48 protein-coding genes (1 of these 48 only partly in view) are annotated in these 57,671 nt (G+C 72.4%); 27 read left to right on the top strand and 21 right to left on the bottom strand.

What is annotated here, in order from left to right; genetic code table 11:
- Positions 1-75: 75 nt before the first annotated feature.
- The 3 genes from ngcE (at position 76) to PV419_RS39030 (ending at position 3,637) form a co-directional block, all read left to right on the top strand.
- Complete coding sequence (gene ngcE, locus PV419_RS39040; protein WP_319697153.1) at positions 76-1,512, top strand: N-acetylglucosamine/diacetylchitobiose ABC transporter substrate-binding protein; 1,437 nt, start codon at positions 76-78, stop codon at positions 1,510-1,512.
- Positions 1,513-1,677: 165 nt separating this feature from the next.
- Positions 1,678-2,601, top strand: coding sequence for a sugar ABC transporter permease (locus tag PV419_RS39035; RefSeq protein ID WP_319697187.1), 924 nt, complete (start codon positions 1,678-1,680; stop codon positions 2,599-2,601).
- Between the two features lie 175 nt (positions 2,602-2,776).
- Positions 2,777-3,637: a carbohydrate ABC transporter permease gene (locus PV419_RS39030; RefSeq protein WP_319697185.1), complete on the top strand. Its 861-nt coding sequence runs from the start codon at positions 2,777-2,779 to the stop codon at positions 3,635-3,637.
- A gap of 121 nt (positions 3,638-3,758) precedes the next feature.
- Here the strand turns inward: PV419_RS39030 and PV419_RS39025 are convergent, their stop codons facing one another.
- The gene (locus PV419_RS39025) at positions 3,759-3,953 is read right to left on the bottom strand and encodes a hypothetical protein (protein ID WP_319697152.1); all 195 of its coding nucleotides are present in this window, start codon (positions 3,951-3,953) and stop codon (positions 3,759-3,761) included.
- A gap of 385 nt (positions 3,954-4,338) precedes the next feature.
- Between PV419_RS39025 and PV419_RS39020 the strand changes: the two genes are divergently transcribed.
- From PV419_RS39020 to PV419_RS39000, 5 genes are read left to right on the top strand one after another with little or no spacing between them, the layout of a single operon-like run.
- On the top strand, positions 4,339-5,829 hold the full coding sequence (locus tag PV419_RS39020) for a fatty acid--CoA ligase family protein (protein ID WP_319697151.1): 1,491 nt from the start codon (positions 4,339-4,341) through the stop codon (positions 5,827-5,829).
- Positions 5,829-6,077 (top strand): acyl carrier protein, encoded by a 249-nt coding sequence (locus tag PV419_RS39015; protein ID WP_319697150.1) that lies wholly within the window; start codon positions 5,829-5,831, stop codon positions 6,075-6,077. Before PV419_RS39020 ends, PV419_RS39015 begins: the two co-directional genes overlap by 1 nt.
- Positions 6,074-7,519: a condensation domain-containing protein gene (locus PV419_RS39010; RefSeq protein WP_319697148.1), complete on the top strand. Its 1,446-nt coding sequence runs from the start codon at positions 6,074-6,076 to the stop codon at positions 7,517-7,519. Before PV419_RS39015 ends, PV419_RS39010 begins: the two co-directional genes overlap by 4 nt.
- Positions 7,509-8,564, top strand: coding sequence for a glycosyltransferase (locus PV419_RS39005; RefSeq protein ID WP_319697146.1), 1,056 nt, complete (start codon positions 7,509-7,511; stop codon positions 8,562-8,564). Before PV419_RS39010 ends, PV419_RS39005 begins: the two co-directional genes overlap by 11 nt.
- On the top strand, positions 8,561-9,475 hold the full coding sequence (locus PV419_RS39000) for a hypothetical protein (protein ID WP_319697145.1): 915 nt from the start codon (positions 8,561-8,563) through the stop codon (positions 9,473-9,475). Before PV419_RS39005 ends, PV419_RS39000 begins: the two co-directional genes overlap by 4 nt.
- On the opposite strand, the gene PV419_RS38995 is transcribed toward PV419_RS39000, so the two are convergent.
- From PV419_RS38995 to PV419_RS38985, 3 genes are read right to left on the bottom strand one after another with little or no spacing between them, the layout of a single operon-like run.
- Positions 9,450-10,964 carry a class I adenylate-forming enzyme family protein gene (locus PV419_RS38995; RefSeq protein ID WP_319697143.1) on the bottom strand — a complete coding sequence of 505 codons (1,515 nt, stop codon included), beginning with the start codon at positions 10,962-10,964 and terminating at the stop codon, positions 9,450-9,452. The genes PV419_RS39000 and PV419_RS38995 overlap by 26 nt on opposite strands.
- Positions 10,951-12,540 (bottom strand): AMP-binding protein, encoded by a 1,590-nt coding sequence (locus PV419_RS38990; protein WP_319697141.1) that lies wholly within the window; start codon positions 12,538-12,540, stop codon positions 10,951-10,953. The genes PV419_RS38995 and PV419_RS38990 overlap by 14 nt, the downstream gene beginning before the upstream one ends.
- On the bottom strand, positions 12,533-12,781 hold the full coding sequence (locus tag PV419_RS38985) for an acyl carrier protein (RefSeq protein ID WP_319697139.1): 249 nt from the start codon (positions 12,779-12,781) through the stop codon (positions 12,533-12,535). The genes PV419_RS38990 and PV419_RS38985 overlap by 8 nt, the downstream gene beginning before the upstream one ends.
- Before the next feature lie 185 nt (positions 12,782-12,966).
- On the opposite strand from PV419_RS38985, the gene PV419_RS38980 reads away from it, so the two are divergent.
- From PV419_RS38980 to PV419_RS38925, 12 genes are all read left to right on the top strand, one after another.
- Positions 12,967-13,653 carry an acyl-CoA dehydrogenase family protein gene (locus PV419_RS38980; protein WP_319697138.1) on the top strand — a complete coding sequence of 229 codons (687 nt, stop codon included), beginning with the start codon at positions 12,967-12,969 and terminating at the stop codon, positions 13,651-13,653.
- On the top strand, positions 13,650-14,876 hold the full coding sequence (locus PV419_RS38975; protein WP_319697137.1) for an acyl-CoA dehydrogenase family protein: 1,227 nt from the start codon (positions 13,650-13,652) through the stop codon (positions 14,874-14,876). Before PV419_RS38980 ends, PV419_RS38975 begins: the two co-directional genes overlap by 4 nt.
- A 5-nt stretch (positions 14,877-14,881) precedes the next feature.
- Positions 14,882-15,958 (top strand): ketoacyl-ACP synthase III family protein, encoded by a 1,077-nt coding sequence (locus tag PV419_RS38970; protein ID WP_319697136.1) that lies wholly within the window; start codon positions 14,882-14,884, stop codon positions 15,956-15,958.
- On the top strand, positions 15,945-17,216 hold the full coding sequence (locus PV419_RS38965) for a type III PLP-dependent enzyme (protein ID WP_319697135.1): 1,272 nt from the start codon (positions 15,945-15,947) through the stop codon (positions 17,214-17,216). Before PV419_RS38970 ends, PV419_RS38965 begins: the two co-directional genes overlap by 14 nt.
- Before the next feature lie 17 nt (positions 17,217-17,233).
- Positions 17,234-17,491 (top strand): acyl carrier protein, encoded by a 258-nt coding sequence (locus tag PV419_RS38960; RefSeq protein ID WP_319697133.1) that lies wholly within the window; start codon positions 17,234-17,236, stop codon positions 17,489-17,491.
- A 3-nt stretch (positions 17,492-17,494) separates the two neighbouring features.
- On the top strand, positions 17,495-18,220 hold the full coding sequence (locus PV419_RS38955) for a hypothetical protein (RefSeq protein WP_319697131.1): 726 nt from the start codon (positions 17,495-17,497) through the stop codon (positions 18,218-18,220).
- Positions 18,221-18,651: 431 nt separating this feature from the next.
- A complete protein-coding gene (locus PV419_RS38950; RefSeq protein WP_319697129.1) occupies positions 18,652-19,851 on the top strand; it encodes an ROK family transcriptional regulator in 1,200 nt (399 codons plus the stop codon).
- Positions 19,852-20,114: 263 nt separating this feature from the next.
- On the top strand, positions 20,115-21,215 hold the full coding sequence (locus tag PV419_RS38945; RefSeq protein ID WP_319697128.1) for a substrate-binding domain-containing protein: 1,101 nt from the start codon (positions 20,115-20,117) through the stop codon (positions 21,213-21,215).
- 134 nt (positions 21,216-21,349) lie between these two features.
- A complete protein-coding gene (locus PV419_RS38940) occupies positions 21,350-22,138 on the top strand; it encodes an ATP-binding cassette domain-containing protein (RefSeq protein ID WP_319697183.1) in 789 nt (262 codons plus the stop codon).
- Positions 22,135-23,427, top strand: coding sequence for an ABC transporter permease subunit (locus tag PV419_RS38935; RefSeq protein WP_319697126.1), 1,293 nt, complete (start codon positions 22,135-22,137; stop codon positions 23,425-23,427). Before PV419_RS38940 ends, PV419_RS38935 begins: the two co-directional genes overlap by 4 nt.
- Before the next feature lie 253 nt (positions 23,428-23,680).
- Positions 23,681-25,663, top strand: a complete 1,983-nt coding sequence (dxs, locus tag PV419_RS38930; protein ID WP_319697124.1) for a 1-deoxy-D-xylulose-5-phosphate synthase — start codon at positions 23,681-23,683, stop codon at positions 25,661-25,663.
- A 200-nt stretch (positions 25,664-25,863) separates the two neighbouring features.
- Positions 25,864-27,450, top strand: a complete 1,587-nt coding sequence (locus PV419_RS38925; protein ID WP_319697182.1) for an amino acid permease — start codon at positions 25,864-25,866, stop codon at positions 27,448-27,450.
- On the opposite strand, the gene PV419_RS38920 is transcribed toward PV419_RS38925, so the two are convergent.
- The 5 genes from PV419_RS38920 to PV419_RS38900 form a co-directional block, all read right to left on the bottom strand.
- Positions 27,440-28,486, bottom strand: coding sequence for an iron-siderophore ABC transporter substrate-binding protein (locus PV419_RS38920; RefSeq protein WP_319697122.1), 1,047 nt, complete (start codon positions 28,484-28,486; stop codon positions 27,440-27,442). The genes PV419_RS38925 and PV419_RS38920 overlap by 11 nt on opposite strands.
- Positions 28,487-28,523: 37 nt before the next feature.
- Complete coding sequence (locus tag PV419_RS38915) at positions 28,524-29,390, bottom strand: ABC transporter ATP-binding protein (protein WP_319697121.1); 867 nt, start codon at positions 29,388-29,390, stop codon at positions 28,524-28,526.
- A complete protein-coding gene (locus PV419_RS38910) occupies positions 29,387-30,481 on the bottom strand; it encodes a FecCD family ABC transporter permease (protein ID WP_319697180.1) in 1,095 nt (364 codons plus the stop codon). The genes PV419_RS38915 and PV419_RS38910 overlap by 4 nt, the downstream gene beginning before the upstream one ends.
- 121 nt (positions 30,482-30,602) lie before the next feature.
- Positions 30,603-31,604 carry an iron ABC transporter permease gene (locus tag PV419_RS38905; RefSeq protein WP_319697119.1) on the bottom strand — a complete coding sequence of 334 codons (1,002 nt, stop codon included), beginning with the start codon at positions 31,602-31,604 and terminating at the stop codon, positions 30,603-30,605.
- Positions 31,605-31,669: 65 nt separating this feature from the next.
- Positions 31,670-32,071: an NTP pyrophosphohydrolase gene (locus PV419_RS38900; RefSeq protein ID WP_319697117.1), complete on the bottom strand. Its 402-nt coding sequence runs from the start codon at positions 32,069-32,071 to the stop codon at positions 31,670-31,672.
- A 106-nt stretch (positions 32,072-32,177) separates the two neighbouring features.
- Here PV419_RS38900 and PV419_RS38895 point away from each other — a divergent pair, with 106 nt between their 5' ends.
- Positions 32,178-33,221: a hypothetical protein gene (locus PV419_RS38895; protein WP_319697115.1), complete on the top strand. Its 1,044-nt coding sequence runs from the start codon at positions 32,178-32,180 to the stop codon at positions 33,219-33,221.
- A 31-nt stretch (positions 33,222-33,252) separates the two neighbouring features.
- On the opposite strand, the gene PV419_RS38890 is transcribed toward PV419_RS38895, so the two are convergent.
- The 6 genes from PV419_RS38890 to PV419_RS38860 all read right to left on the bottom strand — a co-directional run bounded on the left by PV419_RS38890 (position 33,253) and on the right by PV419_RS38860 (position 42,038).
- Complete coding sequence (locus PV419_RS38890) at positions 33,253-34,380, bottom strand: hypothetical protein (RefSeq protein ID WP_319697113.1); 1,128 nt, start codon at positions 34,378-34,380, stop codon at positions 33,253-33,255.
- A 1,014-nt stretch (positions 34,381-35,394) separates the two neighbouring features.
- On the bottom strand, positions 35,395-37,533 hold the full coding sequence (locus PV419_RS38880) for a 3-hydroxyacyl-CoA dehydrogenase NAD-binding domain-containing protein (protein ID WP_319697112.1): 2,139 nt from the start codon (positions 37,531-37,533) through the stop codon (positions 35,395-35,397).
- A gap of 5 nt (positions 37,534-37,538) precedes the next feature.
- Positions 37,539-38,756, bottom strand: coding sequence for an acetyl-CoA C-acyltransferase (locus PV419_RS38875; RefSeq protein WP_319697110.1), 1,218 nt, complete (start codon positions 38,754-38,756; stop codon positions 37,539-37,541).
- A gap of 165 nt (positions 38,757-38,921) precedes the next feature.
- Positions 38,922-40,196 carry a ribonuclease D gene (locus PV419_RS38870; protein WP_319697108.1) on the bottom strand — a complete coding sequence of 425 codons (1,275 nt, stop codon included), beginning with the start codon at positions 40,194-40,196 and terminating at the stop codon, positions 38,922-38,924.
- Between the two features lie 237 nt (positions 40,197-40,433).
- The gene (locus PV419_RS38865; protein ID WP_319697106.1) at positions 40,434-41,093 is read right to left on the bottom strand and encodes a response regulator transcription factor; all 660 of its coding nucleotides are present in this window, start codon (positions 41,091-41,093) and stop codon (positions 40,434-40,436) included.
- A gap of 168 nt (positions 41,094-41,261) precedes the next feature.
- Positions 41,262-42,038: a DUF3000 domain-containing protein gene (locus PV419_RS38860; RefSeq protein ID WP_319697104.1), complete on the bottom strand. Its 777-nt coding sequence runs from the start codon at positions 42,036-42,038 to the stop codon at positions 41,262-41,264.
- Between the two features lie 91 nt (positions 42,039-42,129).
- Between PV419_RS38860 and hemE the strand changes: the two genes are divergently transcribed.
- Together hemE and PV419_RS38850 are read left to right on the top strand one after the other, a co-directional pair.
- Positions 42,130-43,215 carry a uroporphyrinogen decarboxylase gene (gene hemE, locus PV419_RS38855; protein ID WP_319697102.1) on the top strand — a complete coding sequence of 362 codons (1,086 nt, stop codon included), beginning with the start codon at positions 42,130-42,132 and terminating at the stop codon, positions 43,213-43,215.
- A gap of 55 nt (positions 43,216-43,270) precedes the next feature.
- Entirely contained in the window at positions 43,271-44,818 is a 1,548-nt protein-coding gene (locus PV419_RS38850; RefSeq protein WP_319697100.1) for a hypothetical protein, read from the top strand.
- Positions 44,819-44,831: 13 nt separating this feature from the next.
- On the opposite strand, the gene PV419_RS38845 is transcribed toward PV419_RS38850, so the two are convergent.
- Together PV419_RS38845 and PV419_RS38840 are read right to left on the bottom strand one after the other, a co-directional pair.
- Positions 44,832-46,283, bottom strand: a complete 1,452-nt coding sequence (locus PV419_RS38845) for an MFS transporter (protein ID WP_319697098.1) — start codon at positions 46,281-46,283, stop codon at positions 44,832-44,834.
- Between the two features lie 85 nt (positions 46,284-46,368).
- Positions 46,369-47,541, bottom strand: a complete 1,173-nt coding sequence (locus PV419_RS38840; RefSeq protein ID WP_319697096.1) for a 4-hydroxybenzoate 3-monooxygenase — start codon at positions 47,539-47,541, stop codon at positions 46,369-46,371.
- A gap of 62 nt (positions 47,542-47,603) precedes the next feature.
- Here PV419_RS38840 and PV419_RS38835 point away from each other — a divergent pair, with 62 nt between their 5' ends.
- From PV419_RS38835 to hemQ, 3 genes are all read left to right on the top strand, one after another.
- Positions 47,604-49,343, top strand: coding sequence for an IclR family transcriptional regulator domain-containing protein (locus tag PV419_RS38835; RefSeq protein WP_319697094.1), 1,740 nt, complete (start codon positions 47,604-47,606; stop codon positions 49,341-49,343).
- An 85-nt stretch (positions 49,344-49,428) separates the two neighbouring features.
- Positions 49,429-50,931: a protoporphyrinogen oxidase gene (gene hemG, locus PV419_RS38830; RefSeq protein WP_319697092.1), complete on the top strand. Its 1,503-nt coding sequence runs from the start codon at positions 49,429-49,431 to the stop codon at positions 50,929-50,931.
- A gap of 11 nt (positions 50,932-50,942) precedes the next feature.
- Complete coding sequence (hemQ, locus tag PV419_RS38825; RefSeq protein ID WP_319697091.1) at positions 50,943-51,680, top strand: hydrogen peroxide-dependent heme synthase; 738 nt, start codon at positions 50,943-50,945, stop codon at positions 51,678-51,680.
- 19 nt (positions 51,681-51,699) lie between these two features.
- Here hemQ and PV419_RS38820 read toward each other — a convergent pair whose 3' ends face one another.
- The 4 genes from PV419_RS38820 to PV419_RS38805 form a co-directional block, all read right to left on the bottom strand.
- The gene (locus PV419_RS38820) at positions 51,700-53,331 is read right to left on the bottom strand and encodes an alpha/beta hydrolase (protein WP_319697178.1); all 1,632 of its coding nucleotides are present in this window, start codon (positions 53,329-53,331) and stop codon (positions 51,700-51,702) included.
- Between the two features lie 195 nt (positions 53,332-53,526).
- Positions 53,527-54,324: a TIGR04222 domain-containing membrane protein gene (locus PV419_RS38815; RefSeq protein ID WP_319697089.1), complete on the bottom strand. Its 798-nt coding sequence runs from the start codon at positions 54,322-54,324 to the stop codon at positions 53,527-53,529.
- A gap of 209 nt (positions 54,325-54,533) precedes the next feature.
- Positions 54,534-55,619 carry a TIGR04222 domain-containing membrane protein gene (locus PV419_RS38810; RefSeq protein ID WP_319697087.1) on the bottom strand — a complete coding sequence of 362 codons (1,086 nt, stop codon included), beginning with the start codon at positions 55,617-55,619 and terminating at the stop codon, positions 54,534-54,536.
- 5 nt (positions 55,620-55,624) lie between these two features.
- Positions 55,625-56,956 (bottom strand): DUF692 domain-containing protein, encoded by a 1,332-nt coding sequence (locus PV419_RS38805; RefSeq protein WP_319697085.1) that lies wholly within the window; start codon positions 56,954-56,956, stop codon positions 55,625-55,627.
- Positions 56,957-57,239: 283 nt separating this feature from the next.
- Here PV419_RS38805 and PV419_RS38800 point away from each other — a divergent pair, with 283 nt between their 5' ends.
- Positions 57,240-57,671 carry the 5' portion of a transglycosylase domain-containing protein gene (locus PV419_RS38800; RefSeq protein WP_415925473.1) on the top strand. It continues 1,719 nt past the right edge of the window, so only the first 432 of its 2,151 coding nucleotides appear in the window; the start codon lies at positions 57,240-57,242; its stop codon lies off the right edge, out of view.

Raw genomic sequence — 57,671 nt, 5'->3', positions numbered from 1 at the left:
GGCCCCTCGCCGGAGGCGAGTATGTACGGGAAACCGCTACACCGCCTGAGTCCTGACGAAGGCGAGGACTTGAGCATGGGATCCACCCCAGATTTCGGCCGTCGCGACCTGATCAAGCGGTCCGCGGCGCTCGGACTGGTTGCCGTGCCGTCCATCAGCACCCTGACCGCCTGCGCGAGCGGCGGTGACGACGACGGGAACAAGGTCGACAAGGGCAAGAAGAGCGACAAGAACCCGCTTGCCGTCAATGAGAGCGCGGCGCTCGACGTCGTCATTTTCGACGGTGGTTTCGGTCAGAAGTACGCGAAGGACGCCGAGGCCGAGTACGAGAAGGCGTACCCGAAGACCGAAGGCAAGATCAAGCACTCCGCCACCCAGAAGATCCAGACGGTGCTGCAGCCGCGGTTCAACGGTGGCACCCCGCCGGACCTGATCGACAACTCCGGCGCCGAACAGATGGACTTCGGCACCCTGGTCGCCAAGAACCAGCTGACCGACCTGACGCCGCTGCTGGACGCCCCCTCCGTGGACGACCCGAGCAAGAAGGTGCGCGACACGCTGCGCCCCGGTGTCGTGGAGATGGGCCAGTTCGACGGCAAGCCGGTGTGGATCCTGTACTACGCCTACACGGTCTACGGCGTGTGGTACTCCAAGTCCAACCTGGAGAAGCTTGACGCGGAGTACCCGGAGACCTGGGACGACATGCTCAAGCTCTGCGAGAAGGCGAAGAAGAAGGGCATCGCCGGCTGGACCTACCCGGGCAAGTTCCCGTACTACATGCCGTTCAGCCTCTACCCGTTCATCGCGAAGATCGGCGGCCCGGAGACCCTGATCGCGATCGACAACCTGGAGCCGAACGCCTGGAAGCACCCGGCCGTCAAGGCCGCCTTCGAGGCGTACTACGAGCTCTACAAGAAGGGCTACATCCTCAAGGGCAGCCCCGGCCTGACCCACATCGAGTCGCAGACCGCGTGGAACCAGGGCAAGGCGCTGTTCATCCCGAACGGCTCCTGGGTGGAGAACGAGGCGAAGAAGACCACGCCGGACAACTTCCAGATGTCCGTCGGCGCGCCCTCCAGCCTGGACAGCAGCGACAAGATGCCGTTCGGCACCATCTGGGCCTCGGGCGGTGAGCCCTTCATCGTGCCCAAGGCGGCGAAGAACCCCGAGGGCGGCATGGAGCTGCTGCGCATCATGCTCGGCGAGAAGTCCACCAAGAACTTCGTCAAGCAGGTCTCCTCGCTCACCTCGCTCAACGGCGGCACCGACGGCCTGAGTCTGCCGCCGGGCCTGGCGTCCGCCCAGGAGGCGCTGAAGAAGGCCGGGACGAACGTCGTCAACCCGCGCCTGCAGGACTGGTACGTGGCGCTGCAGAAGCAGCAGATCGGCGTCGGCGCGCTGGGCGAGATGATGGCGGGCCGGATGACCCCGGCCGAGACGATCAAGAAGATCCAGAAGTTCGCCGATGACACGGCCAAGGACGACGCCGTGAAGAAGTACAAGCACGCCTGATGAGGTTCGAGCGTCACCAGCGGCCCTGTGCGCAGGGAAAGACCGAGGTCGGTAGAGATGCAGCACGGTAAGCACCAGTCAGCTACGGCGGTGGTCGCGAAGGTCCCGGGCGGTAAACACCCGGGTGTCAAGCAACCGCGCGTCAAGCTGTCCACGCGGCAGAAGATGGAGCGCGCGTATCGGCAGTACGGGTTCCCCCTGGGATTCCTGGCCCTGCCGGTGGTCATTTACGCGATCTTCGTGATCTCGCCGTTCGTCCAGTCCATTTATTACTCCTTCACGGACTGGACCGGACTGAGCTCCGACTTCAAGATGGTCGGGTTCAAGAATTACGACTGGCTTCTGCATGACGACCTGTTCTGGACAGCGGTCGGGCACAATGTGCTCCTGCTGCTTGTCGTGCCGCTGGTGACGCTCGGCCTGGGCCTGTTCTTCGCCTTCATGCTCAATGTCGGCGGCCGCGGCAAGAAGAACGCGGCCGTCTCCGGGGTGCGCGGGTCGAGCATCTACAAGGTGGTGTACTTCTTCCCGCAGGTGCTCTCGATCGCGATCGTCGCCCTGCTGTTCCAGTTCACGTACAACCCGCGGAACGGCGCGCTCAACGCGTTCCTCGGGGGCATCGGGCTGGATTCGCTGCAGCAGGAGTGGCTGGCCGATCCGAAGCTCGCGCTGTGGTGCCTCATGGTGGTCATGGTCTGGTGCAACGTCGGCTTCTACGTCGTCCTGTTCTCCGCCGGAATGAGCGCCATTCCCAAGGACTTCTACGAGGCGGCGCTGCTGGACGGCGCCAACCGCATCACGACCTTCTTCCGGATCACCCTGCCGCTGCTGTGGGACACGGTCCAGACCGGCTGGATCTACATGGGCATCCTCGCCCTCGACGCGTTCGCCGTCGTGCAGATCATGACCGTGGGGCCGGGGGGACCCGCGGACTCCACCCAGGTTCTGGGCTACATGGTCTACACGAAGACGTTCCGCGACGGACAGGCCGGGCGTGCGACGGCGATCGGTGTCGCGATGCTGATCGTGACCCTGATCTTCGCGGTTATCGTGGGCAGGCTCGGCCGGCGCGAACGGCTGGAGTACTGATGGCTGGAGTACTGAGGACCACGCTCTCTCTCGCACACCGGAACCGCCGTATCTCCGCCGACCTGGGGGTAGCACAGTGACCGCGCAAGCACAGCCCTCGGAGCTCCCGGGCGCCACGAAGGAAGACGAGGCGCCCGGCGCGACGCCCAAGCCGGCGGGCAAGGGACCGGGTAAGGTGCCGGGCTTCACCCCCGAGGGCCGCATCAGCAGCGAGGGGAAGGTCCTCAACGTCTTCTCGCACGGCATGCTGGTGCTCTGGGGCCTGTTGGTCACCCTGCCGCTGCTGTGGGCGGTGATGAGCTCGCTCAAGACCGACAAGGAGATCTTCACCTCTCCCTGGGGTCTGCCGTCCAGCCTGCACTTCGACAACTGGTCGCGGGCCTGGGGCAAGTCGAACATCGGCGACTTCTTCCTCAACACCGTTCTGGTGGTGGGGTGCTCGCTGATCGGGACGATGCTGCTGGGGGCGATGGCGGCCTATGTCCTGGCCCGCTTCGAATTCCCGGGCAAGCGGCTCATCTACTTCATGTTCGTGGGTGGAATGAGCTTCCCGGTCATCCTGGCGCTGGTGCCGCTGTTCTTCGTCATGCGGAACATGGACCTGCTCAACACGTTCCACGGGCTGGTTCTGGTCTATATCGCCTATTCGCTGCCGTTCACCGTTTTCTTCCTCACCTCCTTCTTCAAGACGCTGCCCTCGTCGGTGGCCGAAGCGGCGCTGATCGACGGGGCCTCGCAGACGCGGACCTTCTTCCAGGTGATGCTGCCGATGGCGAAGCCGGGCCTGATCAGCGTCGGCATCTTCAACTTCCTGGGGCAGTGGAACCAGTACATGCTGCCGACCGTGCTCATCACGGATGAGAAGAAGCGGGTGCTGACGCAGGGCCTGGTGCAGCTGGCGGCCAGCCAGCAGTACAAGGGGGACTGGTCCGCGCTGTTCGCGGGGCTGGTGCTGGCGATGCTGCCGGTGCTCGGCGTGTACATCGTCTTCCAGCGCCAGGTGCAGTCGGGCCTGACGGCGGGGGCGCTCAAATAGCGCGAGGCTCAGGTGACCCGGGGGGTTCGTGACCCCAACGGCCGGGCCCCGCCCTCCCCCATGACGGGGGAGAGCGGGGCCGTGGTCTGCCGCGGTGCGCTCTACAGGAGGTCCCGGGGGGTCACAGGAAGTACATCAGCTCCACCCGCCCGTCCGGGCTGTACGAGAAGGCGGCCTCTCCCGCTCCCTGCGGGGGCTGGAGATTGATGAAGTTGACGGCTTCGTCGATGGTCGGGAAGGAGAGGGCGTGCCAGGTCTTCACATCCGACCTGATCGCGTTCTTGAGTGCCTGGGCGTCAGCCGTGGTGACGGTCATGGAAATGGGTCCTTTCGACGCAAGGTCTGAGGAATTCGCCGCGGACTCCGCGAGCCCGGGGAGCCCCTATCGCCGCGGGTAACGTATGCGCGACGGACGGTAGGGGGCGGAAGGCGCGCGGCGCGTGTACGTCTGATGGGCGGCTTGTCTGCGTACTGATTTACCGATGATGTTGCTGCCGATCCCTCTCGCCCGCGCGGTACGCGCCTGTATGGTGCCGGTAGTTTCCCGGTGCTGATCCGGGCGACAAGTCGCCGTTTCCGGGCGGCAATTCCTGGGTGGCGGCATTGTGCGTCCGGCGACGGAATTCCGGGGCCGGGCCCGCGGCGCCACAGAAGCGGATGGCGGCCGGGCGCGACAAGGCGTAGAACGGGGAGGAGCCGCGGTGTCCACGGGGCTGTGTGAGGAGATCGCGAGCCGGATCGCCGATCCGGGCCGCGTCGCCGTCAGGGAGCAGGCCGGTCACACCTGGAGCTGGGACGGGCTGCTGCGGGCGGCCGAGGACCTGGCCGGGCACCTGGGGCAGCGGGGGCCGCTGCGGCTGGCGGCCGTGCGTACGGGCAGACCCGTACTGACCCTCGTGGCGACCCTCGCCTGCGATCTGCTCCAAGTGCCGCTGATGCACCTGGACTCCGGCCAGACGGAGGCGGAATACGCCCGTGTCACCGCCGCCTTCGGGCCGCATCTGCTGCTGGCCGACCCCCGGCCCGGGGCCGACCTCGGGCCCGAGACCCGCCCCGCGCCCGCATGGGAACGTCACGGACTCTCGCTGGCCGTCTCCACCAGCGGAGGCGGGGACGGCGCCGCCTTCGGCTCCCCGCGCTCGGGGATCTTCCTCACCTCCGGTTCGACGGGCGAGCCCTCGGGCGCCGTGCGGTCGGCGCGCGCCCAGATCGCGGACTCGCTGCGGTGCGCCGCGGCCATGGGCTACGGCCCCACGACCCCCGTGGTGTGCGCGGCGCCGGTCGTCCATCTGTACGGCCACACCCTGGGCCTGCTCGCCCCGCTGCTCAGCGGCGCGCCGGTGACGCTGTGCGGATCGCGCGTGGTGCCCTCCCAACTGGCGGCCGCGGTCCGGGACAGCGGGGCGCGGGTCCTGATCGCCCTGCCCTTCCACTACCGGCTCATGGCGGCCGACACCACCTCCCGCTTCGACGGCCTGGAGCGCGCGCTGTCCGCCGGCGCCCCGATCCCCGGCGGCACCGCGGCGGCGGTGATGAAGGCCCACGACTTCGCGCTGCTCAACATGTACGGGTGCTCGGAGGCCGGGGCGATCACCGTGAAGCCGGTCGACCCGGAGCGCGACCGCCCGGGGGACGTCGGGCGGCCGCTGCCGGGGATCGTGGCGACCCTGCGGGAGGTGGCATACGCGGACGGCGCGGACGGCGCGGGCGAACTCCAGCTGGCCACGGAGACGCTGGCCGACGGCTACGCACATGTCGACGGGGTGCGCCCGCTGTCCCTGAACGGCGATCTGCTGCGCACCGGGGACCTGGCGACGCTGGGCCCCGACGGCTCCATCAGGCTCATCGGCCGGCTCGCCCGGATGATCAATGTCGCGGGGAAGAAGGTCAATCCGGTGGAGGTGGAGCGGGTGCTCGCCGAGCACCCCGCCGTCACCGAGGCGCAGGTCTTCGCGGAGGAGGACGGGGGCCGAGGTCAGGTGCCGGTGGCCCGGGTGGCCGCTTCCGGTCCGGTGACGGCCGACGAGCTCATCGGCTGGTGCCAGGAGCGGCTGGCGGAGCACAAGATCCCCCGGCGTATCCAGGTGACCGACGGACTGCCCCGCTCGGCGACCGGCAAGGTCCTCTACCCGCGCCCCGCCGCACCAGCGCCCGAGACTGAGCCTGAGCCCGAGAAGGAAGGAAGCGCGTGATGGACCGCGAGAGCCTGGTCGAGGAGATCGCCCGGCACATCACCGTGGTGGTGCCCGCGCTGGCCGAGGCCCCGCCCGGTCCCGGCACCAACCTGCTGGAGATCCCCGACTTCGACTCGATGGCCATGCTGGAGCTGCTGGTCTGGTTCCAGGGGAACTACGGGATCGACGTCCCCGACGGGGAGGTCTCGCCGGAGAACCTCTCGACCGTCGGCCGGATGGCGGACTTCGTGCTGAGGCAGCGTTGACCGGCGCGGAGACCTTTGGCGAGGAGGTCGTCGAGTTCGGCGGGCTGCGCGCCGTACGCGCCCCGCTCACCTGGGGCCAGCAGGTCATCTACCGCGCGCTGCAGAGCCGTGCGAACCGGGCCCACTACGACTACAACCAGCGCATGTCGCTGCCGGTGCCCAAGGGCCGCTCGCTGCGCGAGGTGATCGACGCCGTACGGGCGCTGGTCACCGCCCACGAGAGCCTGCGCACCGTGTACCGGGACGGGACCGCCGACTCGGCCTCGTACCAGGAGGTGCGGGGGGAGGGGCGGCTGACGGTCCGGGTCGTCCACGGCGACGACCCGGTCGCGGCGCTGGACGCCCTGGCCGAGGCGGACTTCGACCTGTCCCGGGAGTGGGGCATCCGCGTGGCGGTGCTGACCGGGCCGGGCGGCGTGCCGCGCCATCTCGCCCTGTATGTGTCGCATCTCGCGGTGGACGGCTGGGCGATGGGCCTGGTCGTGCGCCGGCTGAAGGCCCTCCTGGCGGACGACGCCGCCGTCGCCGTACCCGCCGAGGCCGTACCCGCCCCGCCCGTACCGCAGCCCGCCGACCTCGCCGAGACCGAGCGGTCCGAGGCCGGGCGGACCGCGGACCGCCGCGCCGACGCGTACCAGCGCTCGCTGCTGCGGCGCGCGCCCCGGACCATGTTTCCCGCCCGCCCGCCGGCGTCGCCCGCGCCCGCGGACACCGAGGGGCCGTCGGAGTGGGCCCACGGCGAGTTCCGGTCGGGGCGGCTGGAGGCGGCGGCGCGGGAGGTGGCCGCGCGCTGCCGGGCCGGCGAGGAGACCGTGTACCTCGCGGCCGTCGGCACGCTGCTCGCGCGCCGGGCGGGCCTCTCCCACTGCGTACTCAAGACGATCTTCGCGAACCGGATCGGCGCCGAGCGGCAGGCGATGGTGGCCCCGCTCGCCTCGGATGTGCTGCTCTGCTTCGAGGTCTCCGGGCCCTCGTTCGACGACTGCGTCCGCGCCGCCCACCTCGCCAAGCTGCGAGGTTACGCCCGCGCCCAGTACGACCCCGGCCGCCTGGAGCGGCTGGTGGCGGAGGTCGGCCGAGAGCGCGGTGAGCAGCTGGACCTGTCGGTGCTGCACAACGACCTTGGCGCCCTCGCGGCCCCCGAGGCGGACGGCGGTGGCCGCCCGGCGCGCGGCCCTGGCGGAGTGGAGACCTCCTTCCGCTGGGCCGAGCCCTTCCGGCTCCCCTCGGTCAAGCTCTACTGCAGCGTGCGCACCGCGGACCGCGGCGAGCGGGTGATCGGTCTGGCCGCCGACACCCGGTATCTGCCCGGGCCGGACCTCCGCGGGCTGCTCTACGGCGTGGAGGAGCTGGTGGTGAACGCGGCGAGCGGGCCGCGGGAGCGGCGGGGAGAGCCGCGGGACCGGGACGTCGACGAGCGGCTGTCGGCCCATGTCTCGTGACACCGTCGGGGTGGTGATCGCCGCGATGAACTCCGCGGCGTTCATCGACCAGGCGCTCGGCTCCCTGGCCATGCAGACCACGCCCGCCGACCAGGTGGTGGTGGTCGACGACCACTCGGACGACGACACCGTACGGCTCATCGAGCGCTGGCGCGCCATCCTGCCGCTGACCCTGCTGCGCAACCACGGCCCGCGCCGCCTGGGGGTGTGGGGCGCGCGGCGGGCGGCGATCGAGGTGCTGGAGACGGACCTGGTGCTGCAGTTGGACGGCGACGACCTCGTCCTGCCGCACCACGTCGCCGCGATGAGCGAGGCGTACGCGGCCTCGCCCGGCCTGATCAGCCCGCGCCCGCTCACCTGGACCGGCCAGGGCCCCTTCCGGCCCGCCACGTACACCAAGGGCGGGCTACCGCTCCCGGGCGACCAGCTGATCCAGCTGCTGGCGCAGAACTACGTCGTGGTGGGGTCGCTGTTCGCGCGTGAGCTGTACGAGCGGGTCGGCGGCTATCGCAAGGTGGCGTACGGCGAGGAGTGGGACCTGTGGCTGCGGTTGGTGGCGGCGGGCGCACGGGTGAGCAAGCCGGCCGAGCCGTCGTATGTCTACCGGGTGCGGGCCTCCAGCTATGCGGGGGGCTTCGCCCGGAACGAGGCGGAGACCGAGGTGCTGAAGCGATTCCTCGAGGACGCTGAGCGCCCCGTCCACCGGCGGGCCGTGAAGGTGGCCCTGCTGCAGCGGACGGGCCTCGCCGCGCTCGGGTCGCTCACCCCGGTGAGCGGCCCGCTGCCCGAGCCCGTACGGGCCTTCGCCGCCGACCAGGAGCGCCCCCTGACGCGGGCGTACCACGACCCGGACCTGGGCTGGGTCCTCTCCTTCGACTCCGGCTCCGGTAACTCCGGCGCCGAGGTGGCCGTGGTCGACGACGCGGCGCGGGTGATCGTGCACGTGGCCGAGAAGGACGGGAACTACGAAGCCGTGGAGATAGCCGACCCGCTGATGCGCCGTGACGCGTCCTCGCTGCGGGACATCCTGCGGGGGGAGATATGAGCCGCGAGCGGGCGATCCAGGACGTGTTGGAGCGGGCCGCCCGAGTCCCGCACCGCTTCCGGCGGTTCGAGGTGAAGGCCGAGACCGCGGCCCGGGTGCACCGGATCGACGAGGCGCTGCTGGATCAGGCGCTTGACCTCGGCCTCGCGCACGAGGGGAGCGGCGCGGACCGCCGCTTCGACGACTTCGATCTGAAGAACCTCGGCCTGGCCTTGCGCATCCCGTCCCCCGCCTGGCTCCAGGTGCGGCTGTCGGCCCAGCCCTACAACGCGGCGGCGGTCAACACGGCCACCTACCGGACGCGGTTCCAGGGAAGGCGGGTGTCCGGGGTCCTGGAGGCCTCGCCGCAGCTCGCCGCCGGCGTGGTGGACGGCACGCTGCGCCGGATGGGGCCCGATGTGTTCGAGGCGGACCTCCATGCGTCCGCCGGTGAGAACGCGCCGGACGCGGACGAGGGCGCGGCCGACTGCACGCGGGAACTGGGGCCGGTCCTGCCGGAGGCGGCACGGCTGGAGTACTACCTCGTGCCCGACGACCTGCGTGACGACGTCGGCTTCGTACGGGAGACCCGGCTGGCCGACTGCCGCGCCGGCACCACGTATCTGGCGCACGTGGCGGCGGAGGCCGGGGCCGGGGTGCGGCCGGCCGGCGGGCTGCTGCTGGCCGGCGCGTTCCCGCTGCCGCACGCCTGGCTCGAGGTGCGCCGCGGCGATCGCTGGCTGCCCGCCGATCCGTACTACCTCGTCACCATGGCCGGATACGGGCTGCTCGACGGCGAGCGGTGGCCGCCGCACCGGTCGGTCGTGGGGACGGTGTGGAAAATCTGCGGCTCCTACGCGGACCTGTGCTTCCTGTCGAGCGACGGCCGGGCGGTGAAGACCTCCGTCAGGATTCTGCGGCGATCGCCCTGAGCGCCTTGCGGTCCGTCTTGCCGTTGCCCGTGAGCGGCAGCTCCCGGACCACCAGACAGCGGGCGGGGACCTTGTACGGCTCGATCTCCCGCTTGAGCGCGGCCAGCACCTCGCCGGGGCCCAGCGCGCCCGCCACGCACAGCACCGACTCCTCGCCGTCCCCCGCCGGCGGCAGGACGGCCGCGCCACGGACCCCGGGCACCCGGCGGGCGGCGGCCTCCACCTCCTCGGCGCTCACCCGGAACCCGCGCTGCTTGTACAGATCGTCGCGGCGCCCGGAGAAATACAGATAGCCGTCCTCGTCCAGATGGCCGAAGTCCCCGGTGCGCAGCTCGGGGAAGAGCCCCTCGGCGCGCGGGAACCGCCGCGCGGTCTCGTCGGGCCGTCGCCAGTAACCCGCCATCACATGCGGGCCGCGCACCACGATCTCCCCCACGGTGCCCGGCGCCACCCGCCGCCCCCGCTCGTCCACCACGAGGACCTCCGTACCGGGCAGTGCCCGGCCGCACGCGCCCGGCCTGCGCAGGTCCTCGTCGGGCGGCATGATGGCAACGCGCTTGCACTCCGTCAGGCCGAACATCAGCTGGACCCGCAGCCCGGGCAGCGCGGCGCGCAGCTCGGCCAGCACCTGTGGGGGCATCGCGGAGCCGGTGTTGGTGAGCAGCCGCAGCCCTACGCCGTCGGCGCCGTAGCGCGGCAGCATACGGGCCAGGCTCTGTGCCAGCGACGGGACGACGGGCAGCACGGTGGCCCCGGAGCGCCGGAGGTTCTTCAGCAGGATCGGACCGACGTCCGAGGCGCTTCCGAGCCACAGGTGGGCGCCGGCCAGGGCGCTGAGGAAGAGCTGGTAGAGGCCGTAGTCGAAGGAGAGCGGCAGCGCGCAGTAGACGACGTCCTCGGCGCGGTACGCCAGTTCGCCGTGGACGGCCCGGGCCGCGAACAGCTGTTGGGCGTGGGTGGACACCACGGCCTTGGGCGGTCCGGTGGAGCCGGAGGTGTAGATGAGGCAGACGGGGTCGACGGACAGCGGGCCGGCTGTCTCGTGTGCTGCCTGTCCGTCGGCGGGGACGGGCTCGGGCTCCGGGTCCTCGCCGGCCTCGGCGTCCTTGTCGTCCTCGTCGGGGGGCAGCGGGCCGTCGTCCGCGGTGACCAGGAGGGTTGCCTCGCTGTCCGCGCGGACATGGGCGAGGGCCGGCCCGCGCACCTGCTCGTGCAGCACGCAGAACGCGGCCCCCACGCGCGAACAGCCGTACACCAGGGCCGCCGTGGCGAGGCCGGACGGCAGGGCCAGCAGGACCCGGTCGCCGCGCCCGACGCCCCGCTCGCGCAGCCACCCGGCGGCCCGCAGCGAGGCCGCGCGCAGGCGGGCGTAGTCCCAGGTCCGCCCGGCGTGGGTGAGGGCCGGGCGGGTGGCGTGGCGGCGGGCCGCTGCGTCCAGCAGGTCGTGCAGCACGGACGGCGGCCCGACCTGCGGGTCACCGGCCGGCATGTGGCTCCGCCTGCTGAGCCAGCGCCTTGCGGTCGATCTTGCCGTTGGCGTTCAGCGGGAACCGCGTCACCCGCCGCAGGACGCGAGGAATCGCCGCCCGGGGGAGCAGCTTGCCGAGTTCCTCGACGACCGGCCCCCGTTCGGTGGCGGTCCCGGTGTAAAAGGCGTGCAGGGCGTGGCTGTTGCCCGCGGCCACCGCCACCACCACCGCCTCGTCCACCCCCGAGCAGCGCCGCAGCGCCCACTCCACCTCCGGGATCTCGACCCGTATGCCCCGGATCTGCACCTGGTGGTCGAGCCGGCCCGAGTACAGCAGGGTGCCGTCGGGGGCCGTGGTGACCAGGTCGCCGGTGCGGTACCAGCGCTCGCCGTCGAGGTCGAGGAAGCGCCCGGCGTCGTCCGCCGGATCGAGATAGCCCGCGAACACCTGCGGCCCGGTGACGCACAGTTCGCCCCGCTCCGGATGCCGGTTCCCCTCCGCGTCGAGCAGCATGCCGCGCATCCCGGGGTGGAGCCGGCCCATGGGCACGCCGCCGTGTGCCTCGGGGGGCAGGACGTCCGTGGCGTGCCACTTGTGGACGGTGAAGTTCACGGTGACTTCCGTGAGCCCGTACAGGTTCACCACGGTGGACCCGGGGGCGGCCCGCTGCCAGTCGGCCGCGTCGTGTTCCATGAGCGCCTCGCCGGCGAAGAAGCTCCAGCGCAGGCAGGGCAGGGCCCCGTCGGTGAGCCGCCGGGTCCTGCGGACGACGGAGATCGCGCTGGGGGCGGAGAACCAGACCGTAATGCCGAGTTCGTTCACCAGTGCGGGGAGATCTGTATAGCCGAAGCCGGGGATGTGGGCGAAGCTGGCCCCCACGTCCCAGGCACAGAACAGATCGAAGATCGCGGCGTCGAAGGTGAGGTCGAAGGTCTGTGAGAAGACGTCCCGCGGCCCGAAGTCGTAGAGCTCTCGCACACACCGCAGAAAGTGCTCTGCATTCCCGTGCGAGATGGGCACGCCTTTCGGGCGGCCGGTGGATCCGGAGGTGAACATGATGAAGGCGCGGTCGTCCGGTTCGACGCACCACGGCTCGAAGGGCGCGCTCGCGCCCGGATTTTCTGCCGGGCCATTTCCGGCCGGGGCGATTTCGCCGCTCTCTCCCGTATTCACGCGTCCGGCATGTACGACCGGGGGGTGATCGGTCAACTGCTCGAGGATCCGCTCACCCTGGTCGTCCACGAGGACCAGGGTCGTGCCGGCGGCCCGCAGCATGGCGTCGGTACGCGCCGCGGGGAATTCCACATTCAGCGGGATCGCCGCGGCGCCCGCATACATCGCGGCCAGGATGCCGAGGTACGCCACCTCGCCGCGCGCCGCGAGGACGCCGACCGTGGTCGGCCTGCCCCCGGCCGCGTCCACCAGGGCCGAGGCCCAGGACAGCGCGGTCCGGTGCGCCTCGGCGTAGGTCCAGGTCCGCTTCCCCACCCGCACCGCGATCCGGTCCGGATGGGCCCGCGCCGAAACCAGGAAACGGCCGTGCAGGCCGTGCCGGGCGTCCGGCCCGCCCTCGCCGGCCCTGCGAACGCTAGCCATGCGAGCTCACAAACTCCGTGAGCGTTCCCACGGTGGCGAAATGCTCCAGTTCCAGGCTTTCCGTATCGAATTCGGCGCCTGTCTGCGTCTCGATGAGCATGAGCAGCTCAATAATCGAGGTGGAATCGAGACCGAGGTCCTCGAAGAGCCGGGTGCCGGTGTCGATGCCGGGCAGCTCGCCGCGTCCCAATACTTGTCGCAGCGCTGCGAGAACGCTCTGCTCGGCGGAGGACTTTCGCATGGTCCGGATCGAAGTGGATACGCCATCAGGTGTCAAGGTCTTGACGCGGATCTTGGTGGCTCCTAGGGTCTTGCCGCACGATTGACCGTCACGGGGGCCGGGGCATTTTGGGGTTGGGGGATATGGTGGCAAAAGCTGCGGAATTGTCCTCCGCGGACTCCGGAGCTGACCCTCTCGCCGCCGCCATGGACGTCTTGCGCACGGCCCGCGAGAGCGGTCTTGCGGCGGCTCTGTCCGCCGCCGTGCGGCATCTGGATTTCATCGCACCCTGCTCCGACAAGGGCTTTTGTGTCCTGCCCGACGGGTCGGCGGCCAGTTCCCCGGAAATGCGAGGCTGGCTGATGGCGGGGCGAACGGTCCCCGGTGAGCGGGTCGCGGTGCGGCCGGGCCCGCGCCACGCGTTGGCCGAGCGCGAGGGGCTGGAGGTCCTCCGGATCGTCCCCCACGAAGTCCCCGACGACACGGCCGGATCGGGTTCCGAGACGCGGGACCGGCTCGCGCTCGCCGGGACGCTGTTCGCCGCGCTGCGCGCCGGGCTGGCCGAGGCGCTGCTGGAGCGGGCGGTGACGCATGTGGCGGGACGGCGCTCCGGAGAGCGGCCGCTGATCGAGCGGCAGTTGGTGCGCGCGAAGATCGCCGACTGTGTCGCCGCCATCCGATCCTGCGAGCTCCTGCTGACCACCTCCGGCGCCGACCCGTACGCCGCACACGAGCTGCACCGGCGCCTCGATGTGACCGACGCGGCCCTGACCAACCTCTTCGGCGGCGCCGGCTATCTGGCCGACCACCCCGTGCGTTCCCTGTATGTCGCGGCGTACGTCGGCAGCCTGTGGGTGGCGCCGCCGCAGGACCCCGAACAGGAGTGGTCGTGACGGCCCTGGCCCTGGACGCCGAGGACCCGGTCCTGGACGCCGCACACAGGCGCATGCGCGCCCGCGCCCGCGAGGTCGCCCCCGCCCTGCGGGAGGCCGCCCTCGCCATCGACGCCGACCCGGCCCGTATGGACGACCACCTCGGCAATCCCGCCTTCCGCCTCTTCCGCGCCATGGGCATCCCCGAGCGGTTCCAGGACGAGCGGAACCGGGCCGAAGTGAGGGGCCTGCCACGGGACTTCCTCGCGCTGATGATCTGCTCCATGGAGCTCGCGCGCGGCGACGCGGGCACCATGTTCGCCGCCCCCGCCCCCGCCCTCGCCGGCGTGGTCGTGCGCACCATCGGCGACGAACGGCAACAGGCCTCGTTCTACGAGCGCATCGCCGACGGCGCGACCTGGGCCTTCTGCGCCATCACCGAACCACAGGCGGGCAGCGACGCCACCCGCATGCAGACCGCGCTCACCCCAGCCGACCCGGGTGACCGCAGCGGCGACTGGCTGCTGAACGGCGCCAAGAAGTACGTCGGGAACGGCTCGCGCGGCGGCGTCGGGGTGGTCTTCGCGCAGACCGGCACCTCCCCGCTGGGTGTGCGCGCCGTGCTCCTGGAGCTCCCGGCGCCCGGGGCGCACGGCGAGGCGCTCGACATGATCGGGCTGCGGGGCGCCCGCATCAGCGAAATGACCTTCCGTGAGGTGCCGATCGCGCGGGACCGGCTGCTCGGCGCCCATCTGCCCGCCACCCGCCGGGGAATGTGGGGCGCGGTCACGGCCTTCTACGGCGCGCGCGTACAGGTCTCCGCGACCGCCGTCGGACTCGCCGCTGCGGTGCACGACTACGTACGCGCCGAGCGCCGGACGCCGAGCCCGGCCGAGCGGCGGGTACTGGAGACGGCCTCACTGCGCATCGCGGCGGTCGCCCGGCTCGTCCACCGCACCGCGCTCCTCGTCGAGGCGGACCAGGGGCGCGGCGACGCCTCCGCCCTGTGCAAGCTGGAGGCGGTCCGCCTGGTCCGGGACGTCACCCGTCGGCTGCCCGCCCTCCTGGGCCGCGGCGCCCTGCTGGACCACCCGCTGCTGGAGAAGTGGGCCCGCGACGCCGCCGCACTGGAGCTCATGGAGGGCACCAGCGACATCCAACGGCTGCGGCTGGCCCAGGACTTCGCCCGGTCCGGCACCGTGCCCGCGGGCAGGGATACGGTGCCCGCGGGCGAGGGCGGGTGACGCCGATGCGTCTGGGGCCCATCGGCACCTTCGTCCCGGACACCGCGCTCACGGTCGCGGACGTCACCGCGGGCGCCGGGCTCCCGGACGCCAAGGCCCGCTTCTACCGCGACTACCTCGGCTTCCACGACATCCCCCGGAGCCCCGGCCACTCGCTCGCCGGCATGCTCACGGCGGCGGGCCGCGAGGCCTTGCGCGGCACCGACCCGCGCGACGTACGCCAGGTGCTGTACGCGCGCCTCGGGGAGGAGACAGACCCGGCGGGGGCCGACGCGGCGGGGGCCCAGCTGCTCGACGGCGTCCGCACCGCCCTTGGCCTCGACCATGCCCCGGCCTTCTCGGTCGGCCAGATGAACTGCGCCGCCGGGCTGTTCGCGCTCTTCCTGGCCGGGCAACTGCTCGGGCCGGCCGAAGGGCCGAGCACGGTCGACCGTCGACAGGGGCTGGCGCCCCGGCGGGGGCACCTCCCAGCGGTAGCTGGGGGAGAACCGAGCCCTCAAAAAGAGGACGGCGGGAGCGCGCTGCTGCTCACCGGCGACCGGGTGGCCCGCCCGGAGCGGGGCGTCATCCCCGGGATCGCGGTCGTCGCCGACGCCGCCGCCGCGTGCCTGGTGGGCCCGCGGGTGCCGGGCGACCGGCTGCTCGGCTCCGCCTTCCGTACGTACGGCCGGTTCTACCGCAGCCTCGGCGGCGCGGACCCGGACCGGGAGCGGGAGTACACCCGGCTCTACGCCCCCGCCCTCGCCGCCGTGATCCAGGAGGCGCTGGAGGAGGCGGGGGCCGGGCTCGACGGCGTACGGTGGATCGTCCCGCACAACGTCAACCGCCTGTCCTGGAAAGGCGTGGCCAAGGAGCTGGGCATCCCCTATTCCCAGATCTTCCTCGACAATTTGCCGCGCCTGGGCCACGCCAACTGCGCCGACCCGTACCTCAACCTCGCCTCGCTGCGCGCCTCCGGGCGGCTCGAGCCGGGGGACCGGTATGTGATGGCCACCGTCGGCCTCGGCGCGACCTTCGGCGCGGTGGTCCTGCAACGAGAAGGCGGGCGAGGGAGCGAGGAAGCACGCGATGGAGAGCTTTGAGGCCGTCCAGGGGATCCGGGCCGCGGACCTGGCGGACCACTTCGGCACTCCGCTGTACGTCTACGACGGCGAGCTGCTGGCGGGCGCGGTCCGGTCACTCGCGGAGGCGCTGCCGCACCCAGTGGAGATCTTCTACTCCCTGAAGGCCAACCCCAACAGCAGCGTCTGCTCACTGCTGTTCGCGCACGGCGCCCACGCCGAGGTCTCCTCGCTCGTCGAGCTGCGCACCGCCCGCACGGCCGGGGCCCGCCCCGAGAACATCATCTTCCTCGGCCCGGGAAAGAACGCCGAGGACATCCGCGCGTGCGTCCAGGGCCGGGTGTACGCCATCGTCTGCGAGTCCTGGGAGGAGCTGGAGCTCATCGAGGCGACGGCGCGACAGACGGGGCTGCGGCAGCGGGTGCTGCTGCGCGTCAACCCCTCGTTCGGCGCCGCCGGTACGCGGCTGGCCATGGGCGGAAAGCCCCGGCAGTTCGGCATCGACGAGGAGCAACTCCTCGACGGGAAAGACCGGTTGAGCGCGCTCACGCACGCCGTACCCGTGGGCGTACACGTCTATCTGGGCACCCGGATCCTCGACGCGGCCGCGGTCGTGGAGAACACCGCCCAGGTGCTCGCGCTGGCCGAACGCGTCGCGGCGGCCACGGGCATCGGGCTGGAGGCCGTGGACGTGGGCGGCGGCCTCGGAGTCGCGTACTTCGACGGCGAACGGGACCTGGACCTCGACGCGCTGCGCACGGGCCTCACACCCGTCGTGGGCGACTTCGCGCGCCGCCATCCGCGCACCCGGCTGCTGCTGGAGTCCGGGCGCTTCCTCACCGCCCGCGCCGGGGCCTATCTGGTGCGGGTTCAGTACGTGAAGGAATCCCGCGACACGTGGTTCGCCGTCACCGACGGCGGCACGAACCACCACATGGCGGCGGTCGGGGTCGGCTCGTACGCCCGCCGTAACTTCCCCGTCGCCGCGGTCGCGGGCGACGGCGCGGGACCCGAGCGCCCCTGGCACATCACCGGCCCGCTGTGCACCCCGGAGGACACCCTCGCCCGCGGCGTGCCCCTGCCCGGCCTCGAGCCGGGCGACGTGCTGGCGGTGCTGCGGTCGGGCGCGTACGGCCCGACGGCCTCGCCCGGTCTCTTCCTCAGCCATGGGTTCCCGGCCGAGGTGCTGGTCCACGAGGGCCGCCCGCTGCTGGTCCGCGACCGGGACACCGCCGACGACCTGCTGCGCAAGCAGCGCCACCACCAGTTCGTTCAGTAAGCGACGGGAGACCCGGGATGGACCGCGCACAGATGGTCGAGACGATCGGCAGGTCGGTGGCCGCGATGGTGCCGTACGCCGACACTCCGGTGGACGAGAGCAAGCGGCTCTTCGAGGACCTGGGGCTCGACTCGACCAGCATCGTCGAGCTGATGATCGACCTGGAGGACAACGCGGGCGTGGTCGTCGACACGGACGCCATCGAACCGGACGTCTTCGAGACCGTCGGCTCGCTGGTCGACTTCCTCATGCGCTGTCTCCCCGCCGAGCGGTGAGGGGTGGCGGACACGGCGGTGGCGGGGCTGCGCCTGGGCGCGACCTGGGGGCTGGACTTCCCGGAGCGGCCCGGCGAGCGCTCCTTCGTCGCGATGGGCGGCGAACTGCTGGCGGGAGCCCCCGGCGACGACGGGCAGCACGTCCCGGGACCCTCGGGGCCGCCGCCGGCGCGCCCGCTGGACTATCTGGTGGTGGCTTACGAGGCGTATGACGCGGCCCCCGCCGGGCTGGCGGCGGGCTTCCTCGCCGACGCCTGCCCCGGCGACCCGCGCGCCTTCTCCATCGCCGACCAGGGGATCGGCGCCCCGTTCAGCGGCCTGAAGGTGCTCGACCGCATCCACCGGGGCGGGGGCCTGAGCGACGCCGCGCTGTTCGTGCTCGACCCGGCGGCCGGGGCGGTGCTGGCCCTCGGCGGGACGGGCGGCTGGGGCCTGGAGGCGCTGGCGGAGGAGCGGGCCGGGGAGGCGGCGGACTGCCTGCCGCTGCTCCCGTCGGCCCCGCGCACCTCGTACGTGCTGGGCGACGGCCTGCGCGACCTGACGGGGGCCCTGGCGGCGGCGGGGGCCACGGTACGGACCGCCGAGTCGGGGCACGGCTGCGCCGGGGTCTGGCGGGCACTGCGCGGTGCGCTGGCCGCCGCGGCGGACGAGGGCGCCGAGCGGCTGGTGATCGCGGACCGCGACCGGGGGCTGGGCCGGCTGCACAGCGCCGTCTTCGCTCGTGTGTGATCGGCCCGCTGCCCCCCGCCCCGCGGTAGCTGGGGAGAACCGAGCCAGGAAAGAGGGGGACGACCAGGTGCTGGACACTCCCTACCTTGTGGCGGCGCCCGTCGTACGCTGGCGCGATATCGAGATTGTGCGTGCGGGGTGCGGGAAGCCTCATGTCGTACCGGCACGGCGGAGCGCGGCCCGCGGCGCGGCGGCGGGCATGACCGGCATCAACCGGACGATCACCCACGGTCCGGCCTTGTGCGCACGTATCCGATCAAGGAGTCCGACTTGGCTCCGTCATGGTCCGTCAAGGCCTTGACGGGGGACGATCGAGGCGGCTCAGCTTAGAGTTCAGATGTTGGAGACAAGCCGGGCCTCATTGCTGCGGCCCGGCCGGCGGAGCGGCGGTCGTGTCGCCCGCGGAGGCGTGGAGACAGGAGCGGATGGGCGTGGAGACTCCGGGATCGCAGTCGTCGCTGCACCGGGCCAACCTCGAGCGGGTGGTACGCGCGGTGCGCATGGCGGGTTCGCTCACCCAGGCGGAGATCGCCCGGACCACCGGGCTGTCCGCGGCCACCGTCTCCAACATCGTCCGCGAGCTCAAGGACGGCGGCACGGTCGAGGTCACTCCGACCTCGGCGGGCGGTCGCCGGGCGCGCAGCGTCTCGCTCAGCGGTGACGCGGGCATCGTGGTCGGCGTGGACTTCGGGCATACGCACCTGCGCGTGGCCATCGGCAACCTGGCCCACCAGGTGCTGGCCGAGGAGTCCGAGCCGCTGGATGTGGACGCCTCGGCGTCGCAGGGCCTGGACCGGGCCGAGCACCTGGTCAGCAGGCTGATCGCGGCGACCGGCATCAGCCAGGAGAAGGTGGTGGGCGTCGGCCTCGGCGTGCCGGCGCCGATCGATGTCGAGACCGGGACGCTCGGCTCGACCGCGATCCTGCCGGGCTGGGCGGGCACCAATCCGCGCGACGACCTGGCCCAGCGCCTGGGCGTGCCGGTGCACGTGGACAACGACGCCAACCTCGGCGCGCTCGGCGAGCTGGTGTGGGGGGCCGGGCGCGGGGTGGCCGACCTCGCGTACATCAAGGTCGCCGACGGTGTCGGCGCGGGGCTGGTGATCAGCGGGCAGATCTACCGCGGGCCCGGCGGCACGGCCGGTGAGATCGGCCATATCACGCTGGACGAGTCGGGCCCGGTGTGCCGCTGCGGCAACCGAGGCTGCCTGGAGACGTTCACCGCGGCCCGGTATGTGCTGCCGCTGCTGTACTCCAGCCATGGCGTGGACCTGACCGTGGAGCGCATGGTGCAGCTCGCCCGGGACGGCGACCCCGGCTGCCGCCGGGTGATCGCGGACGTGGGGCGGCACATCGGCAGCGGCGTGGCGAACCTGTGCAACCTGATCAATCCGAGCCGGGTGGTGCTGGGCGGCCATCTCGCCGAGGCGGGGGAGCTGGTGCTCGGCCCGATCCGGGAGTCGGTCGCGCGGTACGCCATCCCGAGCGCGGCCCGTCGGCTGTCGGTGATGCCCGGGGCGCTCGGCGGACGGGCCGAGGTGCTCGGCGCGCTCGCGCTGGTTCTGAGCGAGATGGGCGACTCGACACTGCTCGACGGCGCCCTGTCGGCGGGCACTCCCGCCCTCACCTGAGCGCAGCCGCCGACCTGACAACCTGACCCGGCCTCACATCACAGGGGGCCGGGGGAGATCCGGGGCTCCGGGCACCGCATGTGCCCGGAGCCCCGGCTTTTCTGTCTGGTCTGGACCTGCTCACGCTGCGTTCACCCGTATAACGCATGGCACCGTTGCCATCTCGTTAAGGATTTACTTCTTGACGCCAAGCAGGCAGCCGAGTTGACTGCCGGTCACCTCGGCCGCATTGACGCGGCCTCGTCAGGGAGGTCACCCCCACCATGAACGCAACGATGCGTCGTGTCGTCGTCGCCACGGCGGCCGTCTCCATGGCCGTCTCGCTCGCCGCCTGCGGCTCCGCCAAGGAGGCCGACAAGAGCAAGGACGACAAAAAGAAGAAGACCGGGCCGCTCACCATCGGCCTGCTCCTGCCGGAAGACCAGACCGCCAGATACGAGGCCATGGACCACCCGTTGATCGAGAAGGAGATCAAGGCGGGCTGCGCGGACTGCGAGGTGATCTACGCCAACGCCAAGTCGGACCTCTCGGCGCAGCAGCAGCAGGTCGACTCGATGATCACCAAGGAGGTGGACGTGATCATCCTCGACTCGGTGGACTCCAAGGGCATCAGCAAGTCGGTCAAGAAGGCCGACAAGGCCGGAATCCCGGTCGTCGCCTACGACCGGCTCGCCGAGGGCCCGGTCTCCGCGTACACCTCCTTCGACAACGAGAAGGTCGGCAAGGTCCAGGGCGAGGCGCTGCTCAAGGCGCTCGGGAAGAAGGCCAAGGACGGCAAGGTCGTCATGCTCAACGGCTGGGCGGGCGACCCGAACGCGGCGCTGTTCAAGAAGGGCGCGCTGTCGGTTCTGGAGGGCAAGGTCGACATCGCCAAGAAGTACGACGTCGACCACTGGCTGGCGGATGAGGCCAACAAGTCCATGACCGGTGCGATCAACTCCCTCGGCAAGGACAACATCATCGGTGTCTACTCGGCCAACGACACCATGGCGGGCGGCGCCATCAACGCGCTCAAGGCCGGCGGCGTCAAGCCGCTGCCCCCGGTCACCGGGCAGGACGCCGAACTCGCGGCTGTCCAGCGGGTCCTGGCGGGCACGCAGTACATGAGCGTGTACAAGCCCTACGGCAAGGAGGCGGTGGCCGCCGCGAAGATGGCCCTCGCGCTCGGCCGAGGCGAGAAGGTCCCCGCCGAGACCACGGCCGACAGCCCGACCAAGAAGAAGATCCCGGCGACGCTGATCCCGCCGATGTCGATGACCAAGGACAACATCAAGGACACCGTCGTCAAGGACGGCCTGTACAAGGTCTCCGACATCTGCAAGGCCCAGTACAAGGCCGCGTGCGACGAGCTCGGCATCAAGTAGTGCGCCTTCGGCCGCCCGTGCCCCACGGGCGGCCCGTCCCTGCTGTCGACACCACCGCCCCCGAAGAAGGCGAGGTGAGAGAGCGCTCTCTCACCTCCGTGACACCGCAGGGCCCGCCCCTGCTCAGATCGGAGATGGCCATCGTGCCGAACGAACCCGTGTTGGCGTTGCGCGGGATCTCCAAGCGGTTCGGCGCCGTCCAGGCGCTGACGGGCATACATCTGGAGGTCCACGCCGGTGAAGTGGTCGCCCTGGTGGGCGACAACGGCGCCGGCAAGTCGACCCTTGTCAAGGCGATCGCCGGAGTCGGCCCCGCCGACGAGGGCGTCGTCGAGTGGGAGGGCGGGCCGGTCCAGGTCAACCGCCCCCACGACGCGCAGGAGTTGGGCATCGCGACCGTGTACCAGGACCTCGCCCTGTGCGACAACATCGACGTGGTCGGCAATCTCTTCCTCGGCCGCGAGATCCGGCGCGCCGGGGTGCTCGACGAGGTCGAGATGGAGCGCCGCTCCCGCGAGTTGCTGGAGACCCTGTCCATCCGCATCCCCAGCGTGCGGATCCCGATCGCCTCGCTGTCCGGCGGCCAGCGGCAGACCGTCGCCATCGCCCGCTCGATGCTCGGCGAGCCCAAGCTGGTGATCCTCGACGAGCCGACCGCGGCTCTCGGCGTGGAGCAGACCGCGCAGGTCCTCGACCTGGTCGAGCGGCTGCGTGAGCGCGGCCTGGCGGTGATCCTCATCAGCCACAACATGGCCGATGTGAAGGCCGTGGCGGACCGGGTCGCGGTGCTGCGCCTCGGCCGCAACAACGGCACCTTCGATGTGCAGACCACCTCTCAAGAAGAGATCATCTCCGCCATCACCGGCGCCACGGACAACGCCGTGACCCGCCGCAAGGCGCGTAACGCGGAGGTCGCAAGGTGACTACCAAGATCGACAAGACCAATGGCGGCGATGGTGTGCGGGACGCGGCCCCGGTCGCCAAGGACGCGGTCACCGCGGTCGACCCCCGGCTGCTGGTGCGCCAGGAGGGCTTCAAGGGGTACGTCCAGGAGTTCGGCCGCAAGCTGCGCAGCGGTGAGCTGGGCGCGCTCCCGGTCATCGTGGGCATCGCCGTCATCTGGGCGGTCTACCAGTGGAAGGACGACGCCTTCCTCTCGCCCAAGAACCTCTCCGACCTGTCGATCCTGATCGTCGGCACCGGTCTGATCTCGGTCGGCATCGTCTTCGTGCTGCTGCTTGGCGAGATCGACCTGTCCGTCGGCTCGCTCAGCGGGCTGGCCGCGGCCACCATGGCGGTGCTCAACACCCGACACGGGGTGCCCGAAGGGCTCGCCGTGGTCATCGCGCTGGCCCTCGGCGCCGCCCTCGGCGCGCTGCACGGCTTCTTCTTCGCCAAGATCGGCGTCCCGGCCTTCGTGGTGACCCTCGCCGGGCTGCTGGCCTGGAACGGGCTGATGCTCCAGGTGCTGGGCACCACCGGCACCATCCAACTCGACGACGACGGCTTTGTGCAGAGGCTGTCCAGTCATTACTTCTCGCAGCTGATCGCCGCGTACGGGGCGGCCACGGTCGCCGTGGCCTGGTTCTTCCTCGCCCAGTTCCTGGGCGCGAGGCGCCGCAAGGCGGCCGGCGTACCCTCCCGGCCGCTGAGCGAGATCCTGGTACGCACCGCGGTGCTGGCCGTCATCGCCTACGCCGCGGCCTGGCGGCTCAACGATTACATGGGCTTGCCGCTGGCGCTCGTCATCTTCGTGGCGGTGCTGCTGGTCCTCGACTTCGTGGCGCGCCGCACCCCCTACGGACGCAAGGTGATCGCGCTGGGCGGCAGCGTCGAGGCGTCCCGCCGTGCGGGCATCAATGTGGACGCGGTGCGGATCTCGGTGTTCGCCCTGTCCGGGCTGATGGCGGCGTTCGGCGGAATCATGATCGCCTCCCGGATCGGCTCCGCGAGCCAGCAGGCCGGCACCGGCAACCTGCTCATGGAGGCGATCGCCGCCGCGGTCATCGGCGGCACCAGCCTCTTCGGCGGCCGCGGCTCGGTCTGGTCGGCGCTGCTGGGCATGCTGGTCATCGGCTCCATCGCGTCCGGAATGAGCCTGCTGGGCGTCGCCAGCTCCGTGCAGTACATGATCACCGGTGCGGTGCTGCTGGCCGCGGTCGTGATCGACTCGGTCTCGCGGAGGACCCAGCGCTCGGCGGGGCGCGGCTGAGGCCTCTTCCGGGCTCGGTTCTCCCCCAGCTACCGCTGGGAGGTGCCCCCGCTGTGCCGTGTGTCACGTGCCCGGCACCGCCTCGTCCAGGCGGTGCCGGGCACGGGTGTTCTGCCGCCGTACGCGTGACGCGGATCGCGGGGACCGGGCCATCGCCGACCGGACAGAACATTAGACTCAGGCGCACCGGCAAGGCTCGGCGGACACAAAGACGAAGAAGCTCGACGGCAAACTCGACAGCAAGGAGGCACGGGTGCTGCTGACCCACATCAGGGGACCGCGTGATCTGGACCGGCTCACTCCGGAGCAGCTGGACCAGCTGGCCGCGGAGATCCGCACCTTCCTCGTCGACGCCGTCTCCAAGACCGGTGGCCACCTGGGCCCCAACCTCGGCGTGGTGGAGCTCACCATCGCCCTGCACCGGGTCTTCGACTCGCCCCGGGACAAGGTGCTCCTGGACACCGGCCACCAGAGCTACGTCCATAAACTCCTCACCGGCCGCCAGGACTTCTCCAAGCTCAAGAGCAAGGGCGGGCTGTCCGGCTACCCCTCGCGCGCCGAGTCCGCGCACGACGTCATCGAGAACAGCCACGCCTCCGCCGTGCTGGGCTGGGCCGAGGGTCTGGCCAAGGCCAACGAGCTGCTGGGCAAGCAGGACCATGTGGTCGCGGTCATCGGTGACGGCGCGCTGACGGGCGGCATGGCCTGGGAGGCGCTCAACAACATCGCCGCGGCCAAGAACCGTCCGCTCGTCATCGTCGTGAACGACAACGAGTGGTCGTACTCGCCGACCATCGGCGGTCTGGCGAACCACCTGGCCACCCTCCGCACCACCGACGGGTACGAGCGCTTCCTGGCCCGCGGCAAGGACCTCCTGGAGCGCACCCCGGTGGTCGGCCGTCCACTGTACGAGACGCTGCACGGGGCCAAGAAGGGACTGAAGGACTTCATCGCGCCGCAGGGCATGTTCGAAGACCTGGGGCTGAAGTACGTCGGCCCGATCGACGGCCATGACATCGAGGCGCTGGAGTCCGCGCTCCAGCGGGCGAAGCGTTTCGGCGGCCCGGTCATCGTGCACTGCCTCACCGAGAAGGGCCGCGGCTACACCCCGGCCGAGCAGGACGAGACCGACCGCTTCCACGGCATCGGCCCGATCCACCCCGACACCGGGCTGCCGATCTCCGCGTCCGGTGCCGACTGGACCTCCGTCTTCGGCGAGGAGATGGTCAAGCTCGGCGAGGAGCGCGAGGACATCGTCGCGATCACCGCGGCGATGCTGCACCCGGTGGGCCTCACCAAGTTCGCCAAGCGGTTCCCCGAGCGGGTCTTCGACGTCGGCATCGCCGAGCAGCACGGTGCGGTCTCGGCGGCGGGTCTGGCCACGGGCGGGCTGCACCCGGTCTTCGCCGTCTACGCCACCTTCCTCAACCGCGCCTTCGACCAGGTCCTGATGGATGTGGCGCTGCACAAGTGCGGGGTGACCTTCGTCCTCGACCGGGCCGGGATCACCGGCACGGACGGCGCCTCGCACAACGGCATGTGGGATCTGTCCATCCTGCAGGTCGTCCCGGGGCTGCGGATCGCCGCCCCGCGCGACGCCGACCAGGTCCGCGCCCAGCTGCGCGAGGCCGTGGAGGTGGACGACGCCCCGACGGTGGTGCGCTACTCCAAGGGTGCGGTCGGCCCGGCGGTGCGGGCGGTGGGCCGGATCGGCGGCATGGATGTGCTGCGCGAGCCCGCCCCGGCGGACGCGGACCGGCCGGATGTGCTGCTGGTCTCGGTCGGCGCGCTGGCTCCGATGTGTCTGGAGGTCGCCGACCTTCTGGACAAGCAGGGCATTTCCGCCACGGTGGTGGACCCGCGCTGGGTCAAGCCCGTCGACGAGGAGCTGCCCGCGCTCGCCGAGCGCCACCGCGTCGTGGTCACCGTCGAGGACAACATCCGGGTCGGCGGAGTGGGCTCCGCCATCGCGCAGGCGCTGCGCGACTCCGGGGTGGACATGCCACTGCGCGACTTCGGCATCCCGCCGCGCTTCCTCGACCACGCCTCCCGCAAGGAGGTCATGGCGGAGATCGGGCTGACCGCCCCGGACATCGCCCGCCAGGTCACCGGCCTGGTCTCCAGGATCGGCGGACGCTACGAAGGTGACGCGGCGGGCTCAGCCGCGGCGGCCGAGCCGGCCGGGACCGGCGCGGCGTCGCAGGCGTCCACCGCGGCCGAGCCCGTACGGGACTGAGCTGCCGCACTTCCACGTCCGGGCCGGGCCGGTCGGGGCCGCCGCGCGACACGCGCGATGCTCCGACCGGCCCAGCGCTTTTCCCACAGCTTCGCCCCCATCGGGTGAATCGGGAATGCCGGAGAGTGTGCACACATCACGTATGCCTGATTGCCAGAACCATGGCGCGCACGGGCAGGCGTGGAGGTGGCGCGGTGAACGTGAGAGAACCCAGCAGCGGGGGCGCCGGGGACAGGGCCGGGAAGTGGGGCCGCACAGGCCTCTTCCGCACGAAGTCGGTGGAGCAGTCCATCCAGGACACCGTGGAGCCCGAGCACGCCCTGACCAGGACGCTCTCCGCCCTCGATCTGACCGTCTTCGGCGTCGGCGTCATCATCGGCACCGGCATCTTCGTGCTGACCGGAGCCGTGGCCAAGCAGCAGGCGGGGCCCGCGACCGCGCTCGCCTTCGTGGCCGCCGGGATCGCCTGTGCGCTGGCCGCGCTGTGCTACGCCGAGTTCGCCTCCACGGTCCCGGTGGCCGGGTCCGCGTACACCTTCTCGTACGCCTCGCTCGGCGAACTGCCCGCCTGGACCATCGGTTGGGACCTGGTCCTGGAATTCGCCCTGGCCACCGCCGTGGTGGCGGTCGGCTGGTCCGGCTATGTCCGCTCGCTGCTGGACAACGCCGGATGGCATCTGCCGGACGCGCTGTCGGGCCCCGATGTGGCACACGGCTTCACCTTCGACATCCTCGCCTTTCTGCTGGTGCTGCTGCTCACCGGGATCCTGATCCTGGGCATGAAGCTGTCCGCGCGCGTCACGACGGTGGTGGTCGCGGTCAAGGTGACCGTGGTGCTGCTGGTCATCATCGCTGGATCCTTCTTCATCCACGCCGAGAACTACCACCCCTTCATCCCCAAGGCCCGGGCCACGGCCTCCAGCTCCGGGCTCAAGGCCCCGCTGATCGAGGTGATGTTCGGGTATCAGCCGACGGCCTACGGCGTGCAGGGCATCTTCACCGCCGCCGCCGTGGTCTTCTTCGCCTTCATCGGCTTCGACATCGTGGCCACCACGGCCGAGGAGACCAGAAACCCGCAGCGGGACATGGCGCGCGGCATCCTCGGCTCACTCTTCATCTGCACCGTGCTGTACGTCGCGGTGTCCGTGGTGGTCACCGGCATGCAGAAGTACACCGAGCTGTCGGTGGACGCCCCGCTCGCCGACGCCTTCAAGGCGACCGGACACCCCTTCTACGCGGGCCTCATCAGCTTCGGCGCGGCGATCGGGCTCACCACCGTCTGCCTGATCCTGCTGCTCGGGCAGACCCGCGTCTTCTTCGCCATGAGCCGCGACGGACTGCTGCCCAGGTTCTTCTCGAAGGTGCATCCGAAGTACGCCACGCCATACCGCTCGACGGTCCTGCTCGGCGTGATCATCGCCGTCGTCGCCGGGTTCACCAGCATCTCCGAGCTGGCGGCGCTGGTGAACATCGGCACGCTCTTCGCCTTCGTCGTGGTCGCCCTCGGCGTCATCGTGCTCCGCCGCACCCGCCCCGACCTGCACCGCGCCTTCCGCGCCCCCTGGGTGCCGGTGCTGCCGATGGCCTCGGTCGCCGCCTCGCTGTGGCTGATGCTGAACCTCCCCGCCGAGACCTGGCTGCGGTTCGGGGTGTGGATGGGGGTCGGCTTCGTCGTCTACTTCCTCTACGGGCGCCGCCACAGCCGGATGGGCGCGGCGGCGCCGGGCCCCGGGCCGGGGCCTACGCGGCGACCCGGGCCTACGCGGGGACCGGGCCCTACGCGGTGAGGCGCTGCTCCAGGTCCGCCACGACCTCGTTCGCGGCCATCACCCCGAGGCCCAGGTACCAGGTCTCGTCCGGGACGTCAGACGCGTGGCCGGCCTTGACCGCCTTGAGGTTCTTCCACAGCGGGTTGCCCTGCGCCTTGGAGCGGTCCGTGGCCTTCGGGTCGCCGTAGACGCCGGTGAAGATGTAGTCGGCGTCGGCCTTGTCGATGTTCTCGGCGCTGATCTCGGTGGCGAGGTCCTCGACGTCCTGGTTCTTCGGGCGCGGAATGTGCGCGTCCTTCAGGATCGTGCCGATGAACGAGGCGTTGGCGTAGAGGCGGATGACGCCGTCGGGCATGAACCGGACCATGGAGACGGTCGGCTTCTTGGCGCCCAGCTTCGTGTCCAGCGCCTTGACCTTCTTGTCGTAGTCCGTCAGTTCCGCCTTGGCCTCGGCCGTCTTGTCCAGCGCCGCGGCGTTGAGGAGGAAGTTCTGCTTCCAGGTGAATCCGGGGCGGATGGAGAAGACGGTCGGCGCGATCTTCGACAGCTCGTCGTACTTGTCCGCGGCGCGCAGCTGGCTGCCGAGGATCAGGTCGGGCTTGAGCCCGGCGATCGCCTCGAGGTTGAGGTTGTTGATGGTGCCGACGTTCTTCGGGCTGCCCGCCTCCTTCTTCAGGTACGACGGGAGCTCCGGGGAGCCCTCGGTGGGCGCCAGGCCTACCGGCTTGATGCCGAGCGACACCACGTTGTCCAGCTCGCCGACGTCCAGCACGACCACCCGCTTCGGCTGGGCCTTGAGCTCGGTCTTGCCCATGGCGTGGGTGATGGTGCGCGGCCACTGGCCGGCCTTGGCGTCCGTGCCCATCGCGGCGGTCTTCTTGGCCGCGCTCGCGAAGTCCTTGCCGTCCTTGGAAACTGACTGCTTGTCGCCTTGCCCGCCGCTGCCTTCTTTTCCGCCGTTGCCGCTGTCGGAGGAGCCGCCACAGGCCGTGAGGGAGAGCGCGGCGGCGACGGCGAGGGCGACGACGGCGGTACCGCGGCGTCGGTAGGACATGGGAAGGCTCCTGTCACAGGCAGTTCTTAGGCGAGGCTTACCTTATGTGGCGCGCGGGCATGGCGGTAGCACCACCCCCGTCAGCACCACCCCCGGCACCACCACCCCGGTCCGCCGACCGCGGGGCCCCCGGCACCACCAGCGGATCGCCCGTCACCGGATCCGGTACGACGACCGAGGCCAGCCCGAAGACCTCCCGCACCAGATCCGCGGTGACGATGTCGCCCGGCGCGCCCTCCGCCACGATCCGTCCGGCCCGCATGGCGATCAGGTGGTCGGCGTAGCGCGCCGCCTGGTTCAGATCGTGCAGGACCGCGACGACGGTGCGGCCGCGGTCGTGGTTGAGCTGCCGGACCAGGTCCAGCACCTCCACCTGGTGGGCGATGTCGAGGTACGTCGTCGGTTCGTCGAGCAGCAGCACGTCGGTGTCCTGGGCCAGGGCCATGGCGATCCACACCCGCTGCCGCTGGCCGCCGGAGAGCTCGTCGACCGGGCGGTCGGCCAACTCGGCCGTCCCGGTGCGCTCCATGGCCTCGGCGACGACCCGCTCGTCCGCCTCCGACCACTGCTGCCACCACTTCTGGTGCGGCTGCCGCCCGCGCGAGACCAGATCCGCCACCGTGATCCCCTCCGGCGGCACCGGGGTCTGCGGCAGCAGCCCGATGGCCTGGGCGATCCGCTTGGTCGGAAGGCGGGACAGCTCGGTGCCGTCCAGCAGCACCGCGCCGCGCCGCGGCTTGAGCAGCCGCCCCAGCGCACGCAGCAGGGTGGATTTGCCGCATGCGTTGGGCCCGACGATCACCGTGACCTTCCCGTGCGGGATCTCCAGGTCGAGACCGTCGACGACCGTGCGGTCCTCGTACGCGAGGGTCAGCCCCCGCGCGGTCAGGCGGTTGTCGGTCACGCGGTGCCTCCGGAACGGCTACGGGTGCGGATGAGCAGCCACATCAGATACGGGGCGCCCACCAGGGCGGTGAACACGCCGACCGGCAGCTCGGTCGGCGAGAAGAGCCTGCGGGCCAGCAGATCCGCCGTGACCACGACCAGCGCCCCGGTCAGCGCCGAACACAGCAGCGGCGGCTGCTCGGTGCGGGCGACCCGGCGCGCGATCTGCGGGGCGAGCAGCGCCACGAAGTCGACCGGGCCGGCGGCACCGGTGGCGACGGACGCGAGGACCACCCCGAGGGCGCTCAGACCCAGCCGGACCCGGTCCAGCCGGACGCCGAGCGCGGTGGCCGTGTCGTCGTCCAGCGACACCCCGCGCCGCGCGCGGGCCGCCCACAGCAGCGGCACCACCAGCAGCAGCAGCGCCGTCGCGAGCGGCGCGGCCTGGTCGTAACCGCGGCCGTTGAGCGACCCGGTGAGCCAGACCTTGGCCTGCTGGGCCACCAGATAGTCGCCCTTGGTCAGGAACAGCCGGGACAGCGAGCCGAGGGCGACCGAGATCCCGATACCGATGAGGACGAAGCGGGAGGCGCTCAGCCCCTTGCGCCAGGCGAACACATAGACCAGCGCGGCGGCCGCCAGCCCGCCGCCGACCGACACATACGGCAGGGCGGTGTACGAGGTGATGCCGAAGGTCATGGCGGCGACCGTGGCCGCGCCCGCGCCATGCGTCACCCCGATGACATCGGGGCTGGCGAGCGGGTTGCGGGCCATGGTCTGGATCAGTGCTCCGGACAGCCCGAAGGCCACGCCCACCAGCAGCCCGGTCACCAGGCGCGGCAGCCGGAGCGTGCCCACCACCAGCTCGTCGGGGCTGGGCTGCCCCAGCAGCACCCGGACGACCTCCGTCGGCGGGACGAACGACTCGCCGACGCACAGCGACGCCACGACGGCCACGGCCAGCGCGGCGGCCAGGACGACGCCCGCCACAACGGCTCTGCGGTGTACGAGGAAGCTGCTCCGCCCGGCCCTGAGCACGGTGTACCCGGCGGCGTGCACGGCCCCTCGGGCGTCTGATCGGGAGGTGCCGGGGGCACGGGTGGCGCTGATCACGCGCCCTCCCCCCGCTCAGTCTCGGCGCGCTCCAACGCGCGAGCTTCCCTCGTCGCTGCTCGCTCCTTCGTCGCTGCGCGGCTCCTCAGTCCAGCCCGCGCAGCGCGCCAAGACACGCTCATGCTGTCACCGCCTTCCTGCGCACCAGGGCGATCAGGAACGGCACGCCCGCCAGGGCGGTCATCACGGACACCGGCACCTCCGAGGGCGGGAAGACGATACGGCCGATGACATCCGAGGTGAGGATCATCACCGGGCCGAGCAGCGCGGCCATGGGCAGCAGCCAGCGGTGGCCGGTGCCGACGAGGGCGCGCGCGATATGCGGAACGGCCAGGCCGGTGAAGGCGATCGGGCCCGCGGCGGCGACCGCGACACCGGTCAGCACGGTCGCGCCCACGGTGCCCGCCATCCGTAGCAGCGCGACATTGCGGCCGAGCCCCCGCGCGACGTCGTCGCCAAGGGCGAGCGCGTCGAGCCCGCGGGCCATCGCCAGCACCAGCAGCAGCCCGGCGGCCAGGAACGGCCAGATCCGGCCGACGATCGTGGCGTCACGCCCGCCGAGCGAGCCCACGTCCCAGAAGCGGAATTCGTCCAGGGCCCGGGCGTTGGTGGTGACGATCGCCGAGACCACCGAGGCGATGAACGCGTTCATCGCGGCTCCGGCCAGGGCGAGTTTGACCGGCGACGCGCCCCCGCGTCCGCTGCTGGCCACCGCGTACACGCACACCGCCGCGAGCGCCGCGCCCGCGAAGGCGAACCAGACGTACCCGTTCAGCGTGTGCACCCCGAAGAACGCGATCGCGCAGACCACGCCCAGCGAAGCCCCCTGGCTGATGCCCAGGATGCCGGGCTCGGCGATCGGGTTGCGGGTGATTGCCTGAAGTACGGTGCCGGCCACGGCGAGGGCCACCCCGACCATGACGCCGATGACGGTCCGCGGCACCCGCAGGGACCGTACGACTTGGGCGTTGTCGCTCGTACCGCCGTGCAGCAGTGCGTCGTACACCTCGCCGATGGCGATCGGGCGGCTGCCGACCGCGAGGCTGAGCACCACGGCGGCCAGGAGCAGCAGCGCCGCCGCGGATATCCAGCCGACGCGGCGGCGTGCGACTCCCGACATTCGCCTTCTCTCTTCCGTACTCTTAGCCAAGGCTTGCCTAAGAGTACGGGGCGCCCGGCGCCCGCTCAGTCGGCGGGGCGGACCGCGCGCGGGCCCGTGACCTCGGCCCCCAGCCCCCGCACCCGCGTACGCAGCTCCCGGTCGGCGGTCACCACCAGGCACGGCCGCCCCGGCGTGCGAGCCGCCACCACCTCCACGATCCGGTCGTCCCCGCTCCCCGGCGCCCGCTCCACCCGCACCCCCGGCACGGGCGCGACATCACGCGCGGCGCCCTCGACCACGAGCACGATGTCCACCGGCGGCTGCCCGGCCCACTCCGGGACCCCGGGACGCCGCGGCAGCCCGCGCTCGGCGAGCGCGACGAGCCGGTCCCGCAGCCGCTCGGCCGCGCCCCGCCGGTCCCGCCACCAGCCGTCGGGCACCGAACCGATGACATTCGCCGCGTCCACGACGACCAGGCACTCCATAAGGCAGGCAAAATACTATGGGTGGCGTCGCGTCAGAAGAGGTGGCGCGCCAGCCCCGTGGGGGCTCACCCAGGGGGATCGACGTCGGGGAAGGTTGCAGCGGGCCATGGCGTTGCGGTTGCTCCGTGGCAAGGACGGCAGGCTCACGGCCTACGCACCGGTGGCGGGCGGCATCGCCCGCTGGACCGAGGAGCGGCCCGGGGGCCCGCGGTGGACCGGGCCGCGGCTGATCGAGGTGCCGGGTCTGACCGCGCTGACGGTGGCCCAGGGCGCGGACGGCTATGCCCATCTGGTGGGGCTGCGGCACCGGCAGGGCGGCGGCGACGGCCCGGACGTGGACGTCGTACATGCCATCCAGTTCCAGACCGGCAGGCCCCTGACGGCTTGGCACTCGCTCGGCACCCCGCACCCCAAGGACCGGCGCAAGGCCCAGCGGACCGGGGCGCCGACCGCGGCCGTGGACTCCGCGGGGGCCGTGCACGTCTTCGTACGCAACGCCGGGCGCGGGGTCAGCGCGCGGCGGCAGGACGCCAAGGGCAAATGGGGCGGGTGGACCGACCTCAAGGGCACCGGCGTGCTGGACGGACTGTCCGCGACCGCGACCGCCGACGGGCGCGTCGAACTGCTCGCCCCCGCGGGCCGCGGCGCGCTGCGCTGGTACCAGCCCGAGTCCGGCGCCGCGTACGAGCGCGCCGACGACATCCCCGCCCGCCCTGAGGCGTCCTCCGCCGCCGCGGTCGCGAGCGGCCGCGACACGGTCACGCACTACTGGCGCGACGCCGAGGGGCGCGGGGTACTGGCCTGGCGGCCCGGGGCGGACGAGGCGGCGCCGCTCGGCGGAGAGACGGGCACCGGGCCGGTCACGGTGGTCCGTACGACCGTGGACGGCCATGACTGCACGGTGCTGGCCCACCGCGACGCCAAGAGCGGGCGTCTCGGCATCGCGGCCCACCCGACGGACAACGAGGCGGCGGGGGTGTGGTGGACGCCCTCGGGCGAGGCGGGCACAGGATGGCCCGCGCTGGCCCTGGACGGCCTGGGCCTGGTCGTGCTGGCCGCGCCGGCCCCGGATGGCGGCCTGCTGGTGGCCCGCCAGAAGACGGACGAGCCGGGGCTGGCGCTGCGGGCGTGGGGGCGGGTGGGGGAGTGAGGCGGGCGGCGGCCCGCCTCACCCGCCCGGCTCAGGAGGACGGTGGCCGCCACCCGAAGGCGTGCACCCCGCGCGCCACTTCGACCGACTTGTTCGCGGCGTTCTGAGCGACCAGCGTGCCCGTGTGGTACCCGCCCGACACCTCGACCGCCGGGGTGCCGACCAGAGACGCCGTCTTCCCCGAGGCATGGACGTCGCGCGCCAGGATGGGCCGCTTTTCCCGCGTCTCGACCCACCGGACGTTCGTGGCGCGGTAGACGCGCGTCTCGCCCCAGCGCGGGATCCGCCGGCCGTCCGAGGCGTACTTGTCGTCACTGCCGCAGCCGGGCTCCGACCGGAAGGCCGCGTACGCCTGGCCGTCGCGGTCGAACCAGGTCGACACCATCCAGAGGTTGCCGTCCCGGGAGGGCAGGTCCAGCCGGTCCACCCGTCCGGTGCGCTGGTCGACGAGCGCGACGTTGGAGTACTCCTCGCAGGCGCTGAGGTGCTGGTACCAGGGCACGGCCAGCCTGTCCCGCCGCGGACCGGCCGCCGCGACCTCGGGCCCGAGCCCGCTGCCGTAGAACGACCGGATGGATCGGGCCGTGCCCTCGCGCGAGACCTGGTAGAACGAGCCCACGCCGGGGAAGTTGCCGCCACCGGAGTCGAAGTACGAGACGGTCAACTCACCGCGGGGAGCGGCGCCGAGGAGCTGGAGGCGGCCGCAGTACGTCGGGCTGAAACACTCGTCCGGCGAGGGCAGGCCCATCACCGGCAGCGCCCGCCGCGCGCCGCCCAGGGGCGGATAGCTCCACAGCATCGGCCGGGTCGGGTTCGTGGCGCCGTCGGAGACCAGCTGTTGGTCACGGAAGGCGATCGTCGAGCAGTCGGAGCAGTCCCAGGTCCGGACACGGGGGGTGACGAAGGGCTGTCCCCGGGCCCGGCGCACCTGGAACACCTTCCGGCCTGTGCCGTCGCGCCGCTCGGCCAGCCAGGCGAGGGAGGCGCCGTCGGACGACCAGGCGATCTGCCGCACCCGGTATCCGCTGGGGACCGGGGCGAGTGTCTTGCCGCTGCCGTTGGTCCACAGTTTGACGCTGTCGGCGGTCGCGTAGGCGAGTTCCGGTGTTCGGTTTGCCGTCTCCTGGATGTGCTTCGCCCGGTCGACAACCACTGACATGATCTTCGACTGCGTCTTGATGTTCGTGTGATTGCAGTTGCTGCCCAGCGCCCGTACCCTGATTTGGGCGTCGGTGCACGTGAGAATGTGAGGGGCGCGTAACAGTTCAGCAACTCCTCGACCCGGGCGATGACCGTGAAGGTCAGGATCGCCTACGTCCAGGCCGGGACCGTGCACGACTGTCCCGCGCCGTGGGGCACCGCACGGGAGGTCACCATCCCCGCCGGCGCGACCAGGACCAGCCCCCTCGACGGCTGTACCACCCCTCTCGTCCCCGCCCAGGCGTTCCAGGCCAGGGCCTTCGTGGCCGAGAGGAACGCCTCCGCGTGGGGCTATCGGGAGCACTCGCCCACGGTGCACATCCAAGCCGACGGCCGTCCCCTCTGGGCGGACGAGTGGTCAATGCCAGTGAGTTTGTGGTGGGGTGGGGGGGGGGGGGGGGGGGGGGGGGGGGGGGGGGGGGGGGGGGGGCGGCAGCCCCCCCACACCACCCCCGGGCCGGGGGGCCGCCCCCCCTCCCGCCCCCCCCCCCCCCCCCCGCGCCCCCCCCCCCCACCACCCAACCCCCCCAACCCCCCCACGCCGGGTGCGTAAGTCACTGGCACTGCCTGTAGAAAAAGCCCCTGGTCAGCCGCACAACATGACCTCTGGCGCCGAAATCCGGAATCCCGGGCGAGCGCTCCGGCCCGAGCGGCCAGCCCTGGTACCTCGTGACGGATGAGGGCGGGAGCGGCTACCTCGGGCGCATGGCTGGCGAGATCGAAGCCGTACAGCTCGGCATGGGGAACCAACCGCTTGGCCATGCGCGGGAACTGCTCACTGACAGGAAGGCGGGCGCCGGGGAACTCCGGTAGTTGGCACACCGGCTGTGCGAGGCGCTGCGCGACGCTCTGCGGGTCGCCGACAGCCGAGGCAGACGCCTTCTCGCGCCTGCCGACGTGGACGAGTCGGACGATTGAGAACGCGAGTGCCGGACGGGCTCCCGGCCCGTCCGGCACTCGGGACACAACGCGACTACGCCGGGACGCTCGCCACGCCCGGGGCCAGGAAGCGGCGGCCGACCACTCGCTCCGAGACGCCCTCGCGGTCCAGGTACGGCGTGATGCCGCCCAGGTGGAAGGGCCAGCCGGCGCCGGTGATCAGGCACAGGTCGATGTCCTGCGCCTCGGCGACGACTCCCTCGTCCAGCATCAGGCCGATCTCCTGCGCGACCGTCTCCAGGACGCGCGTGCGCACCTGCTCCTCCGTCAGGACCGAGTCGCCCTGCTGCAGCAGCGCGGCCACCTCCGGGTCCAGCTCCGGCTTTGCTGAACTGCCGCCGGCATGGACGTAGAAGCCGCGCTTGCCCGCCTCGACCACGCGCCGCAGGTTCTCCGAGACCGTGAAGCGGTCCGGGAACGCCTGGTGCAGGGTCTCCGAGACGTGCAGGCCGATCGCAGGGCCGACCAGCTCCAGCAGCACCAGCGGGGACATCGGCAGGCCCAGCGGCTCGACGGCGCGCTCGGCGACGTCGACCGGGGTGCCCTCGTCGATGACGTTCTGGATCTCGCCCATGAAGCGGGTCAGGATCCGGTTGACGACGAACGCCGGGGCGTCCTTGACCAGGACGGCCGTCTTCTTCAGCTTCTTGGCCACGCCGAAGGCGGTGGCCAGCGAGGCGTCGTCGGTCTTCTCGCCGCGGACGATCTCCAGCAGGGGCAGGATCGCGACCGGGTTGAAGAAGTGGAAGCCGACGACCCGCTCGGGGTGCTGGAGCTTGGAAGCCATCTCGCTCACCGACAGCGAGGAGGTGTTGGTGGCCAGGATGGCGTGCTCCGGCACCACCGCCTCGACCTCGGCGAACACCTGCTGCTTGACGCCCATCTCCTCGAAGACGGCCTCGATGACGAAGTCGGCGTCCGAGAAGGCGGCGGCCTTGTCGAGCGAGCCGGTCACCGCGGCCTTGAGGCGGTTGGCCTTGTCCTGGTTGACGCGGCCCTTGAGCAGCAGCTTGTCGATCTCCTCGTGGACGTAGCCCACGCCCTTGTCGACCCGCTCCTGGTCGATGTCGGTCAGCACGACCGGCACCTCCAGGCGGCGCGCGAACAGCAGCGCCAGCTGCGAGGCCATCAGGCCCGCGCCGACCACGCCCACCTTGGTGACCGGGCGGGCCAGGGACTTGTCCGGGGCGCCGGCCGGGCGCTTGGCGCGCTTCTGGACCAGGTTGAAGGCGTAGATGCCGCTGCGCAGCTCGCCGCCCGTCATCAGGTCGGCGAGGGCGACGTCCTCAGCGTCGAAGCCCTGGCGCAGATCGCCGTTCTTGGCGGCGGCGATGATGTCCAGCGCCCGGTACGCGGCCGGGGCCGCCCCGTGCACCTTGCCGTCGGCGATGGCGCGGCCGCGCTCGACCGCCGCGTCCCAGGCCTCGCCGCGGTCCACCTCGGGGCGTACCACCTCGATCTCGCCGCGCAGCACGGACGCGGTCCAGATCAGCGACTGCTCCAGGAAGTCCGCGCCCTCGAAGATCGCGTCGGCGATCCCGAGCTCGTAGACCTGCTTGCCCTTCAGCTGCCGGTTCTGGTTGAGCGAGTTCTCGATGATCACCGTGACCGCGCGGTCCGCGCCGATCAGGTTCGGCAGCAGGGTGCAGCCGCCCCAGCCGGGGACCAGGCCCAGGAAGACCTCGGGCAGCGAGAAGGCCGGCAGCGCGGCCGAGACGGTGCGGTAGGCGCAGTGCAGGCCGACCTCGACGCCGCCGCCCATCGCCGCGCCGTTGTAGTACGCGAAGGTGGGCACGGCCAGGTCCGCAAGCCGCTTGAAGACGTCGTGGCCGCCCTTGCCGATGGCCAGCGCGTCCTCATGGCGCTTCAGCAGCTCGACGCCCTTGAGGTCGGCGCCGACGGCGAAGATGAACGGCTTGCCGGTCACCCCGACGCCGACGATCTCGCCCTCGGCGGCCTCCTTCTCGACCTGGTCGAGCGCGGCGTTCAGGTTCGCCAGCGAGGCCGGGCCGAAGGTGGTGGGCTTGGTGTGGTCCAGGCCGTTGTCGAGGGTGATGAGGGCGAACCGGCCTGCGCCCTGCGGCAGGTCCAGATGGCGGACGTGCGCCTGCGTCACGACCTCGTCCGGGAACAGCTCGGCCGCTCCCTTGAGAAGCTCTGCGGTAGTGGTCATGCCGCTCACTTGTTCCCCTCGAAGTGCGGGTTCTCCCAGATCACGGTGCCACCCATACCGAAGCCGATGCACATGGTGGTGATGCCGTAGCGGACCTCGGGCTGCTCCTCGAACTGCCGGGCCAGCTGCGTCATCAGCCGCACCCCGGAGGAGGCGAGCGGGTGCCCGAAGGCGATCGCGCCGCCGTACTGGTTGACGCGCGGATCGTCGTCGTCGATGCCGTAGTGGTCCAGGAAGGACAGGACCTGTACGGCGAAGGCCTCGTTGATCTCGAAGAGGCCGATCTCCTCGATCGTCAGCCCCGCCTTGGCGAGCGCCTTCTGGGTCGACGGGATGGGGCCGTAGCCCATCACCTCCGGCTCGACACCCGCGAAGGCGTAGCTGACCAGCCGCATCTTCACCGGCAGGCCCAGCTCCCGGGCCACGTCCTCGGCGGCGACCAGCGAGGCGGTCGCGCCGTCGTTGAGCCCCGCGGAGTTACCCGCGGTGACCCGGCCGTGCGGGCGGAACGGGGTCTTCAGGGCGGCCAGGCCCTCCAGCGTGGTGCCGGGGCGCATCGGCTCGTCCGCGGTCGCCAGACCCCAGCCGACCTCGCCGCCTTCAGGGCTGGTGCGCCGCACCGAGATCGGCACCAGGTCTGGCTGGATCTTGCCGTTGGCGTAGGCCTTGGCGGCCCTCTCCTGGCTGCGTACCGCGTACTCGTCGGCGCGCTGCTTGGTGATGTGCGGCAGCCGGTCGTGGAGGTTCTCCGCCGTCATGCCCATGAAGAGGGCCGACTCGTCGACCAGCTTCTCCGAGACGAACCGCGGGTTCGGGTCGACGCCCTCGCCCATCGGGTGGCGGCCCATGTGCTCCACGCCGCCCGCGACGACGACGTCGTACGCGCCGAAGGCGATGGAGCCCGCGGTCGTCGTCACGGCGGTCATCGCACCGGCGCACATCCGGTCGATCGAGTAGCCCGGCACCGACTGGGGGAGCCCGGCCAGGATGCCCGCGGTGCGGCCCAGGGTCAGACCCTGGTCGCCGATCTGCGTGGTCGCGGCCACGGCCACCTCGTCGATGCGCTCCGGCGGCAGGTCCGGGTTGCGGCGCAGCAGCTCCCGGATGCACTTGACGACCAGGTCGTCGGCGCGGGTCTCGTGGTAGATGCCCTTCGGACCCGCCTTGCCGAACGGGGTCCGGACGCCGTCGACGAAGACGACGTCCCTAGCGGTACGAGGCACGTTGGCTCTCCTCCAGGTGCGCGGGGTGGCACTGCTGCGGGCACGCCCACGGGGCGTGTCTCCACGACCTCATGCTACTTATGAGTAACCATCGTGCCCAGCCCCCGCTCCGGGAGGGGCGAAGGTCACACAGGCGAATTCGCCCTCCCGTCCACGCGCGTCACGTCACGCCGCCGCCTCCAGGGCGGCCAGCAGGACCTGGGTGGTCTGCTCGATCTGCCAGGGGCGGGCGCCGTAGCCGTGCAGGACGGCCGCGACGGACTCGGCGGTCACCTCGGACGGGGGCTCCCAGCACAACCGTCGCACCGTGTCCGGTGCGATCAGGTTCTCCTGAGGCAGATTCAGCCGTTCGGCCAGGGCGGTCACCGCCGTACGGGCCGCCGAGAGCCGGGCCGCCGCGGCCGGGTCCTTGTCGGCCCAGGCGCGCGGGGGCGGCGGGCCGGCCACCGGCTGGCCCGGCTGGGGGAGTTCCGACTCCGGCAGGGCCCGAGCCCGGTCCACCGCGGCCTGCCACTGCTCCAGCTGGCGGCGGCCCATGCGATGGCCGAAGCCGCCCAGCGCGCCCAGGGCGCGCGCGGTGGTCGGCAGGGCCAGCGCGGCCTCGATGATGGCCGCGTCACCCAGCACCTTGCCCGGCGAGACGTCGCGGCGCTGCGCGATCTTGTCCCGGGCCGTCCACAGCTCGCGCACCACGGCCATCTGCCGGCGCCGGCGGACCTTGTGCATCCCCGACGTACGCCGCCAGGGGTCCTTGCGGGGCGGGGCGGGCGGGGCCGAGGCGATGGCGGCGAACTCCTGGTGGGCCCACTCCAGCTTGCCCTGCCGCGCCAGCTCCTCCTCCAGCGCGTCGCGCAGGTCCACCAGCAGCTCGACGTCGAGCGCGGCGTAGTGCAGCCACGGCTCGGGCAGCGGGCGGGTGGACCAGTCGACGGCGGAGTGCCCCTTCTCCAGGGCGTATCCGAGGATGTTCTCGACCATGGCGCCGAGGCCCACCCGGGCGAACCCGGCCAGCCGGCCCGCCAGTTCGGTGTCGAAGAGGCGGCCGGGGAGCATGCCTATGTCCCGCAGGCAGGGCAGGTCCTGGGTGGCGGCGTGCAGTACCCATTCGGCGTCGGCGATGGCGTCGCCCAGGCCGGACAGGTCGGGACAGCCGACGGGGTCGATCAGGGCGGTCCCCGCGCCGGCGCGGCGCAGCTGGACGAGATAGGCCCGCTGCCCGTAGCGGTAGCCGGAGGCGCGCTCGGCGTCCACGGCGACCGGGCCGTGGCCCTCGGCGAAGGCGGCGACGACCTCGGCGAGCGCGTCCGGGTCGGTGGTGACGGGCGGGATGCCCTCACGCGGTTCCAGCAAGGGGACCGGCGCCGAGGGGAGGTCGTCCGGGGGAGCGCCCCCGGTGGTTCGCAGTGTCGTCTCTGCTGCGGTCTCTTGGGCGTCGGTCACCTGTCAAGGGTAGCTGTGCGTACCGGGTACGCAGGGCGCCCGCCGACGGAACGTTCCGTCGGCGGGCGCCGGGCCGTGAGTGGACGGTGGTGGCCTGGGCGGGAGCCAGGCGGTGTACGGGGGATGTACGGGGGGTCCGGGAAGGGGCTGGGGGCGGCTCGCGAGTGGTCTGTACGGGGCCTGTGAGCGGTCTGTGCGGGGCCTGTACGGGCTAGGGGGCGGGTGGTGGGGCGGGGCTCAGTGGATGATCCCGGTGCGCAGCGCGACCGCGACCATTCCGGCCCGGTCGCCGGTGCCCAGCTTGCGGGCGATGCGGGCGAGGTGGCTCTTGACGGTGAGCGCGGACAGGCCCATCGAGACGCCGATGGCCTTGTTGGACTGGCCCTCCGCAACCAGCCTCAGCACCTCGACCTCGCGTCCCGACAGCTCGCGGTAGCCGCCCGGGTGTCCGGGGGCGCCCGGCGGGCGGCGGTGCATCCGGGCGGCGGCGCCGAGGGGAGCGGCGCCGGGGCGGCCCGGGATGCCCAGGTTGGTGCGGGTGCCGGTGACGACGTAGCCCTTGACGCCACCGGCCAGGGCGTTGCGGACGGCGCCGATGTCGTCGGCGGCGGAGAGGGCCAGCCCGTTGGGCCAGCCCGCGGCGCGGGTCTCGGAGAGCAGCGTGAGGCCGGAGCCGTCGGGGAGGTGGACCTCGGCGACGCAGATGTCGCGGGGGTTGCCGATACGGGGACGGGCCTCCGCGACGGACGACGCCTCGATGACGTCGCGCACCCCGAGGGCCCACAGGTGACGGGTGACGGTGGAACGGACGCGGGGGTCGGCGACGACGACCATGGCCGTCGGCTTGTTCGGGCGATAGGCGACCAGGCTGGAAGGTTGCTCGAGGAGAACAGACACCAGGCCTCCTGGGGGGAAGTGGTGGGACGGGTCACCACGTCCTTCGGCACCGATACGGCCCGGCTTTAGGGAATGATCACGATTTGGTGAGTAACAATTCGGGCAATTAGGACGGCTGATCGATCAAGCCTGATCAGCGAATGCTCCGGCGGGGCGCTCGGCGGGCGCTCAGCGCGGCTGGGGACCGCGCCGCTGTGGCAGCGATACGACCCCCGCCTCGGCCGCCCCGGCCGGCGGCAGCCCCGCGATCTGGCACAGCAGATCGCACCAGGCGGCCAGGTGCGCGGCGGTGTCGGGCACCCCGGCCGGCCCGTCGCCCAGGGCGGCCGCCAGGTCCGGCCGGTTCGCCCGGTCCGGCAGCTCCGGTCGAAGGCGCTCCCCCCGGGCCGGTTCCGCGGCGGGCCGCTCCGACGGTGTCCAGGAGGCGCGGATCTCGATCCGGGTCGACGGCTCGCGCTCCCCGATCCCGCCGAAGTAGTGCGAGCTGGCCCGGGTCACCGTGCCGCTGGGCTGCCGGTACTCGACCCCCCGCGCCTCCAGCGCGCCGGTCAGCCACGACCAGCACACCTCGGGCAGCAGCGGATCCGCCGCCATCTCCGGCTCCAGGTCCGCGTGCACCAGGGTGACCAGGCGGAACGTACCGCACCAGGCGTCGTGTCCGGCCGGGTCGTGCAGCAGGATCAGCCGCCCCTCGGCCAGCTCCTCCTCGTCGTCGTCCGCCGCGTCCGCCGTGACCGCCGCCTCGAGCGCGTACGAGAACGGGGCGAGCCGCCGCGGCGGCGGGGTGGGGGAGAGCTCCACCTCAGGCCGCGGCCGCACGGCACACAGCCCGGTGACGGCGTGCCGGAAGACGGCCGGGGCGCCATCCCCGCCCGCCGCGTCCGCCCCGTCGGCGCTCTCGGCGCCGTCAGCACCGTTCGAGAGGTGTCCTTGAACCGCTGCCATGCTCGGAAGAGTAGGCGCAACGGGGGCCGGAGCCGGGGAAGAACACCCGGGTTGGCGGGTCACTCGTTCGGCCCGTGCGAAGATTTGGGTCATGAGCGCCAACGAGCGGCCCTCGGGCCAGCAGCAGACCGGCCGCCCCGCGGCGAGTGCCACGGCCGACTCGGCCTTCCTGCGCGCCTGCCGACGTGAGCCGGTTTCGCATACTCCGGTGTGGTTCATGCGGCAGGCCGGCCGCTCGCTGCCGGAGTACCTGAAGGTCCGCGAGGGCATCGCGATGCTCGATTCCTGCATGCGGCCGGACCTGGTCACCGAGATCACGCTGCAGCCGGTTCGCCGCCACCATGTGGACGCCGCCATCTACTTCAGCGACATCGTGGTCCCCCTCAAGGCCATCGGGCTCGACCTCGACATCAAGCCCGGCGTCGGCCCGGTCATCGGGCAGCCCATCCGCACCCGCGCGGATCTGGAGCGGCTGCGCCCGCTGGACCCGGACGATGTGAAGTACGTCACGGAGGCGGTCGGGACGCTGGTCGGGGAGCTCGGCGCCACCCCGCTGATCGGCTTCGCCGGCGCCCCCTTCACGCTCGCCAGCTACCTCGTCGAGGGCGGCCCCTCGCGCAACCACGAGCGCACCAAGGCCCTCATGTACGGCGACCCCGAGCTGTGGGCCGATCTGCTCGACCGGCTCGCCGACATCACCGCCGCCTTCCTGAAGGTGCAGATCGAGGCGGGCGCCTCCGCCGTCCAGCTCTTCGACTCCTGGGTCGGCGCCCTGGCCCCCGCGGACTACCGGGCCCACGTGATGCCCGCCTCCACGAAGGTCTTCGACGCCGTGGCCGGGTACGGGGTGCCGCGCATCCACTTCGGCGTCGGCACCGGCGAGCTGCTGGGGCTGCTGGGCGAGGCGGGCGCGGATGTCGTCGGCGTGGACTGGCGGGTGCCGCTGGACGAGGCGGCCCGGCGGGTCGGCCCCGGCAAGGCGCTGCAGGGCAACCTCGACCCGGCCGTGCTCTTCGCCCCGCGCCAGGCCGTCGAGGCCAAGGCCCGCGAGGTGCTGGACGCGGCCCGGGGCCTGGAGGGCCATATCTTCAACCTCGGCCACGGCGTGCTGCCCAGCACCGACCCCGAGGCCCTGACCCGACTGGTGGAGTACGTCCACACCCAGACCGCCCGCTGAGAGGGCCCGCTCAGCGATCGGAACCCGCATGGGGTCCCTCATCGTCTGGGAGACCATGAGGGACTTCCCTGCCATCACCGCCGACCGCGTCCGGGAACTCGCCGACCAGTGGGACGCCGTCCGCGAAGGCCGCTCCAAGGACGAGGCCGACCGGCTCGTCCGCGACTGTGCCGAGCGGCTGTCCGCCGAGCCCGCGGGTGACCACGCCTACCTGTGGACGCTCGGCCTGCTGATGACGGCCGAACACACCGGCTGGCTCACCGGGGACGGCGTCGAGGGCGTCGCCCTGGTGGCACTCGACGCCGCCGACAGCGCCCTGCGCGAGCGCGCCTGCGGGCACCGGCGGCACCCGTACGAGGACGACCTGGACGAGCGCCACGACCACCTGGCGCGGCTCCTGCCGCTGCTGCGCAACGGCAGGAGTGAGGCCGAGGACGAGCAGTGGCGCGACGCGGCCACCAAGGAGCAGTGGCTGTGTCCGCGCAATATCGCCGGGTACGCGCGCGTGGCCATCGACATCATCGACCCCGGCACCGTGGCCGACGTCCCGCCCCGGCTGCCCCTCATCGACGCGCGCAAGGCCGGGCACCTGCGGTCCATCCTCTGGGACTACCCCCACGTCGACCCCGCCTACGAGCTCTGCGACTACGCCGCCGCGCTGCGCGCCCTCCCCGACGGCGACAGCCGCGCCGGGCTCGTGGTCATCCTGCACGCCGCCTGCTGGTACGCCGTGAGCGGCCGCATCCGCGGCAAGTGGGTGCTGGACGAGATGGTCGGGGCCCTCGAGGCCGTACTGCCCCGGCTCGGCGACGAGCCCTGCGCACACCGGGACGGCGAGCACCCCGAGACCGGCGAGGACCCGGCGGCGCTGGCCACCGTGGGCGTCCATCTGCTCAGCCCCGGCGGCCGGGGCGTGTACCGGCGGCGGGGCGGCGTCGGCGGGTGGCACACCCCCCTGGAGGGGTGGCTGTGCCCGGCCTTCCTCGCCGGCCTTGCCCGCGAGGCGCTGGACCAGCTGCTGGCCGGGCGCGACAAGCTCTTCGGCAGCCGCGACACCGCCCACCTCGACGCCGAGTATCTGCTCCCCGACGGGCGGATCGACATCGACACCCTCACCACCACCTACCGGCAGTCCTGGGTCACCGAACACGACGAGCTGGTGCAGAACGCCGCGCTGTGGGCCGCCCGCAGGTACGCGGCCGGCGCCGGGGACGAGCGGGAGCGGGCCGTCCTGCTGCTGCTCGCCTGCTGGGCGGTGGACGGACCGGCCGTCGACCTGCCGACCTCCGTGGTCGGCGTGCTGGAGGAGATCTTCGAGGCCGTCGACCCCGCCCCCCTGGACGAGCCGTGCCCGCACCCCGCAGAGCACCCCTGGCGGGGCCTGAAGCGCATCGCGGGCCGCGGGTACGCCGTCGCGGGCAACCCCGACGCGCTGATCGGCGCGCATCTGAACCACTTCTGCGCGCCCGAGGACTTCGAGGCCCCCGACGAGCCGTTCGCCGCCGACGCCTGGAGCTGCCCCCGCCACCTGGCCGAGCGGGTCCGGGACGCGCTGGAGGTTCTCTACGAGGTGAAGGAGAGCGACGAGGAAGGCGCGGCCTAGAGGAAGGCGCGGCCTAGGGGCGCCGGACCTCCTCGCGGATCAGGTAGTACAGCACGGCGCTGGCGAGCATCAGGGCGCCGTCGATGTAGACGGCGTGCGTCCAGGTTCCGTAGTGGTCGAAGAGGGTGCCGCTCAGCGCCGGGCTGATCACCGCGCCGATCTCGCCGACGAGGTTGAACATCCCGAAGGCGGCCCCGCGCTCTGCGGCGTCGACCACGTCGTTCAGCAGCGCGTGGGCCATCGGCTGCAGGGCGTTGAAGAAGAGGCTGGTGACGAACAGGAGCACCGACATGACCAGCAGCGAGGGCGTCTCGTCGGCCTGCAGATAGGCGCCGAAGACCAGCACCAGCAGCCCCTGCACCACGGTGAACGCGACCAGCAGCGGCCGCCGCCCCCAGCCCCGGTCCTTCGCCCGGTCCGAGAGCCAGCCGCCGGCGGGGAAGCCGAGGATGCCCGCGCCCGCGTTGAAGGTGGCGACCAGCGCGGCGTTCTGGAAGGAGCTGTGCGCGGCGTCGGCGACGATCGAGACCGACCAGAAGCTGAAGAACCACAGGTTCCACATGACCGCGATGAAGGCGAAGCTGAGCAGCAGCGCGTTGCGGTTGCGGGAGACGGCGCCGAGCCGTGAGCCCCGCCGGGCGAAGATCGCCCCGATGAGGACGAACGCGAGCACGCACTCCAGGACGGCCACGCCCCAGCTCGGCAGCCCCGCCCCGTCGGCGATCAGATAGACGGCCAGCACCGCGGCGCACAGCACCCCCGAGATGCCGAGCAGCCGCAGCGCCGAGCCGGTCGCCCGCAGCGGGCCGCCGATACGGCGCAGATAGACGGCCGTGACCACGCCGAACACGAGCGTCGCGGCGCCCAGGACCAGGAACGGCATCCGCCAGGCGTCCTCGTGGCCGAACACATCCGCGCCCCAGTCGATCAGATACGGGGCGCTGATGGTCGCGATGGTCAGCCCGATGGCCAGACCGGTGATCGCCACCCCCATCCCCAGGCCGGCCTTGGCGGGCGGCGTCCGCTGGGCGATCAGGGTGCGGTCGTTGGAGTAGAAGACGCCCTCGCCGAGCCCGGTCAGCACGCGCAGCACCACAAAGGCGATCAGCCCGCTGACCAGCCCGCTGGCGAGGGTCGCCACGCCCGCCCACAGCAGCGAGATGGCGAGCATCGCGCGGTGCCCGAAGCGGTCCCCGAGATAGCCTCCGGGGAACTGCGTCAGCATGTAGCCCGCGAAGAAGAGGCTGCCGATCAGCCCGCCCAGCGCGTGCGGATGGCTGGCGGAGCCCAGCATCCCGTGGTCGTTGTCGATGAGCCAGGTGACGACCGGGCCGGTGATGGTGCGGTCGGCGTAGGAGAAGAGCCAGCCGCCGAGCAGCATGGCCCACAGGGTGTGATATGGCTTCCAGCCTCTGGGCGCTGCCTCCGGCTCCTGGGCGGTGTTCGGTGCGGTCGCTTCGGACATGGCCTCATATCCCTTTCTGGGCGCGGCTCCGCGGCGTCAGCCGCTGATGTCACCTCACGGTTCGGCGTCGGCTGGGCGCGGTCATTCAGAGCGGGAGACCGACGTAGTTCTCGGCGAGTTCGGCGGACGCGGCCGGGGAGGCGGCGATCCGCTCCAGCTGGGCCAGTTGCAGCCGCTCCTCGAACGGGGTCCGGTCCGGGTGCGGGTGGAGGGTGTCGGTCATGAAGGACGAGAAGCGCTCGGCCTGCCACACCCGGCGCAGACAGGTCTCGGAGTAGCTGTCGAGGAGCTCGGTGGAGCCCGTCTCGTGGTGCAGGGTGAGGGCGCGGGCCAGGGTGACCACATCGGTGACGGCCAGGTTGAGCCCCTTGGCGCCGGTGGGCGGCACGATGTGCGCCGCGTCGCCGGCGAGGAACAGCCGGCCGTGGCGCATCGGCTCCTGGACGTAGCTGCGCATCGGGGTGACCGACTTGGCGGTGATCGGCCCGCGTTCGAGGGCCCAGGCCCCGTCGACGGCGAAGCGGGCGGACAGCTCGTCCCAGATCCGCTCGTCGGGCCAGTCGGCCGGGTCGGTGCCGGCCGGCACCTGGAGGTAGAGCCGGGAGACCTGCGGGGAGCGCATGCTGTGCAGGGCGAAACCGCGCCGGTGGCGGGCGTAGATCAGCTCCTCGCAGGACGGCGGCACATCGGCCAGGACGCCGAGCCAGGAGTACGGGTAGCCGCGCTCGAACACCGCGGTGCGCTCGGCCGGGATCGCGCGGCGGGCCACGCCGTGGAAGCCGTCGCAGCCTGCCACGAAGTCGCAGGTGAGCGTCTGTTCGCGACCCTCGTGCCGGAAGTGGATCACGGGCGTGGTGGTGTCGGGGTCCTCGACGCCGAGGACCTCCGCCCCGAACAGCAGCGGGGGGCCGTCGGCGAGCTGGAGGGCGACCAGGTCCTTCACGACCTCCGTCTGGGCGTAGACCATCACCGACCGCCCGTCGGTCAGGGCCGGGAAGTCGATGCGGTGGGCGTGGCCCTCGAAGCGCAGCTCGATGCCGCGGTGGAGCAGCCCCTCCCGGTCCATCCGCGCGCCCGCGCCGCACTCCCGCAGCACGTCCACCGTGCCCTGCTCCAGGATCCCGGCCCGCTGGCGCGCCTCGACGTAGCGGCGGTCGCGGCTCTCCAGCACGAGGCAGTCGACGCCGGCGCGGTGCAGGAGGCGGGCGAGCAGCAGGCCGGCGGGGCCGCCGCCGATGATGCCGACGGTCGTGCGCATCTGGGCGCCACCTCTCGCTTTGCTTGTTCGCCTGGTGAAACTTGGTTCATAATTTGCTGGTGATGAGTCTCAGCGCGGCTTCACCGCCTGTCAATGGTTCGGTCGGCCCCCTCGAACGCGGCCTCGCCGTGCTGCGCGAGCTGACCGCCCTGTCCGCGCACGGCGCGGGACCGGCGGTCCGCCCCGGCGACCTGGTGCGCGCCACGGGGCTCGCCCGCTCCGTCGTCGACCGCGTCCTCGGCACGCTCGAACAGCTCGGATACGTACGGCTGGACGGGCGCGAGGTGAGCCTGGCGACCCGGCTGATGGAGCTGGGCAACGCCTACCTCGCGGCGAGCGGCGTGGCGGACGCGCTCCTTCCGTTCGCGGAACGGCTGGCGGACGCCCTCGACGAGTCGGTCTCGGTCGCCGTCCCGGACGGCGACGGCGTGCGCTTCGTCATCCAGGCCACCCGGCGCCGCACGATGTCCCTCGCCTTCCGCATCGGCGACCTCCTCCCCGCCGAACGGTGCGCCCCCGGCGCCCTCTTCGCCACCGAGTGGGACGAGCGCACCTGGACCGCCTGGCGCGCCCGCCGCGCCGCCGCCCCCACAGCTGGAGCCGCCTCCTTCCCCGCCGTCCCGCCCTGGCCCGGCCCCGCCGGGGCCCAGGACCTCGAAGGGTTCGTACGGCGCGCCAAGGCGGCGGCCCGCGACGGCTGGGCCCCCGACGACCAGCTGATCGAGCCGGGTCTGGTGGCGGTGTCCCTCCCGCTCCGGGACCCGGCGGGCCGTATCGCCTGCGCGGTGAACGTCGTCAGCCACACCAGCCGCCACGACATCGCGTCCCTGAGGCGGATCGCGCCGGCCGCCCTGCGGGACCGGATCCCGGCGATGGAGGCGGCGCTGGCCGCGCCGGGGCCCAGCGGTCCGCCGCCGCGCGGTGCGGGCGGGGGCACCGGCGAGGACCCGGCCCGCCTGGCCAAGCGGGAGATGGGGGCGGGCTTTCTGCAGTCGCTCGCCCGCGGGCTGGCCGTGCTGCGGGCGCTGGGGGAGCGGCCCCCGGGCGGCCCGTCGCCCCACCACGGCATGACCCTCACCGCCGTCGCCGAGGCGACCGGTCTCGCGCGCGCCACCGCCCGCCGCTCCCTCCTCACCCTCGTGGAGCTCGGCTACGCCGAGACCGACGGAGAACGCCTCTTCCGCCCCACCCCCCGCGTCCTGGAGCTCGGCTACGCCCCGCTCGCCGGGCTCGGCTTCACCGACATCGCGCGGCCGCATCTGCGCGAACTGGTCGGCGCCGTCCACGAGTCGGCGTCCCTGGCCGTACTCGACGGCGGCGACATCCGGTACGTCGAACGCGTGCCGACCGTCCGCATCATGAGCGTCAACATCACCACCGGCACCCGCTTCCCCGCCTACGCCACCTCCATGGGCCGGGTGCTGCTCGCGGGCCTGGACGCGGAGGCGCGCGCCGCGTATCTCGCCGGCCTCGACCCGCGGCCGCTGACCCGGCACACCCTGACCTCCGTACCCGGGCTCGCGCGCGTCCTGGAGGGCGTCCTGGAGCTCGGCTACGCCCTGGTCGACGAGGAGTTGGAGGAGGGGCTGCGGTCCCTCGCCGTGCCCGTACGGGACGCGGACGGGCGCGTGACGGCGGCGCTCAACCTCGCCGTGCACGCCGGCCGGGACACCCCGGAGAACACCCTGCGCACCCTCCTGCCACCCCTGCGCGCCACCGCGGCCCGCATCGAAGCCGACCTCCGCACGGCCTCGGCGCACCGCCCCCGCGGCCTGGGCGCCGGCCGCCCCTCGGGCGTCTGAGAGAGTGGGGGCATGAGCGTGAGCGAGCAGTGACGCGGGAAGCCCGCGCGTTGGAGCGCGCCGGGACTGAGCGGGAGGGAGGGGCATGAGCGCGGCGAACGGCCGGACGGGCCATGTCGTGGTCGTCGGCGGTGGAATCTCCGGGCTCGCGGCCGCCTACCGCCTGTTGACCGGCGGGGCCCGGGTGACCGTGCTGGAGGCGTCCGGCCGGCTCGGCGGCAAGCTGTACGCGGGCGAGATCGCGGGCGTCCCCGTGGACCTCGGCGCCGAGTCGATGCTCGCGCGCCGCCCCGAGGCCGTGGACCTCGCGCGCGCGGTCGGGCTCGGCGACCGGCTGCAGCCGCCCGCGACCGCCACCGCCTCGCTGTGGACCCGCGGCGGGCTGCGCCCGATGCCCAAGGGCCATGTGATGGGCGTGCCCGGGGACCCGGCCCCGCTGGCCGCGTCCGGGGTGGTCTCGGCCGAGGGGCTCGCGCGGATCGCCCAGGAGCCGCAGCTGCCGCCGGCGGAGCTGGGCGAGGACGTCGCCCTCGGCGAGTTCGTCGCGTCGCGGCTGGGCCGGGAAGTCGTGGACCGGCTGGTCGAGCCGCTGCTGGGCGGGGTGTACGCGGGCGATGTGTACCGGACGTCGATGCGGGCGGCGGTGCCCACGCTCTTCGAGGCGGCCCGTGCGCACGGCTCGCTGACCGAGGGCGCGCGGGCGCTCGCCGCGCGGGCCGCGGCGGCGTCGGCCGGCCCGGTGTTCACCGGCATCGACGGGGGGATCGGGCGGCTTCCGCTCGCCGTCGCCGACGCGGTGCGCGCCGCGGGCGGTGAGATCCGTACCGGCGAGCCCGTACGGGAGCTGCGCCCGACCGCCGCCCCGGACAGCCCGTACAGCCCGGACGGCCCGGGCAGCTCCGGCAGCGCGGGGGAGGGCCGGGCGGCCCGGTGGACGGTGGTCACCGAGCGGGGCGAGGCGCTGGAGGCCGACGCCGTCGTGCTCGCCGCCCCCGCGCCCGTCGCGGCGCGTCTGCTCGCCGCCGACTCCCCGGCCGCCTCCGCCGAGCTGGCCACCGTCGACTACGCCTCCATGGCGCTGATCACCATGGCCTTCCGCCGTGCCGACGTGGCCGAGCTGGCCCAGGGCAGCGGATTCCTCGTGCCGCCCGTCGACGGCCACACCATCAAGGCCGCCACCTTCTCCAGCCGCAAATGGGGCTGGCTGGGGGAGGCCGACCCCGATCTCTTCGTGCTGCGTACCTCGATCGGGCGGTTTGCGGACGAGGCGGACCTGAGCCGTGACGACGAGGATCTGGTAAGTCTGTCGCTCGCCGACCTCGGCGAGGCCATCGGTCTGGCCGCGCGCCCCGTCGCCACCCGCGTGAACCGCTGGGAGGGCGGGCTGCCGCAGTACCCCGTGGGCCACCTCGGCCGCGTGGCCCGTATCCGCGCGGAGGTCGCCAAGCTCCCGGCGCTGCGGGTGTGCGGCGCGGTGTACGACGGCGTGGGCATCCCGGCCTGCGTCGCGAGCGCCCGTACCGCCGCCGATGAGCTGCTGGAAGTCCTGGCCGCCACCCAGGCGCGGGGCGCCGGGCGCGGAGAGTGAGAATAGGGACCATGACTGCTGTACCCGCTCCCGAGACCGCCCCGTCCGGCAAGGTGCCCAACGCCGGCAAGAAGGCCAAGGACCTCAACGAGGTCATCCGCTACACCCTGTGGTCGGTGTTCAAGCTGCGCGACCTCCTGCCCGAGGACCGCACCGGCTACGCCGACGAGGTCGAGGAGCTGTTCGCGCAGCTCGCCGCCAAGGACGTCACCGTGCGCGGCACCTACGACGTCTCCGGGCTGCGCGCGGACGCGGACGTGATGATCTGGTGGCACGCGGAGACCTCCGATGCCCTGCAGGAGGCGTACAACCTCTTCCGCCGCACCAGGCTGGGCCGGGCCCTGGAGCCGGTGTGGTCGAACATGGCGCTGCACCGCCCGGCCGAGTTCAACCGGTCGCACATCCCGGCGTTCCTGGCCGACGAGACCGCCCGCGACTACGTCAGCGTGTACCCCTTCGTCCGGTCCTACGAGTGGTATCTGCTGCCCGACGAGGACCGCCGCCGGATGCTCGCGGACCACGGCAAGATGGCGCGCGGCTACCCGGATGTGCGGGCCAACACGGTCGCGTCCTTCTCGCTCGGCGACTACGAGTGGATCCTCGCCTTCGAGGCCGACGAGCTGCACCGGATCGTCGACCTCATGCGGCATCTGCGCGGCTCCGAGGCGCGGCGGCATGTGCGCGAGGAGGTGCCGTTCTTCACCGGGCGGCGCAAGCCGGTGTCCGAGCTGGTCGCCGGGCTGGCCTGACCGGCGGCGCGGCCGCCGGTCACCAGGGCGCCGCGCCCACCGCCGGTGTCGGTTCCGGTTCCGTTTCCGTTGCCGTTTCGAGGTCCGGCCCAAGGTCCGGCGCCGACCAGACGGTCGGCTCGGGCGCCGCGCGCGGCGCGCAGAACACGGAGCGGCCCGGCGTCCGCCCGGTCAGCAGGTACGTGTCGACGTACCGGTTGACGCAGTCGTTCGGGCCGCCCCACAGCCCGTGCGTCCCCGCTTTCCGCTCGGTCACCAGCGATGAGCCCGGCAGCCTGCGCCGCAGCTTCTTGGCGCCCTCGTACGGCGTGGCCGCGTCCCGCTCGGCGGCCAGCAGCAGCACCGGCGGTGGCGTCCCGCGTCCCGCGCCGCCGCCGGGGCCCACCGTCAGCGGCCGCTGCCGCGGTGCGGACCAGTAGGCGCAGGGCAGGTTCATCGCCACGTTGTCCCAGGTCTCGAAGGGCGCGCGGCGGGCCAGCGCGGTGTTGTCGCGGTTCCACCTGGCCCAATCGCGCGGCCAGGGCGCGTCGTTGCACTGGACGGCCGTGTAGACGGCGTTGCCGTTCTCCTCGGACACCGCCTCGGCCGGGTCGGGCGCGGCCAGCGCGACCAGGGGCCCGGCGTCGCCGCGCAGATAGGCGGCGAGCGCGTGCGCGCTCGGATCCCAGAAGGCGTCGTTGTAGACGTTGCGCGTATAGGCGTCCTGCAGCTGTACGGTGCCCACCTTCCCGCCCGCCGGGTGGCGCGCCAGCCGCCGCCGGGCCTTCCCGTACGAGGCGGACACCTCGGCCGCGGTGTCGCCCAGGTGGTAGACCTCGTCGTGCCGGGCGACCCAGCGGCGCCAGTCGCCCCAGCGCCGCTCGAAGGCCAGCGACTGCTTCAGGTTGCTGCGGTACCAGATCTGCCGGGGGTCGGGGTCGACCACGCTGTCGAAGACCATGCGCCGCACATGCCCGGGGAAGAGCGTGGCGTAGACCGCGCCGTAGTACGTGCCGTAGGAAGCCGCCATGAAGTTGAGCCGCTTCTCGCCGAGGGCGGCGCGCAGCACATCGAGGTCGCGGGCGTTGTTGAGGGTCGTGTAGTGGCGCAGCGCACGGCCCGCGCGGCGGGCGCAGCCGCCCGCGTAGGCCCGGGCCCGCTGGACCATCTTCCGCTTGAAGGCCGCGGAGGGGTGCACGGGGAAGTTCGTCGGCGCCTTGGCGAAGGCGGCCGGGTCCGCGCAGGACAGCGGCGTCGAGCGGCCCACTCCGCGCGGTGCGTACCCGACGAAGTCGTACGCCTCGGCGGCCTTCCGGAACCCGGCCACATCGGCGTACGCGGGGAACGCCATACCGGAGGCGCCGGGCCCGCCCGGGTTGTAGACCAGCGCGCCCTGGTGACGCTTGCGGGGGCCGGTGGCGCGGAGCCGGCTGACGGTGAGGGACAGCTGGGTGGAGCGGGGGTGCGCGTAGTCCAGCGGCACCTTGACGGTGCCGCACCGGGCGGCGTCGGGCAGGTCCTCGCCGGGCGCGCAGCGGCCGAAGTCGATGCCGCGGGCGGCGGCGCGCCGGGCGGCGAGCGCCACGCCGCGGTCCTCGGCGGTGCGGCCGCCACGGACCGGGGCGGTGGCGGCGGTGGCGGCGGGCGCCGGGGCGGCGAGCAGGGCGGTCATGGCCAGCGCCAGGGACAGCGCCCCGAGGACGCGGACGCCGTACAGCGGTACTGCTCTCACGGGCCGTCCCCTCGTATTCCGTTTGTCTTCCGGTCGCGTTCCGCTCGGCGCCCCGCGACGAAGTGTCATTCCATGACGAAAGGGATACTTGGCCCGGCGGTCGGCCATGTAAAGCACCGCGCCGAGGTGTCGGGGTCAATGACCCCAATGCGCCTTGAAGGCCGCGCGCAGCGCGGGGTCGGGGAGGGCCGAAGCGCCGTGCAGCGCGAGCGCGGTGAGGATTTCGGCGTCGGCGGCGTCCCGGCCGCACCCGCCGGCGACGCCGCCGCCCCGCTCGTCGGCGCGCCGGGCGGGACGGCCGGGCCGTGGCCGGGGCGTCTCGATCCGGCCCAGCAGTTTCTGCCCGGCGGGCGACGCCCACCGGGTGTACGGGTGCACCTCGACGCGGGCTATCGCCAGGCAGCTGAGGGTCAGCAGCAGCGGCAGCGTGAACCACGCCGCCGCCTGCCCCCGCCCCGACTCGGGCGGCACGATCAGCAGCGCCGCCGCCCCCATGAGCAGGACCAGCCCGACCGCCGCCCGCACGTGACGCACCGCCGCCGCCACGTTCGTGCGCGCCGCCGCGGGCACCGCGAGCCCGGCGGTCACCAGCCGGTCGGCGAGCGCCCGCACCGGTGCCGCGGAGGCGAGCGCGGACCGCACCGCGGGGACGGGCGACTGGCCGTGCGGGCCTATCGCGGAGATGACGGAGCGCTCCAACTCGTCCCGGCCGTCCGGGTCGACCACCGTGACCCAGCCGGTGTGCGCCAGCAGCAGCCGGCGCTGCCGGTCCATCACCACCAGGGCCAGGTCACCGACCCGCTGCGGACCGCCGGACAGGAACGCCGCCTCGTACAGGCTCAAGGCCCCGCGGCCGGCTCCGGCGCCCTCGGGCTCCCGGGCGGCGGCGACGGCGGCGGCGCAGGCGACGAGCAGGAACAACAGCCAGAGCATGGCCGATTTGTACTCGACCCGGCCCGCCTCCCGTCAGGCATTTCGGCAGATGAACGCGGTGATGGCGGCGAACGCGGCGAACGCGGCGAACGCGTCGGGTGGGCGGGGCGGCGGAGCCCGGTGCCGTCCGGTGTGGCCCCGGCCGCCGCCGTCCGGCGTCGTTTCGGCCGCCGCCCCGCCGCCCCGCCGCCCCGCCGCCCCGCGGCCGGTCAGCTGCCTCCGCAGCCGCCGCCACCCCCGCCACCCCCACAGCCGCCACCGCCGCCGCAGCTTGAGCCGCCCCCGCAGCTTGAGCCACCGCTCCCGCCCCCGCAGCTGGAGCCGGAGCTGCTCCCTCCGCCGCAGCTGGAGCTGCCGCAACTGGAGCCTCCGCCCCCGGAGGTGCCGCACCACGAGCTGTTACCCCCGCAGTACGTCGGGGTCCCCGAGGAACTGGAGGAACTGGAAGACCCAGCAGACCCACCGGATCCAGCAGACCCGACTGACGAGGCCGCCGCGGCGGCCTGGGCGCGGTGCGCCTCCAGCAGGTGGTCCCGCAGCAGCTCGTCGGCGGCCAGCGCGCCCACCCCGGCCAGCGCGACGGTCTCGGCCACCGACGCCACGCGGACACCGGTCCGGAGCGGGGTGCCGTCCTGCGGCTCGGCCGAGGCGTAGGCGAGGTCCTGCCGGAACGCCGTCAGCGCCCGCTTCCCGGCCGCCGTGATGCGCTTGATGTTCACGGCGGCGCAGGTCACACCGACCAGGAAGCCGACGAACAGCGCCGGGAGGATCCTGACGACCAGCGGAATCCCGGAGTACGACCCCCAGTCGTCCGCGGCGCTCGCCCAGATGCCCAGGAACAGACCCGCTACGGAGGCGAGCGTCTGGGCGGCGGCCACGCGCCGCCACAAGCGCATCTTCTCCGGCCGCACCATCAGCCCGCGCTGTGCGAGCCGGTCGCCGATCGACTGCACCGCCGGATGGCGCATCAGCTCCGAGCGCAGCAGGGCCAGTCCGCCGTGCGGCGCGCGGGCGTGGACCTCCAACAGCGCCTGCTCCACCGCGTCGCGCGCGATCGGCTGCCGCACCGAGACGACCCCGGGGCCGCCCACCGCCAGCCGCCCGTCGGTGTGCATCGCGCAGATCACCGTGTCGGCCACCCGGGCCGGGCCCGCCTCCAGGAAGGCGGCCTCCAGCAGATCGTGCGCCCGGCCGTCCGTCACCGGGCCCGCCCCCTTCCGGCAGCGGGCCGTCCCCGTGATGAGCACCACCGACGACGCGGCGGCCGCCAGATACACCAAAGTTCCCACGTACATCCTCATCACCTTCCGAGCAGCGCGAGTCGGGCGGCCCGCGCCAGGCGCGCCGCGGGGCCGGGCCGTACCGGAGCGGGCCCCGACCGCTCCCGCCACCACCGCGTCAACTCCCGCCGCGCCGCGACGTCCTCGGGCCGCTCGGCGGCCAGCAGATGCTCGGCGAACGCCAGGGCGTCGCGGCGGTAGCCGCCGGTCATCGGGCGGCCCCGCGCATAGGCCAGGAACGTGGGGCGGTAGTCCGCGCCCAGGATTCGCGGCAGTTCGGGGGCGACCTTCCCGACCACATCGGCCCGCTTGGCCGCCAGTGCCCGGCTCTGCACCCCCAGCCGCCGCCGGTCGAACCCCTCCGGCGCGGGGGCGCCCGCGACCAGCGAGTTCAGCAAGGACGTCTGCGCGAGCGCGACCCGCTCCCGGGCGCCCTCCACGGCCTTTGACGCGACGGCCTTTGACGCGCTCGCCGGGCCCGGCGCCGTGGGTGCCCCAGGCATCGCGGACGCGGCAGGGGCCGCCTTGGCCGTCACGGCGCGGATCGCGTCGAGTTCGGCCGCCAGCTCCTCGGCGGCGGGGAAGTTCTCGTCCCGCTCCAGCAGCACACCGGGCGGCGTCGTACGGGCGCACAGTTCGGCCAGCACGTCGAGCACCGGCTGGGTCACCGGGTGGGCGTGGCTGTCGTGCCACACGCCGTCCCGCTCGACCCCGCCCGCCACATGGACATACGCGATGGCCGAGGTCGGGAGCTCGTCCAGGGTCGCGGCCGGGTCCTCGCCCCGGTTGACGCGGTTGGTGTGCAGATTGGCCACGTCGATCAGCAGCCGCACGCCCGTCCGCTCGACGAGCTCGGAGAGGAACTGCCCCTCCGTCAGTTCCTCGTCCGGCCAGGCGATCAGCGCCGCGATGTTCTCCAGGGCCAGCGGCACCGGCAGCGACTCCTGGGCGATGCGCACGTTCTCGCAGAGCACGTCCAGCGCGTCGCGGGTGCGCGGCACCGGCAGCAGGTGCCCGGCCTCGGTCGTCGGCGCGGCGGACGGCTCGCCCTTGGGGAGGCCCGCCCGTACGAACGCGATGTGCTCGGTGACCAGGGGCGATCCAAGCGCCTCCGCCCGTTCGGCGAGCGCCGCGAGCCGCCCCGCGTCCGGCCGCTCGGCGCCGCCGAGGCCGAGCGAGACGCCGTGCGGGACAACCGTCGTCCCGCGCTCTCGCAGCCGCCGCAGCGGGTCGGGGAGGTGACCCGGGCAGATGTTCTCCGCCACCACCTCCACCCAGTCGATGCCCGGCAGCCGCTCGATGTCATCGGCGATCTCCGGGCGCCATCCAATGCCGGTTCCGAGGCGCCTCATGGCTTCCCCCTCCTCGTCCGTCCCCCTCATGTGGGGGTGATGACCCCCTTGGGGAAGGACGAACCCAGGAGCGGTGCGGTTCAGAGGTTCATTTGAGCTTCGGGGGTTCACCCCCAAGTTCCGCGTGTCGTACGTGATTCACATCGCGGAATATCATTACTGTGACAAAATTTTGATGCTCTGAGGCGACAGATGTTCGGAAAGCATCATAGGGTCGTGTCGTCTTCGGGGGACGGACCATCAGATCTTTGGCCGCGCCCCGCGCGCGGATCGTGGGGGACACGTGCAGGGCAGCAACAACGCCGGGGGCAGACACCGCCGCAAAGCGCCGAGCCGCAAGGTGCCGAGTCTCCAGACACCAGGTCTCAAGACGCCGAGCCTCAAGGCACCATCGTCCTCGACGTGGTGGACGCTGCGGCGCTGGGCCGTGCGCGGAGCCAGGCTGGACTACCCCCGGGCGGGCAGGCGCGGCCCGTTACGCTGGCTGCCCTCGTGGCGGCAGCTGGCCATGCTCTTCCTGTTCTGTATCGGTGGCCTGACCGGCGTGCTGAGCTATCTGTATCTGCAGACCGACATCCCGGATGACCTCAACGACTTCGCCACCCAGCAGGACAATGTCTACTACTGGGCGGACGGCACGGAAATGGCCCGCACGGGCCCGGTCAACCGCCAGGAGGTCCCGCTCAAAAAGGTGCCGGAGAAGGTGCAGTGGGCG

The sequence above is a fragment of the Streptomyces sp. ME19-01-6 genome, assembly GCF_033793745.1.
Lineage (GTDB): Bacteria > Actinomycetota > Actinomycetes > Streptomycetales > Streptomycetaceae > Streptomyces.
Note: the sequence above shows the minus strand (reverse complement) of the source record. Positions and strands in the feature narration are given on the sequence as shown.

Excerpts from the sequence above, each read along its gene's own strand:
- ngcE (WP_319697153.1), top strand. The coding sequence starts at position 76 with ATGGGATCCACCCCAGATTTCGGCCGTCGCGACCTGATCAAGCGGTCC.
- PV419_RS39035 (WP_319697187.1), top strand. The coding sequence starts at position 1,678 with ATGGAGCGCGCGTATCGGCAGTACGGGTTCCCCCTGGGATTCCTGGCC.
- PV419_RS39025 (WP_319697152.1), bottom strand. The coding sequence starts at position 3,953 with ATGACCGTCACCACGGCTGACGCCCAGGCACTCAAGAACGCGATCAGG.
- PV419_RS39015 (WP_319697150.1), top strand. The coding sequence starts at position 5,829 with ATGGACCGCGAGAGCCTGGTCGAGGAGATCGCCCGGCACATCACCGTG.
- PV419_RS39005 (WP_319697146.1), top strand. The coding sequence starts at position 7,509 with ATGTCTCGTGACACCGTCGGGGTGGTGATCGCCGCGATGAACTCCGCG.
- PV419_RS39000 (WP_319697145.1), top strand. The coding sequence starts at position 8,561 with ATGAGCCGCGAGCGGGCGATCCAGGACGTGTTGGAGCGGGCCGCCCGA.
- PV419_RS38995 (WP_319697143.1), bottom strand. The coding sequence starts at position 10,964 with ATGCCGGCCGGTGACCCGCAGGTCGGGCCGCCGTCCGTGCTGCACGAC.
- PV419_RS38990 (WP_319697141.1), bottom strand. The coding sequence starts at position 12,540 with ATGGCTAGCGTTCGCAGGGCCGGCGAGGGCGGGCCGGACGCCCGGCAC.
- PV419_RS38985 (WP_319697139.1), bottom strand. The coding sequence starts at position 12,781 with ATGCGAAAGTCCTCCGCCGAGCAGAGCGTTCTCGCAGCGCTGCGACAA.
- PV419_RS38980 (WP_319697138.1), top strand. The coding sequence starts at position 12,967 with ATGGACGTCTTGCGCACGGCCCGCGAGAGCGGTCTTGCGGCGGCTCTG.
- PV419_RS38970 (WP_319697136.1), top strand. The coding sequence starts at position 14,882 with ATGCGTCTGGGGCCCATCGGCACCTTCGTCCCGGACACCGCGCTCACG.
- PV419_RS38965 (WP_319697135.1), top strand. The coding sequence starts at position 15,945 with ATGGAGAGCTTTGAGGCCGTCCAGGGGATCCGGGCCGCGGACCTGGCG.
- PV419_RS38960 (WP_319697133.1), top strand. The coding sequence starts at position 17,234 with ATGGACCGCGCACAGATGGTCGAGACGATCGGCAGGTCGGTGGCCGCG.
- PV419_RS38945 (WP_319697128.1), top strand. The coding sequence starts at position 20,115 with ATGAACGCAACGATGCGTCGTGTCGTCGTCGCCACGGCGGCCGTCTCC.
- PV419_RS38940 (WP_319697183.1), top strand. The coding sequence starts at position 21,350 with ATGGCCATCGTGCCGAACGAACCCGTGTTGGCGTTGCGCGGGATCTCC.
- PV419_RS38920 (WP_319697122.1), bottom strand. The coding sequence starts at position 28,486 with ATGTCCTACCGACGCCGCGGTACCGCCGTCGTCGCCCTCGCCGTCGCC.
- PV419_RS38905 (WP_319697119.1), bottom strand. The coding sequence starts at position 31,604 with ATGTCGGGAGTCGCACGCCGCCGCGTCGGCTGGATATCCGCGGCGGCG.
- PV419_RS38900 (WP_319697117.1), bottom strand. The coding sequence starts at position 32,071 with ATGGAGTGCCTGGTCGTCGTGGACGCGGCGAATGTCATCGGTTCGGTG.
- PV419_RS38895 (WP_319697115.1), top strand. The coding sequence starts at position 32,178 with ATGGCGTTGCGGTTGCTCCGTGGCAAGGACGGCAGGCTCACGGCCTAC.
- PV419_RS38890 (WP_319697113.1), bottom strand. The coding sequence starts at position 34,380 with ATGTCAGTGGTTGTCGACCGGGCGAAGCACATCCAGGAGACGGCAAAC.
- PV419_RS38880 (WP_319697112.1), bottom strand. The coding sequence starts at position 37,533 with ATGACCACTACCGCAGAGCTTCTCAAGGGAGCGGCCGAGCTGTTCCCG.
- PV419_RS38860 (WP_319697104.1), bottom strand. The coding sequence starts at position 42,038 with ATGGCAGCGGTTCAAGGACACCTCTCGAACGGTGCTGACGGCGCCGAG.
- hemE (WP_319697102.1), top strand. The coding sequence starts at position 42,130 with ATGAGCGCCAACGAGCGGCCCTCGGGCCAGCAGCAGACCGGCCGCCCC.
- PV419_RS38850 (WP_319697100.1), top strand. The coding sequence starts at position 43,271 with ATGAGGGACTTCCCTGCCATCACCGCCGACCGCGTCCGGGAACTCGCC.
- PV419_RS38845 (WP_319697098.1), bottom strand. The coding sequence starts at position 46,283 with ATGTCCGAAGCGACCGCACCGAACACCGCCCAGGAGCCGGAGGCAGCG.
- PV419_RS38840 (WP_319697096.1), bottom strand. The coding sequence starts at position 47,541 with ATGCGCACGACCGTCGGCATCATCGGCGGCGGCCCCGCCGGCCTGCTG.
- PV419_RS38835 (WP_319697094.1), top strand. The coding sequence starts at position 47,604 with ATGAGTCTCAGCGCGGCTTCACCGCCTGTCAATGGTTCGGTCGGCCCC.
- hemG (WP_319697092.1), top strand. The coding sequence starts at position 49,429 with ATGAGCGCGGCGAACGGCCGGACGGGCCATGTCGTGGTCGTCGGCGGT.
- hemQ (WP_319697091.1), top strand. The coding sequence starts at position 50,943 with ATGACTGCTGTACCCGCTCCCGAGACCGCCCCGTCCGGCAAGGTGCCC.
- PV419_RS38820 (WP_319697178.1), bottom strand. The coding sequence starts at position 53,331 with ATGACCGCCCTGCTCGCCGCCCCGGCGCCCGCCGCCACCGCCGCCACC.
- PV419_RS38815 (WP_319697089.1), bottom strand. The coding sequence starts at position 54,324 with ATGCTCTGGCTGTTGTTCCTGCTCGTCGCCTGCGCCGCCGCCGTCGCC.
- PV419_RS38810 (WP_319697087.1), bottom strand. The coding sequence starts at position 55,619 with ATGTACGTGGGAACTTTGGTGTATCTGGCGGCCGCCGCGTCGTCGGTG.
- PV419_RS38805 (WP_319697085.1), bottom strand. The coding sequence starts at position 56,956 with ATGAGGCGCCTCGGAACCGGCATTGGATGGCGCCCGGAGATCGCCGAT.